Origin of the sequence: Roseibium sp. (assembly GCF_965233565.1) — a bacterium.
Taxonomy (GTDB): Bacteria; Pseudomonadota; Alphaproteobacteria; order Rhizobiales; family Stappiaceae; genus Roseibium.
Map to the genome: position 1 here is coordinate 4492794 of NZ_OZ247494.1, position 56838 is coordinate 4549631.

The 56838-nt window shown below is 59.2% G+C and carries 53 protein-coding genes (2 of these 53 running past the window's edge); 27 read left to right on the forward strand and 26 right to left on the reverse strand.

Annotation, left to right across the window (positions count from 1 at the left end):
* On the forward strand, positions 1–142 hold the final stretch of the coding sequence (locus ACO6TG_RS20520) for an NAD(P)/FAD-dependent oxidoreductase (protein WP_422374910.1). It extends 1037 nt beyond the left edge of the window; the window shows 142 of its 1179 coding nt (coding positions 1038–1179); its start codon lies beyond the left edge, outside the window; its stop codon occupies positions 140–142.
* 3 nt (positions 143–145) lie between these two features.
* Here the strand turns inward: ACO6TG_RS20520 and ACO6TG_RS20525 are convergent, their stop codons facing one another.
* Positions 146–871 carry a pYEATS domain-containing protein gene (locus tag ACO6TG_RS20525; RefSeq protein ID WP_422374911.1) on the reverse strand — a complete coding sequence of 242 codons (726 nt, stop codon included), beginning with the start codon at positions 869–871 and terminating at the stop codon, positions 146–148.
* Between the two features lie 135 nt (positions 872–1006).
* Here ACO6TG_RS20525 and ACO6TG_RS20530 point away from each other — a divergent pair, with 135 nt between their 5' ends.
* From ACO6TG_RS20530 to hemP, 4 genes are all read left to right on the forward strand, one after another.
* Positions 1007–2071 (forward strand): LacI family DNA-binding transcriptional regulator, encoded by a 1065-nt coding sequence (locus ACO6TG_RS20530; RefSeq protein WP_094073961.1) that lies wholly within the window; start codon positions 1007–1009, stop codon positions 2069–2071.
* A gap of 51 nt (positions 2072–2122) precedes the next feature.
* Complete coding sequence (locus ACO6TG_RS20535; RefSeq protein ID WP_422374912.1) at positions 2123–3730, forward strand: glycoside hydrolase family 43 protein; 1608 nt, start codon at positions 2123–2125, stop codon at positions 3728–3730.
* A 105-nt stretch (positions 3731–3835) separates the two neighbouring features.
* Complete coding sequence (gene rirA, locus ACO6TG_RS20540) at positions 3836–4300, forward strand: iron-responsive transcriptional regulator RirA (RefSeq protein WP_094073963.1); 465 nt, start codon at positions 3836–3838, stop codon at positions 4298–4300.
* 533 nt (positions 4301–4833) lie between these two features.
* Entirely contained in the window at positions 4834–5049 is a 216-nt protein-coding gene (hemP, locus tag ACO6TG_RS20545; protein ID WP_094073964.1) for a hemin uptake protein HemP, read from the forward strand.
* A gap of 77 nt (positions 5050–5126) precedes the next feature.
* Here the strand turns inward: hemP and ACO6TG_RS20550 are convergent, their stop codons facing one another.
* The 4 genes from ACO6TG_RS20550 to betI form a co-directional block, all read right to left on the reverse strand.
* Positions 5127–6410, reverse strand: a complete 1284-nt coding sequence (locus ACO6TG_RS20550; RefSeq protein WP_422374913.1) for an adenylate/guanylate cyclase domain-containing protein — start codon at positions 6408–6410, stop codon at positions 5127–5129.
* Positions 6411–6672: 262 nt separating this feature from the next.
* Positions 6673–8136 carry a betaine-aldehyde dehydrogenase gene (gene betB / locus ACO6TG_RS20555; RefSeq protein WP_422374914.1) on the reverse strand — a complete coding sequence of 488 codons (1464 nt, stop codon included), beginning with the start codon at positions 8134–8136 and terminating at the stop codon, positions 6673–6675.
* A gap of 48 nt (positions 8137–8184) precedes the next feature.
* Positions 8185–9843, reverse strand: a complete 1659-nt coding sequence (gene betA, locus ACO6TG_RS20560; protein ID WP_422374915.1) for a choline dehydrogenase — start codon at positions 9841–9843, stop codon at positions 8185–8187.
* 17 nt (positions 9844–9860) lie between these two features.
* Complete coding sequence (gene betI / locus ACO6TG_RS20565) at positions 9861–10463, reverse strand: transcriptional regulator BetI (protein ID WP_422374916.1); 603 nt, start codon at positions 10461–10463, stop codon at positions 9861–9863.
* Between the two features lie 191 nt (positions 10464–10654).
* Between betI and ACO6TG_RS20570 the strand changes: the two genes are divergently transcribed.
* The 3 genes from ACO6TG_RS20570 to choV all read left to right on the forward strand — a co-directional run bounded on the left by ACO6TG_RS20570 (position 10655) and on the right by choV (position 13560).
* Complete coding sequence (locus tag ACO6TG_RS20570) at positions 10655–11599, forward strand: choline ABC transporter substrate-binding protein (protein ID WP_422374917.1); 945 nt, start codon at positions 10655–10657, stop codon at positions 11597–11599.
* A 78-nt stretch (positions 11600–11677) separates the two neighbouring features.
* On the forward strand, positions 11678–12520 hold the full coding sequence (choW, locus tag ACO6TG_RS20575) for a choline ABC transporter permease subunit (RefSeq protein ID WP_422374918.1): 843 nt from the start codon (positions 11678–11680) through the stop codon (positions 12518–12520).
* Positions 12517–13560 (forward strand): choline ABC transporter ATP-binding protein, encoded by a 1044-nt coding sequence (choV, locus tag ACO6TG_RS20580; protein ID WP_422374919.1) that lies wholly within the window; start codon positions 12517–12519, stop codon positions 13558–13560. Before choW ends, choV begins: the two co-directional genes overlap by 4 nt.
* An 89-nt stretch (positions 13561–13649) precedes the next feature.
* Here the strand turns inward: choV and ACO6TG_RS20585 are convergent, their stop codons facing one another.
* Both ACO6TG_RS20585 and ACO6TG_RS20590 read right to left on the reverse strand, forming a co-directional pair.
* Positions 13650–14021 (reverse strand): hypothetical protein, encoded by a 372-nt coding sequence (locus ACO6TG_RS20585; protein ID WP_422374920.1) that lies wholly within the window; start codon positions 14019–14021, stop codon positions 13650–13652.
* A gap of 183 nt (positions 14022–14204) precedes the next feature.
* Positions 14205–14417: a cold-shock protein gene (locus tag ACO6TG_RS20590; RefSeq protein ID WP_006934329.1), complete on the reverse strand. Its 213-nt coding sequence runs from the start codon at positions 14415–14417 to the stop codon at positions 14205–14207.
* A gap of 342 nt (positions 14418–14759) precedes the next feature.
* Here ACO6TG_RS20590 and ACO6TG_RS20595 point away from each other — a divergent pair, with 342 nt between their 5' ends.
* Positions 14760–15146 carry a BA14K family protein gene (locus tag ACO6TG_RS20595; protein ID WP_371681864.1) on the forward strand — a complete coding sequence of 129 codons (387 nt, stop codon included), beginning with the start codon at positions 14760–14762 and terminating at the stop codon, positions 15144–15146.
* 126 nt (positions 15147–15272) lie between these two features.
* Here the strand turns inward: ACO6TG_RS20595 and ACO6TG_RS20600 are convergent, their stop codons facing one another.
* Together ACO6TG_RS20600 and ACO6TG_RS20605 are read right to left on the reverse strand one after the other, a co-directional pair.
* Entirely contained in the window at positions 15273–15734 is a 462-nt protein-coding gene (locus ACO6TG_RS20600) for a YaiI/YqxD family protein (protein ID WP_422374921.1), read from the reverse strand.
* Between the two features lies 1 nt (position 15735).
* Positions 15736–16944, reverse strand: a complete 1209-nt coding sequence (locus tag ACO6TG_RS20605; RefSeq protein WP_422374922.1) for a TIGR03862 family flavoprotein — start codon at positions 16942–16944, stop codon at positions 15736–15738.
* Between the two features lie 176 nt (positions 16945–17120).
* On the opposite strand from ACO6TG_RS20605, the gene ACO6TG_RS20610 reads away from it, so the two are divergent.
* Positions 17121–18314, forward strand: a complete 1194-nt coding sequence (locus tag ACO6TG_RS20610) for an HD domain-containing phosphohydrolase (RefSeq protein ID WP_422374923.1) — start codon at positions 17121–17123, stop codon at positions 18312–18314.
* A gap of 37 nt (positions 18315–18351) precedes the next feature.
* Here ACO6TG_RS20610 and ACO6TG_RS20615 read toward each other — a convergent pair whose 3' ends face one another.
* Positions 18352–19140, reverse strand: coding sequence for a glycosyltransferase family 2 protein (locus ACO6TG_RS20615; protein WP_422374924.1), 789 nt, complete (start codon positions 19138–19140; stop codon positions 18352–18354).
* Between the two features lie 92 nt (positions 19141–19232).
* Positions 19233–20903 (reverse strand): alpha-glucosidase family protein, encoded by a 1671-nt coding sequence (locus tag ACO6TG_RS20620; protein ID WP_422374925.1) that lies wholly within the window; start codon positions 20901–20903, stop codon positions 19233–19235.
* A gap of 570 nt (positions 20904–21473) precedes the next feature.
* Between ACO6TG_RS20620 and ACO6TG_RS20625 the strand changes: the two genes are divergently transcribed.
* Positions 21474–22640 (forward strand): acetyl-CoA acetyltransferase, encoded by a 1167-nt coding sequence (locus tag ACO6TG_RS20625; RefSeq protein ID WP_422374926.1) that lies wholly within the window; start codon positions 21474–21476, stop codon positions 22638–22640.
* A 1766-nt stretch (positions 22641–24406) separates the two neighbouring features.
* Here the strand turns inward: ACO6TG_RS20625 and ACO6TG_RS20630 are convergent.
* On the reverse strand, positions 24407–25483 hold the full coding sequence (locus tag ACO6TG_RS20630) for a hypothetical protein (protein WP_422374927.1): 1077 nt from the start codon (positions 25481–25483) through the stop codon (positions 24407–24409).
* A 129-nt stretch (positions 25484–25612) separates the two neighbouring features.
* Entirely contained in the window at positions 25613–26113 is a 501-nt protein-coding gene (locus ACO6TG_RS20635) for an invasion associated locus B family protein (protein ID WP_422374928.1), read from the reverse strand.
* 277 nt (positions 26114–26390) lie between these two features.
* Here ACO6TG_RS20635 and cysG point away from each other — a divergent pair, with 277 nt between their 5' ends.
* From cysG to ACO6TG_RS20660, 5 genes are all read left to right on the forward strand, one after another.
* Complete coding sequence (cysG, locus tag ACO6TG_RS20640) at positions 26391–27854, forward strand: siroheme synthase CysG (RefSeq protein ID WP_422374929.1); 1464 nt, start codon at positions 26391–26393, stop codon at positions 27852–27854.
* A 19-nt stretch (positions 27855–27873) separates the two neighbouring features.
* Entirely contained in the window at positions 27874–28173 is a 300-nt protein-coding gene (locus tag ACO6TG_RS20645) for a DUF2849 domain-containing protein (protein WP_094073983.1), read from the forward strand.
* Between the two features lie 75 nt (positions 28174–28248).
* Complete coding sequence (locus ACO6TG_RS20650; RefSeq protein WP_422374930.1) at positions 28249–29907, forward strand: nitrite/sulfite reductase; 1659 nt, start codon at positions 28249–28251, stop codon at positions 29905–29907.
* Positions 29894–30655 (forward strand): phosphoadenylyl-sulfate reductase, encoded by a 762-nt coding sequence (locus ACO6TG_RS20655; protein ID WP_422374931.1) that lies wholly within the window; start codon positions 29894–29896, stop codon positions 30653–30655. The genes ACO6TG_RS20650 and ACO6TG_RS20655 overlap by 14 nt, the downstream gene beginning before the upstream one ends.
* A gap of 33 nt (positions 30656–30688) precedes the next feature.
* Positions 30689–31222: a DUF934 domain-containing protein gene (locus ACO6TG_RS20660; RefSeq protein WP_422374932.1), complete on the forward strand. Its 534-nt coding sequence runs from the start codon at positions 30689–30691 to the stop codon at positions 31220–31222.
* A gap of 9 nt (positions 31223–31231) precedes the next feature.
* Here ACO6TG_RS20660 and ACO6TG_RS20665 read toward each other — a convergent pair whose 3' ends face one another.
* The 4 genes from ACO6TG_RS20665 to ACO6TG_RS20680 form a co-directional block, all read right to left on the reverse strand.
* The gene (locus ACO6TG_RS20665) at positions 31232–32785 is read right to left on the reverse strand and encodes a DUF3369 domain-containing protein (RefSeq protein WP_422374933.1); all 1554 of its coding nucleotides are present in this window, start codon (positions 32783–32785) and stop codon (positions 31232–31234) included.
* Positions 32782–34887 carry a PAS domain-containing sensor histidine kinase gene (locus ACO6TG_RS20670; RefSeq protein WP_422374934.1) on the reverse strand — a complete coding sequence of 702 codons (2106 nt, stop codon included), beginning with the start codon at positions 34885–34887 and terminating at the stop codon, positions 32782–32784. Before ACO6TG_RS20670 ends, ACO6TG_RS20665 begins: the two co-directional genes overlap by 4 nt.
* Before the next feature lie 132 nt (positions 34888–35019).
* Positions 35020–35505, reverse strand: coding sequence for a hypothetical protein (locus ACO6TG_RS20675; protein ID WP_422374935.1), 486 nt, complete (start codon positions 35503–35505; stop codon positions 35020–35022).
* 213 nt (positions 35506–35718) lie between these two features.
* On the reverse strand, positions 35719–36312 hold the full coding sequence (locus ACO6TG_RS20680; protein WP_422374936.1) for a TetR/AcrR family transcriptional regulator: 594 nt from the start codon (positions 36310–36312) through the stop codon (positions 35719–35721).
* Positions 36313–36429: 117 nt separating this feature from the next.
* Here ACO6TG_RS20680 and ACO6TG_RS20685 point away from each other — a divergent pair, with 117 nt between their 5' ends.
* Complete coding sequence (locus ACO6TG_RS20685) at positions 36430–37224, forward strand: MipA/OmpV family protein (RefSeq protein WP_422374937.1); 795 nt, start codon at positions 36430–36432, stop codon at positions 37222–37224.
* 65 nt (positions 37225–37289) lie between these two features.
* On the opposite strand, the gene ACO6TG_RS20690 is transcribed toward ACO6TG_RS20685, so the two are convergent.
* The 7 genes from ACO6TG_RS20690 to ACO6TG_RS20720 all read right to left on the reverse strand — a co-directional run bounded on the left by ACO6TG_RS20690 (position 37290) and on the right by ACO6TG_RS20720 (position 43683).
* A complete protein-coding gene (locus ACO6TG_RS20690; RefSeq protein ID WP_422374938.1) occupies positions 37290–37688 on the reverse strand; it encodes an MAPEG family protein in 399 nt (132 codons plus the stop codon).
* A 55-nt stretch (positions 37689–37743) separates the two neighbouring features.
* Positions 37744–38124, reverse strand: coding sequence for a VOC family protein (locus ACO6TG_RS20695; RefSeq protein ID WP_422374939.1), 381 nt, complete (start codon positions 38122–38124; stop codon positions 37744–37746).
* A gap of 145 nt (positions 38125–38269) precedes the next feature.
* A complete protein-coding gene (locus tag ACO6TG_RS20700; RefSeq protein WP_422374940.1) occupies positions 38270–39514 on the reverse strand; it encodes an RNA polymerase sigma factor in 1245 nt (414 codons plus the stop codon).
* Complete coding sequence (locus ACO6TG_RS20705; RefSeq protein WP_094073993.1) at positions 39483–39875, reverse strand: YciI family protein; 393 nt, start codon at positions 39873–39875, stop codon at positions 39483–39485. Before ACO6TG_RS20705 ends, ACO6TG_RS20700 begins: the two co-directional genes overlap by 32 nt.
* A 167-nt stretch (positions 39876–40042) precedes the next feature.
* The gene (locus ACO6TG_RS20710; protein ID WP_422374941.1) at positions 40043–41437 is read right to left on the reverse strand and encodes an aspartate aminotransferase family protein; all 1395 of its coding nucleotides are present in this window, start codon (positions 41435–41437) and stop codon (positions 40043–40045) included.
* Positions 41438–41471: 34 nt separating this feature from the next.
* A complete protein-coding gene (locus ACO6TG_RS20715; protein ID WP_422374942.1) occupies positions 41472–42929 on the reverse strand; it encodes a glutamine synthetase family protein in 1458 nt (485 codons plus the stop codon).
* Between the two features lie 70 nt (positions 42930–42999).
* The gene (locus ACO6TG_RS20720; RefSeq protein ID WP_422374943.1) at positions 43000–43683 is read right to left on the reverse strand and encodes a GntR family transcriptional regulator; all 684 of its coding nucleotides are present in this window, start codon (positions 43681–43683) and stop codon (positions 43000–43002) included.
* Between the two features lie 186 nt (positions 43684–43869).
* Here ACO6TG_RS20720 and ACO6TG_RS20725 point away from each other — a divergent pair, with 186 nt between their 5' ends.
* From ACO6TG_RS20725 to ACO6TG_RS20755, 7 genes are all read left to right on the forward strand, one after another.
* The gene (locus ACO6TG_RS20725) at positions 43870–45258 is read left to right on the forward strand and encodes a glutamine synthetase family protein (protein WP_422374944.1); all 1389 of its coding nucleotides are present in this window, start codon (positions 43870–43872) and stop codon (positions 45256–45258) included.
* Between the two features lie 150 nt (positions 45259–45408).
* A complete protein-coding gene (locus ACO6TG_RS20730) occupies positions 45409–46503 on the forward strand; it encodes a polyamine ABC transporter substrate-binding protein (RefSeq protein ID WP_422374945.1) in 1095 nt (364 codons plus the stop codon).
* Between the two features lie 90 nt (positions 46504–46593).
* Positions 46594–47736 (forward strand): ABC transporter ATP-binding protein, encoded by a 1143-nt coding sequence (locus ACO6TG_RS20735; RefSeq protein WP_422378921.1) that lies wholly within the window; start codon positions 46594–46596, stop codon positions 47734–47736.
* Between the two features lie 5 nt (positions 47737–47741).
* Positions 47742–48671 (forward strand): ABC transporter permease subunit, encoded by a 930-nt coding sequence (locus tag ACO6TG_RS20740; RefSeq protein WP_422374946.1) that lies wholly within the window; start codon positions 47742–47744, stop codon positions 48669–48671.
* On the forward strand, positions 48668–49492 hold the full coding sequence (locus ACO6TG_RS20745; RefSeq protein WP_422374947.1) for an ABC transporter permease: 825 nt from the start codon (positions 48668–48670) through the stop codon (positions 49490–49492). The genes ACO6TG_RS20740 and ACO6TG_RS20745 overlap by 4 nt, the downstream gene beginning before the upstream one ends.
* 141 nt (positions 49493–49633) lie before the next feature.
* A complete protein-coding gene (locus ACO6TG_RS20750; protein ID WP_422374948.1) occupies positions 49634–50785 on the forward strand; it encodes a GNAT family N-acetyltransferase in 1152 nt (383 codons plus the stop codon).
* Positions 50785–51936: a GNAT family N-acetyltransferase gene (locus ACO6TG_RS20755; RefSeq protein ID WP_422374949.1), complete on the forward strand. Its 1152-nt coding sequence runs from the start codon at positions 50785–50787 to the stop codon at positions 51934–51936. The genes ACO6TG_RS20750 and ACO6TG_RS20755 overlap by 1 nt, the downstream gene beginning before the upstream one ends.
* 30 nt (positions 51937–51966) lie before the next feature.
* Here the strand turns inward: ACO6TG_RS20755 and ACO6TG_RS20760 are convergent, their stop codons facing one another.
* Entirely contained in the window at positions 51967–52212 is a 246-nt protein-coding gene (locus ACO6TG_RS20760) for a DUF6460 domain-containing protein (protein WP_422374950.1), read from the reverse strand.
* Positions 52213–52516: 304 nt separating this feature from the next.
* Here ACO6TG_RS20760 and ACO6TG_RS20765 point away from each other — a divergent pair, with 304 nt between their 5' ends.
* From ACO6TG_RS20765 to ACO6TG_RS20775, 3 genes are all read left to right on the forward strand, one after another.
* Positions 52517–53212 (forward strand): CoA transferase subunit A, encoded by a 696-nt coding sequence (locus ACO6TG_RS20765; RefSeq protein WP_422374951.1) that lies wholly within the window; start codon positions 52517–52519, stop codon positions 53210–53212.
* A gap of 13 nt (positions 53213–53225) precedes the next feature.
* On the forward strand, positions 53226–53855 hold the full coding sequence (locus tag ACO6TG_RS20770; protein ID WP_422374952.1) for a CoA transferase subunit B: 630 nt from the start codon (positions 53226–53228) through the stop codon (positions 53853–53855).
* A 334-nt stretch (positions 53856–54189) separates the two neighbouring features.
* A complete protein-coding gene (locus ACO6TG_RS20775; RefSeq protein ID WP_422374953.1) occupies positions 54190–56385 on the forward strand; it encodes a putative bifunctional diguanylate cyclase/phosphodiesterase in 2196 nt (731 codons plus the stop codon).
* Between the two features lie 10 nt (positions 56386–56395).
* On the opposite strand, the gene ftsH is transcribed toward ACO6TG_RS20775, so the two are convergent.
* A protein-coding gene (ftsH, locus tag ACO6TG_RS20780; RefSeq protein ID WP_422374954.1) for an ATP-dependent zinc metalloprotease FtsH crosses the window boundary here: on the reverse strand, positions 56396–56838 show its 3' end. It continues 1384 nt past the right edge of the window; only the last 443 of its 1827 coding nucleotides appear in the window; its start codon lies off the right edge, out of view; it ends in the stop codon at positions 56396–56398.

Below are 56838 nucleotides of genomic sequence, written 5' to 3' on the forward strand. Positions count from 1 at the left end.
ACTGTCCTCCAAGACCATGGAAAGCAGCAAGGTGCCGGGACTTTATTTCATCGGCGAGGTGGTTGACGTCACCGGCCATCTCGGCGGCTTCAACTTTCAATGGGCCTGGTCGTCCGGGCATGCAGCCGGACAGTTTGTCTGACTACTAAAGGTTTGGGCCAAATCTCGCCCGTTGAATTGGAATACCATAGACCGGTGCCATTTCTACATCGAGGTAGCGGGTGAGAACTATCGGATTTTCTGTATCGTGGAAGAATACTTCGGCGATACAAAGGCAAGCGCCATACATGCTTGCAGTCAATGCGAAGCAATCATTTGAACTTGTGACGACGTATTTTGATCCGTACTTACCGCGGCCCCATCGACTTCCAAGATAATATTTTACCCTTTCTATATCGTTGAGATTTCCGTTGTTTAGGTGGGAGGTGATGTATATTGATACTTCAAAAACTCTAAGATCTTCGATATATTTTGCGGGCTCCAAAGGTTTAATTGTGTGAACGAGCATTAAGTCTCTGGACTCAAGATACTTTTCTCTTCTTGAATTTGAATCTTCGAAATCTGCTTCCTCAAGGAAGACTTTGCTTTTTTCACCTTTTTTGCCCCTGATAATTTTTCCTGATTGATCTACGATCGCTCCTTTAATTTTGAGGCCCCCGAGTTCAAATTCTGTCGCTGTCTCGAAACGTTTTAACGCAACAAGAAATAGGCTTTTAAAACTCTTTCTGAATATTAGGGCGATTAATAGAAAGAAAAACGGCCACACCAAACTGGATAGAAATGGAAGTATGTCTTCCAAGGGAAATGAAAATCCTGATTTTACTTCATCTGATAGGCTGACAAGTTCAATCTTCCAGGAATAATTTGACATTTTTCTCTCTATTTTTTCGAAATTCGCAACATTAGAAATAGAGCTGGTATTGAAGCACAACTAAAGATACGCATCAAAACATTTCTGATGACCGTTCCTCATTCGCCGCTATACTGGTGCGAAAACGAGGTAAGAATGAAGCGCGTAACCATTCACGACGTGGCGGCGACGGCCGGGGTCAGCCTGGCAACGGTGGACCGGGTGTTGAACGGACGCCCGGGCGTGCGCAAGATCACGATCGAGAAGGTCAACCAGGCAGTCGAGGCCCTGAACTACAAGCCTGACGTCTTTGCCGCGGGGCTCGCCAAGAAGCGGCTCTATCGCCTTCATTTTCTGCTTCCCAACGGACCGAATGCCTTCATGGAGGATCTGACCCGGGAAGCGCTGTCCCACGCGAAAACCCTGAGCGGCGACCGCATGCATGTGCATGTGGAACCGATTGATGCCTTCGATGGTCACCGGGTGGCCGGGACCCTGGCAGTGCTCGATCGCTCCCAATGTGATGGTGTGGCGGTGGTTGCGCCGGCCTTTCCGGAAGTCCAGGCGGCGATCGACCGTTTGCAGGACCGTGGCGTTCCCGTGGTGACGCTTGTCTCCGACCATCCGTCTTCGTCGCGCCAGCATTTTGTCGGCATCGACAATCTTGCGGCCGGACGCACCGCAGGGCGGCTTCTTGGCCGGTTCCTGCCGAAGTCTCCCGGCAAGATCGGCCTGATCGCCGGGTCACTCGGCCTGCGCGACCATGCAGACCGTTATACCGGTCTCCGGCAGGTCCTGGAGGCAGATTTCCCGCATCTGACCCTTTTGAAGGTGCGCGAAGGGCGTGATGACAACAGTCGCAACGAAGACCTGGTGAAAAAGCTTCTTGAAGAACATCCCGATCTGGCCGGGCTATACAATATCGGCGCCGGCAATCGCGGCACGATTGCTGCCCTGAGCGCGTCGGGTCGTGCCGGGGAGATCGTTTTCGTCGGCCATGAGCTGACGCCTTATACCCATGAAGCCCTCCGGTTGGGTGTACTGGATGCGGTGATCGCCCAGGACCCGGGCCATGAGATCCGCAGCGCTGTCCGGGTTCTGAAAGCCCTGTGCGACAATGCCCCGATCATCGAAGGCCAGGAACGTATCGGCATTGATGTGTTCCTGAAAGACAATCTGCCGGACCTGGCTGAGATGAGCGATAGCCAGACCACCCGTTAAGTGAGCTGATTTCGGACAAATCCTTTTGGAGAAGATTTTTGGAGATCACGAATGAGTAACGCACCTCAGAAAATTCGAAATCCCATTTTGCCGGGGTTCAACCCGGATCCATCCATTTGCCGGGTCGGCGACGACTATTACATCGCGACCTCCACGTTCGAGTGGTATCCGGGAGTGCAGATCCACCATTCGAAAGACCTGAAGAACTGGCGCCTGGTGACGCGTCCGTTGAACCGTCCGGAACAGCTCGACATGCGCGGCAATCCGGATTCCTGCGGTATCTGGGCACCGTGCCTGACCCATGCCGACGGCCTGTTCTGGCTCGTCTACACTGATGTCAAACGCTACGACGGGTCTTTCAAGGACACGCATAACTACATCGTCACGGCGGCGGAGATTGATGGTCCCTGGTCCGACCCGATCTACACCAATTCGTCCGGGTTCGACCCGTCCCTCTATCATGACGACGATGGCCGCAAATGGCACCTGAACATGATCTGGGATCACCGGGTCAGCTACAATTCCTTTGCCGGCATCGCGCTGCAGGAGTTTGATCCGGTCGCCAACAAGCTCACCGGTCCGATCCGCAACATCTTCGAAGGAACGCCTCTCGGCCTGACGGAGGGACCGCATCTTTATAAGCGCGATGGCTGGTACTATCTGCTGACCGCGGAAGGTGGCACGGCCTATACGCATGCAGTGACGCTCGCCCGCTCCAGGCGGATCGAGGGCCCCTATGAAGTGCATCCTGAGGAACATGTGGTCACGGCGCGGTTCGATCCGGACAATCCCGTTCAGCGGGCCGGGCATGGCGACATTGTCGAGACCCAGTCGGGAGAGACCTATCTGGTACATCTGATGGGGCGGCCCCGGCTCGGCCAGAACCGGTGTCAGATGGGCCGGGAAACCGCCATTCAGAAATGCGTATGGGGCGAAGACGGCTGGCTGCGCCTCGCAGCGGGCGGGCTTGCCCCCGAAGAAGAGGTCACGGCACCCGATCTGCCGTCACACCCTTTCGCCGAAGAACCGGTCCGGCACGACTTTGACGGGCCCGAGCTGCCCCTGGCGTTCCAGTGGCTGCGCACGCCCTATCCCGAGCGCCTGTTCTCCTTGAGCGAACGCCCTGGCCATCTTCGGCTCTACGGACGGGAATCCATCGGCAGCTTTTTTGAACAGTCACTCGTTGCCCGCCGACAGACCGACTACAACTACGAAGCGGAAACCCTGGTTGATTTCCTGCCGGAGAACGCCCAGCAGACGGCCGGGCTGATTGCCTATTACGGCCGGTATCAGTTTTTCTATCTCGCGATTGCCTGGCGGGAAGGCATGGGCCGGGTTCTGACGATCCACGCCTGTCCGGGTGACTATCCGGGGGCTTTCCTGACGGCTCCGCTGGATGCGCCCGTTTCTCTCGCCGAGATCGGGTCCGTGGCAATGAAGGTCACCGTTGAGGACATGGCGCTGCGGTTCTGGTACCGGACCGACGGAGAAGACTGGCAGCGCATCGGCCCGGCCTTCGATGCCACGTTGCTGGCGGACGAGTCGGGGCGTGGCGCCCATGCCAATTTCACCGGCGCCTTTGTCGGCATGCATGCGATGGACGTTTCCGGTCAGGCCCTGCCCGCCGATTTCGACTATTTCAGCTACCGGAACCTGTAACAATCGGCCTTTGCCGCAAGGTTTTCAGGCGATTTTTTGGAAAAGTCGCCTGTAACACTCAAATTTTGAATTGACGTTTGGCATTGTGGCACGCATATCTAGACCATGCGTTTGACCCAACAGACAAACTATGCCGTGCGCGCGCTGATGTACTGCGCCGTCAACCCGGACAAGCCAAGTAAAGTCGCTGATATCGCGGCCAGCTTCGACATGTCCGAAACCCACCTGTTCAAGATCATGAAGGTCTTGGTCGATGCCAATCTGATCAAGACCATTCGTGGCCGCAATGGCGGTGTGATGCTGGCCCGTCCGGCGGAACAGATCACGGTTGGCGAAGTGGTTCGCGCTGCAGAGGAAAGCTTCCTTCTGGCCGAATGTTTCGACAGTGGCCGCAAGGATTGCCCGCTGATCATGTCCTGTGGCTTCAACGGCCTTCTCCATGAAGCGCTCGAGGCCTTCATGGAGGTGCTCGATACCAAGTCGATCGCGGATCTGTCCGAAGACCGGTTCGGCATGCGGGATCTGCTCAAGATCGATGTCGCCGAGGCGCCGATCGCCGCCAACGCGTAAGCGTCACAAGACCCTGGAATGCGAGAGGCGCCACCGACAGGTCGGCGCCTTTTTTGTGCGCTCTTCGCAATTTCCGTCTCGAATCTGAAGGGGCCCTGGCTCGGTCGCCGTTTCCGGATCGAGTCGGGCGATCCTTACCTTAGCAGCGTCGAAAAGCGAGTCCTGTCATTTGGCTGAGCATAGTTTCAAGGAAGGCGCAGTTGGGGGAACAACGTCAGGTCATCACCGGCGTCTGTCACCGGAAAAGGCCGGGCTGGCTGGCCGCTGAGGGAGAGGAGAGGGCGGTTGGCTGGCCTGGCATTTTACACCTCCGGCTTGCCGGAGGTCCTGTCTTTTCCAAAACCAGAGGACGCGATTTCCGGTTCCGTTTCGATCAGGCATTGCCTTGATAGGAAAACTTGAGTATGAGTGTCAAGTATAAAGTTGAGTTAGAAACTCATCTTTAAATTCCATCGATCACGCTCCGCCGCCAACGCTCGGATTTCCCCGGGGCAAGGCAGGGCAAGATAAAGGCCAAGGACCGATTGCGCGCCATGACTTTGACAGCCAACAGCCAGAAACAACGCCTTTCCCTCGGGTCTGCCAGCCGTGCGCGGCAGGCATTTGCAGGCAAACAGGTGCGTGAGCTGAAATCGGACTACGACACGCAGGAACTCTTCAGCGGTCAGCGCCAGATTCAGATCCACCACAATGACGAGACCTACCGCCTGTCCATCACCAAACAGGGCAAGCTGATTCTGACAAAGTGAGCTTTTGGATCCCAGCATGTGTCGTCCCGGCCGAAGCGTAGCGGCGGGTCGGGATGGCAAATTGAGAGCGCGAGAGCTTACGCCGAGAAGATGGCGACCGGTTTGCCGACACCGCGCAGGGCATGCTCGCCCATTGCGTTCAGGTTGGTCTTGAGATCTCCGGTGAGTGCGTCGCGCACCGGTTCCGTCAACAGCAATTCCTGTCCGAGCGGCTTGCAAAGCGATTCCACGCGGCTGGTTTCGTTGACCGCCCTGCCGATCACGGTGAAGTCGAGACGTTCTTCACCGCCGACATTGCCGAAAAACACCTCGCCCCGATGCAGTCCGATGCCGATCTTCAGCGGGTGCCACAGCGCCGGGTCTGGCAGGTCTTCCGGTGGCGCCTGGTTGAGTTCATCGATAGTGACCAGCGCTCTCCTCGCGGCCTTTACGGCCGCATTGGCAGCAGCACCTTCCCCAAGCGCCTTCTGATCAAACACTGCCAGAATGCCGTCGCCCATGAATTTCAGAATGTCGCCGCCATGGCCAAGCACAGCCTCCGAGATCCGGTCGAAATAGGCATTTAGGACGGCGGTGACTTCCGGGCCGCTGAGCCGGTCGGCCAGCTGGGTGAAGCCGCGCATGTCCGACATGAAAACGACCGCGTCGATCGCCTCGCCATCCCCCCGTTTGATCTCGCCGTCCAGGACACGCTGGCCGGCGATCGGGCCGAGATAGGTGTCGGCGACATTACGCGCGATACGCTGCAGGATGTGGCGCTCGACATGCAGTGCCAGAAGATCGATCAGGTCGCGGATCCGGTCCTTCTGCCGACCCGGAAACCCGCCTGGCCGCGTCGTCGCGAATGTCATGGCGTTGTGGGTCTCGCCCGAAGCGCTGAGCGGCAGCGCAACATAGGCGGTGTAGCCCTGTTCGGCGAGTTCCGTCATCAGGGGGGCGGACTGACGGCCTTCTTCCGTTTCCAGGTCCAGAATGATCATCTGGCCATTGGTGATGACATTGTAGAGCGGATTGCGCGTGAAAGCGTCAGCACTGACGGCGCGCGCATCGGCCGCGATTTCATCGCAGATCTGATCCCTGGCGGTCCAGAACCAGGAGAAGCCGATAACCCGCGGGTGCAATGTGCCGATGTGAAGCGTGCAGCGGTCGACGCTGAGATCGGTCGCCTGGCAACGCCACATGAACTCCTCGAACATCAGCATGACGTTGTCGATGCGTGTCGCGTCGTGCAAAAGCCAGTCGTGGATGTCTTCGAGCGTTTGTTCCGAAGGTGCGCAATCAGGCCCGCGGCTGGAGCGGTTGATCAGGTGCACATGCTCGGGATAGCTGCGGGGCGAAGGATCAAGCGCGGTCTTGGTCATGCGGACTCCGGATGTCTGTCACGCGCTATTATTTCGGGCGGGTTGCCCCAAAGTTCAATCTGAAAATAGGAGAAGAAGGCAAGAAAGGCGGCGAGGGCTCTGAATGGAGCAGGTAGCCGATCCTTCGAGACGCGCGCAAACGCGCTCCTCAGGATGACGCCTGTATTGGCGGCGTAGCTGGAAAACCTCGCCACACAATCAGCGTCATCCTGAGGAGCCGCAAAGCTCCGTCTCAAAGAATCTGCCGCACTCGCTACAAACCCTAGAACGCCGCTTCGACGCCGCCCATTTCCACGTATATGCTTTTTGTCTGGCTGTAATACTCAATTGCCGCATGACCGTTCTCGCGGCCGATTCCCGATTTCTTGTAGCCGCCGAATGGCATTTCGATCGGCGTCAGATTGTAGGTGTTGATCCAGCAGGTGCCGGCCTGGAGCTGATCGATCACCCGGTGCGCCCGCTGAATGTCCTTGGTGAAGACACCGGCAGCAAGGCCAAACTCCGTGTCATTGGCACGGGCAATGACGTCGTTTTCGTCGTCAAAATCAAGCACGCTCAGGACGGGCCCGAAGATTTCTTCGCGGGCGATGGTCATGTCGTCGGTGACATCGGCAAAGACGGTCGGCTGAACGAAATAGCCGTCCGGGAAACTGTCGACCGTCGCAGCGCCGCCTCCGCAGACCAGCCGGGCGCCTTCACGCTGACCGACCTGCATGTAGTGCATGACCTTGTCGAACTGCTGGCGCGAGACCAGCGGGCCGATGGAGGTGGTTTCCTCCAGCGGGTCGCCCAGGATGGCATTGCCGGTGCGTTCGGCCAGACGCGCCAGGAAGGCTTCCTTGATCGCCGTATGCACGAAGACACGGGTGCCGTTGGAGCAGATCTGCCCGGTGGAATAGAAGTTGGCGTTGATGGCCGCGGAGACCGCATTTTCAATGTCGGCGTCGTCAAAGACGATCAGCGGCGACTTGCCGCCAAGTTCCAGGGTGGTCTTTTTCAGGTGTTCGCCGGCAAGAGCAGCAACCTTGGCGCCGGTCGGCACGGAGCCGGTCAGCGAGATCTTGCTGATTGCCGGATGCGCAACCATTCTGGCGCCGACATCGCCAAAACCCTGGATCACGTTGAAGACCCCGTCCGGCAGACCGGCTTCGGTCAGGGCTTCGGCCAGTTTCAGGGCGCTCAGCGGGGTGACTTCCGACGGCTTGAAAATCATGGCGTTGCCGCAGACCAGCGCCGGCGCAGCCTTCCAGCAGGCGATCTGGATCGGGTAGTTCCAGGCGCCGATGCCGAAGCAGATGCCGAGCGGTTCGCGCTTGGTGTAGGCGAAGGAATCGCCGAGATCGATATGTTCGCCGGTCAGCGTCGCCGCCAGGCCGCCGAAATACTCAAGGCAGTCTGCACCCGAGGCTGCATCCGCGATCAGGGTTTCCTGCAAGGGTTTGCCCGTGTCGAGGGTTTCAAGGACCGACAGCTCGTGGTTCTTATCGCGCAGGATCTCAGCGGCCCGGCGCAGCACCCGTCCGCGTTCGGCGGGTGCTGTGGCAGCCCAGACTTTCTGGCCGGCTGTTGCGGCCTCGATGGCCGCGTCGATCACGGCATCGTCGGCCGACTTGAGGCTGGCGATCACTTCACCGGTTGCCGGATAAAGGGAATCGAACGGAGTGCCGGACTGGCTCTCCAGATAAGAGCCGCCAACATAGTGGGACGCTTGAGGTTGGGCGCGCATGGGTCTGGTCCTTGATCGTCTTTTGTGCCGGCCTGAGACCGGCGAAATTTAACGCTGGCTGGTTTCCCAGTCCGGATGGATCCAAGGCTCCTGGTTGGAAGCCGGCAGCGGATCCTTGCCGAGAATGTGGTCCGTGGCCTTTTCCCCGACCATAATCGACGGGGCATTGAGATTGCCATTGGTGATTTGCGGGAAGATCGAGCTGTCGGCAACACGCAGACCGTCCACCCCGATCACGCGGCATTCCGGATCGACCACGGCCATCGGGTCGTCCTTGGCGCCCATCCGGCAGGTGCCGCAGGGGTGATAGGCGCTTTCCACGTGTTCGCGAATGAAGTTGTTCAGGTCCTCGTCGCTCTGGACCTGATCGCCCGGCTGGATTTCCTTGCCGCGATAGTCCGCAAAGGCTTCCTGGCTGAAGATCTCGCGGGTTAGCCGGATACAGGTGCGGAAATCTTCCCAGTCCTCTTCGTGGGACATGTAGTTGAAGAGGATGGACGGTTTTTCACGGGGGTCGGCGGAGGTCAGTTTGACATGGCCGCGTGACTTGGAGCGCATTGGTCCGACATGGGCCTGGAAACCATGGCCTTCTGCAGCCGCCTGGCCGTCATAGCGCACGGCAAAGGGCAGGAAGTGATACTGGATATCGGGGTATTTGACACCCGCCTTGGAGCGGATGAAGGCGGCGCTCTCGAACTGGTTGGACGCACCGAGACCCTGCTTGAAGAACAGCCATTGCGCGCCGATCAGAGCCTTGGAAATAAGGTTCCAGTGTTTGTAGAGCGTGATCGGCTGGCTGCAGGCCTGTTGCAGATAGAGCTCCAGGTGATCCTGCAGGTTGGCGCCGACGCCGGGCCGGTCGGCCACGACATCGATGCCGAGGGCCGAAAGATCGGCGGCCGGACCGATACCGGAATTCATCAGGATTTTCGGCGAGTTGATCGAGGAGGCCGCGAGGACGACTTCCCGCGCGGCTCGGGCTTCTCGGATCTCGCCACCGGTTTCGAATTCCACGCCTGTCGCGCGTTTGTCCTGAATCAGGATCTTGCGGACAAGAGCGCCCTTGATCAGCGTGAGATTGCCGCGTTTCAGGGCGGGTTTCAGATAGGCATTGGCGGCGGACCAGCGGCGGCCCCGGTGGACCGTCATTTCCATGTCGCCGAAGCCTTCCTGACGTTCGCCATTATAGTCTTCGGTCACACCGTAACCGGCCTGGGCACCGGCATCGCGAAAGGCGTGAAACAGCGGGTTCCACTTGGTGCCGCGCTGGACATGGAGCGGGCCGTCGGTGCCGCGCCAGCCGCTCTGGCCGCCGTGGCTGTGTTCCAGGCGCTTGTAATAGGGCAGCACATGGCGATAACCCCAGCCGGAGGCGCCCATGTCTTCCCAGGTGTCGAAGTCGCAGGCGTGGCCGCGCACATAGACCATGCCGTTGATGGACGAGGAGCCGCCGATCACCTTGCCGCGCGGGGTCGCCAGGCGGCGTCCACCCAGATGCGGCTCCGGTTCGCTCTGGAACCCCCAGTCATAGAGCGGCATGTTCATCGGATAGGAGAGAGCAGCCGGCATCTGGATCAGCGGGCCGACATCCGTGCCGCCGAACTCAAGCAGAAGGACGCGGTTCTTCGGATCTTCCGACAGCCGGTAGGCAAGGGCGCAGCCGGCGGATCCGGCACCGACGATGATGAAATCGAACTGGTCGGTCATGAAGGTCTCCGGCCGGGTCAGGCGTTGGCGCCGCGCGCGGCATGCGCAGCAATCTGGGTTTCCACATAGTCCTCGACCATCGCAATTGCGGCGTCCCGGTCGGTCTTCGCATCGGACAGCGCCTGGCGAATCCAGACCCCGTCGATCATGGAGGCCGTGCCTTCGGCAATGCGCCGGGCTTCGGTCTGCGGCATGAAGGCCCTGAGGTTGAAAGTCAGGTTGGAGGCAAGGCGGGCGGCATAGATTTTCAACAGCCGGCTGTTGCTGTCCGTCGTCCGTGACTGGACATAGAAGGCCAGCCAGGCGGCAATGACGGCAGGCTGGAACTGGTCGACGGCAAAGTTGCCGGCAATGATGGCACTGATGCGCTCGCGCGGTGTTTCGGCCTTGGCAAGGCCGTCACGGATGGCGCGGCCCAGTTCGGTCAGAAGGTGCCGCATGGTCGCGGCAAGTAATTGATCTTTCGAGCCGAAATAATGATGCACCAAGCCGCCGGAAACACCCGCACGTTTGGCGATCTGCGCCATGGTTACGTCCGAGTATCCGCGCTCGTGAATTGCATCAACCGTTGCGTCAATCAGGCTGCGGCGCCGCTCCGCTTCCATTCCGACCTTGGGCATTTCGACCTCCATCTGTCTCTTGGTCTTATTTTTAATTGATCAATCAATCAATGAAAACTTGCAAATTTTTCCCGTGGATGTTTGGATCAACATTGGGCAGGCTGTGGGAAGCGTATGTGGAGGGCGTTATACCGAAGCAACCCCGCCCTGCAGAAAAACAAAAAAGTTCGACTTTCCTTAGGAGGTATATCATGAAAGTAGCAGCGAAACTCGCTGGAGGTATTGCGCTCGGATTTCTGCTGACCGGCACCGCACTGGCCAGTGAGCCCGAGGCCTGCAAGACGGTCCGCTTCTCCGACGTCGGCTGGACCGACATCACCGCCACCACCGCCGCAACCTCGGTCGTTCTGGAAGCGCTCGGCTATGAGCCGGACGTCAAGCTTCTGTCCGTGCCGGTGACCTATGCGTCCCTGAAGAACAAGGACATCGACATCTTCCTCGGCAACTGGATGCCGACCATGGAAGGCGACATCAAGTCTTACCGCGAGGACGGGTCCGTCGAGACGGTCCGGGCCAACCTGGAAGGTGCCAAATACACCCTGGCCGTGCCGCAATACACCTATGACAAGGGCCTGAAGAGCTTCCAGGATATCGCCAAGTTCCGCGATGAACTCGACGGCAAGATCTACGGCATCGAGCCGGGCAATGACGGCAACCGTCTGATCATCGGCATGATCGATCAAAACCTCTACGGCCTGGAAGGCTTCGAAGTGGTTGAGTCTTCCGAGCAGGGCATGCTGGCCCAGGTTGCACGCGCCGGCCGCCGTGAAAACGATATTGTCTTTCTCGGCTGGGAACCGCATCCGATGAATGCCAACTTCAAGATGGCGTATCTCGAAGGCGGTGACGACATCTTTGGTCCGAACTACGGCGGTGCCACGGTCTACACCAACGTCCGTGCCGGCTACACCACCGAATGCCCGAATGTCGGCAAGCTGCTTGAGAACCTGGAGTTCTCGCTCGCCATGGAAAACGAGATCATGGGCGCGATCCTGATCGACGGTGAAGACCCGAACAAGGCGGCCGCTGCCTGGCTGAAGGAGCATCCGGCCACGTTCGAAAACTGGCTGGTCGGCGTGAAGACGTTTGACGGGGGCGACAGCTTTGCCGCCGTCAAGGGCGCTCTTGGCCTTTAACCCCTCCGACAGATTGGACGCCGTCGTTCGCGACGGCGTCCTTTTTTCTTGGCAACAGGTTTCACAAAGGGGCTGAACTTGGAGTGGCTGACTGAAGACAAGATTCCGATCGGCAAATGGGCGAAAGCCGGGGTCGATTGGCTCACCGACAACGCCTATTGGCTGTTTGACGGCATCTCCGCGTTCCTTCTGACAATTATCGAAGGGATCCTCTGGCTGCTACAGGCGCCGCCGCCCCTGGTGATGGTCGCGGTTTTTGTGGGGCTGGCGTATTTTGTTCATCGCACGATCACCTTCTCGGTCCTGGTGGCAGCCTCGCTGTTGCTCATTATCAACCAGGGATACTGGGAAGAGACCACAGAGACGCTGGCTCTGGTCATGGCGTCCACGCTGGTCTGTATGGCCATTGGGGTGCCGGTCGGGGTTCTCGCGGCCCATAATCCGCGATTTTATGCGGTATTGCGTCCGGTGCTCGACCTGATGCAGACGCTGCCGACATTCGTCTACCTGATCCCCGCCCTGATCCTGTTTGGCCTCGGCATGGTGCCCGGGCTGATCGCGACGGTGATCTTTGCCATTCCCGCACCAATCCGGCTGACACAGCTCGGCGTCTCCTCGACCCCGACCTCGTTGCTGGAAGCCGGGCAGGCTTTCGGTGCCACCAAGCGGCAACTGCTCTGGAAGATCGAACTGCCCTACGCTCTGCCCCAGATCATGGCCGGCCTGACCCAGACGATCATGTTGTCGCTGTCGATGGTGGTGATTGCCGCGCTCGTGGCCGCAGACGGTCTCGGCGTTCCCGTGCTCCGGGCTCTGAACACCGCCAATGTGGCGCTCGGCTTTGAAGCCGGCGTTTGTATCGTTCTGATCGCGATCGTGCTCGATCGCTTCTTCCGCACGCCGGAAGGAGGCAAGAAATGAGCGAGATGCAAAACAACGCGATCGTCTCCTTCAAGGATGTCGATATCGTTTTTGGCGAAAAGCCCGAAACGGCGCTGCCACTGATCGATGCCGGCAAGACCCGCCAGGAAATCCAGGCGGAGACGGGCCAGATCCTGGGTGTTGCAGGAGCAAGCTTCGACATTCATGAGGGCGAGGTCATCGTACTCATGGGGCTGTCCGGTTCGGGCAAGTCGACCCTGCTTCGGGCCGTTAACGGCCTCAACCCGGTGATCCGCGGCGAGGTCCAGGTGCATGATGGAAGCCGCTACATCAACCCGGAGACCTGCTCAGAAAACGAGCTCCGGGAATTGCGCCGGCACCGCATCGGCATGGTGTTCCAGCAATTCGGTCTTCTGCCCTGGCGCACGGTGGCCGAAAATGTCGGCTTCGGCCTTGAGCTGGCCGGCATGCCGCAGAAGCAACGCGCTGCCAAGGTCGAGGAGCAGCTCAAGCTCGTCGGCCTGACCGGCTGGGGCGAGAAATACGTCCACGAGCTCTCCGGCGGCATGCAGCAGCGCGTGGGTCTTGCCCGCGCCTTTGCCACCGACGCGCCGATCCTGCTGATGGACGAGCCTTTTTCCGCGCTTGATCCGCTGATCCGCGACAAGCTGCAGGATGAGTTGCTCGACCTGCAGAAGGAACTCAACCGGACGATTATCTTCGTCAGCCACGATCTCGATGAAGCCGCCAAGATCGGCTCGCGCATCGCGATCATGGAAGGCGGCAGGGTGATCCAGCTGGGCACGCCGCAGGAGATCGTCAAGACGCCGGCAACGGAGTATGTGGCGGACTTTGTCAGCCACATGAACCCGCTGAACGTCCTGCGGGCCCGTGACATCATGGTGCCGCCAGGCAGCCTGTCGGGCTCTCTGGCGTCGGCACTGAACTGCGATGCCAACACGCCGATCCGCGAGGTCGCCCGGCTGAAGAAGTCCAGCTCGGAGCCTGTCGTCGTTCAGAAGGACGGCGCCATTGTCGGTGTCATCGGCGAGAACGAGCTGCTGGACTGCATGCTCTGAGCCGGCATTGAAAAAGACAAGAGAACGGGGCCTGCGGGCCCCGTTTCCATATGACCTTGCGTGTCCCTGCCGCAGGACATCGTTTTGGCTCAGTCGGAACCGCCGCAGGAATCTCCGCCCGAGAAATCGGAGGAGGAGTGGCACGTGTCGTTGTGACTGGAGTAGCTGTCGTCGCTGCTGCTGAAAAAGCCAAAGGAAAAATGGGATGAGCTCTCTTCAGCGTTGCCGCTGAAGGGGGCGTCACCGTTCAAGAACCACAGGAACGGTGCGGTCATTGCCAGATAAACTGCCGCAAGCCCAATCACCAGGGTCTGCAAAGTCTCTGTGAGGGCAGCTTCAAACCAGACAAACAGGAACACCCCGATCGGGGCGAGCAATATCAAACGAAGCAGGTGTCCGCGAAAGCTGCCGGTCTTGATTTCCGTCCGATAAGTGCTCAGCAGGGATTTGTAATTTTCCAAGATAAATTCCTTTTGTAAAAATCGTTCCGATACAAAACATGCACAAATTAGCTTTTTTGGACGAGATGGCAATTATGCCTGAATGCTTGAAAAAATAGCCAAGTCGCAAACAAAAACGGGGCCGAAAGGCCCCGTTTCCGAATTTGTCTGCGCCTGCCGTCTCGCGACGGCGGCTGCAAAAGCTTAGAGCAGCTCGAGCTGAGCAGCCTGCTTGCCGCGGCCACGACGGTCGTCTTCGGCAACGAAGGAGATTTTCGCACCTTCAACGGGTGTTCCGATACCGGCCTGCTCGAAAGCAGTGATGTGGACGAACACATCCTTGGAGCCGTTTTCCGGCGTGATGAAGCCAAAGCCACGGTCGTGGTTGAAGAATTTGATAGTGCCGTTCTCGCGCATGGAGAAGCCTTTCCGTAAGTAGAATGCGCCGTCCCGTTTCCGGCAGGGCGCGGATAAACGAGAAGTCACTAAGAAACGGAAAGCTTGCCAATTCAGAGCAGCGCTTAATGGAGCAGCCACCGAAGTCAGTCTCACCGGGTCTTTCGTCAGTCCCGTACGGCACAACGCGTACCGATGGCGGGTAATGTAGGTGCCGTTGGGAGTCGCGGCAAGTGAAACTTGCGTCAGAAACGGGGAAAGGCTGATTTCCTTGTAAAATTTCAGCGTCCGTTACGGAAAGCGACCGCCTGTGACTCCGGTCACAGCGACCGCGCCGCTCCCTTCCTATGTTGGTGTCATGAGCTGAGGCGAACAGGACAGGCCTCGCAAACCAGAAGGGACACCGTCATGTTCAAGAAAGTTGCTACCACCACCGTCGCGCTGGCTCTTGTTGCCGGTGCAGCCCTCACCACCCAGACACAATCCGCCAACGCCGCTGAAGGCTGGCAGGTGGGTGTCGGCATCGCCGGTGGCCTTGCTGCAGGCGCGATCCTGGGCTCTGCCCTGTCGCAGCCGCGCTACGTCGCGCCGCCGCCGGCCTATTACCCGGCACCGGCTCCGGTTGTCGTTTATCGCCCGGCTCCGTGGAGCCCGGCCTGGTACAATTACTGCAGCCGCAAGTACCGGTCCTTCAACCCGAACACCGGTTACTTCCTGGCCTATTCCGGCCAGTACAAATTCTGCCGCTAAACGTCGCCCGACCGCCAGGAACGGGCTTAGGCAAAGCATAAGAGCCGGGGCGCAATCACCCCCCAAAGGGTATCCGGCCACACTCCCTGCAAGGTGCTCCTCCCCGCCTTGCAGGGAGTTTTTTGTTCAGGCCTGGCCCGCCAGTCGTTTTGCCGCCCGCATGGTGGTCTCCAGCTGATTGAGAAAGCGGGACCGGTCCTGCTTGGTGAAAGACGGTCCACCTTCCCGGATTTCGCCGATTTCACGCAGATGGGTCTTGAGGTCACGCATGGCGAGACGCATGCCGATGCCATCTTCGCTGAAAGGCTTGCCGGATGGGCCGATGACAAGAGCGCCGGTCTTGACGCAGCGCGCCGCCAGCGGCACATCCGCGGTCACCACTACATCGCCGGTCTGAGCCCGTTCCGCGATCCAGTTGTCGGCCTCGTCCGGACCTTCCGGAACGATCACCCGTTCGATCAGATCGCCCTCCGGCAGGCGCATCCAGCTGTTGGAGACAAACTTGATCGGCACCTTGTGCCGTTCTCCGACCCGGATGGCCTCGTCTTTCACCGGACAGGCATCCGCGTCCACGTAAAGCACGGTCATGTCACTGTCCCTCCGACAGGTAGATTTCAATTCCGGACGCAGCGCGGTGTCCCATGGCAAAACAGGCTTGCAGCAGGTAACCGCCGGTCGGCGCTTCCCAATCCAGCATTTCGCCGGCAGCAAACAGGCCGGGCTGTTTTTTCAGCATCAGATGGGCATCCAGTTCGGCAAGCGCGATGCCGCCTGCCGATGATATGGCCCTGTCGATGGCATAAGGAGCCGTCAGACAAATGGCAACTGCCTTGATCCTGCGGGCGAGGTCGTCCGGATCTGAAGGCAGTTCGCCTGCCTCGCGCAGGAGAGCCAGCTCTTCCGGTTTCAGTTTGAGGGCCTTTTTCAGGAAGGTTGCCAGGGATTGTTTCTTGCGCGGTTTTTGCAGCTTCTTCGTCAGATCTCCCACGGTCAGCGATGGCCGCAGATCGATCGAGAGTTCTGCCTTGCCGTACTGATTGATTGCTTCACGGAGCTCTGCTGACAGCGCATAAATGCCGCCGCCTTCCAGGCCCTGGGCGGACAGCATGGCTTCCCCGCTGACCCGCCGGCCGGCATGCGACAGCGCAATGCGCTTGAGCGGTTTGCCTGCAAACCTGTCTTTCAGATAGGCGCTCCAGGCAACCTGAAAACCGCAATTCGCCGGCTGAAACCGATGGACTTCAATACCTTTCGCTTCCAACAGCGGCACCCAGGCAGCATCAGAACCGAGTTTCGGCCAGCTGGCACCACCAAGGGCAAGGAGCACGGCCCGGGCTGGAAACGGCTCGACCTTGCCAGCGCCATCTTCAAGCAGCGCGGACCCATCTTTTGCAAAGCCTTTCCAGGTATGCCGGCTCAAGAGCTGGACCTTCTTGTCTTCAAGGCGGCGCAACCAGGCTCTGAGCAAGGGAGAGGCCTTCATGGCAACAGGAAAAACACGTCCGCTGCTGCCGACAAAGGTCTGCTCGCCCAGATCGTGACACCAGTCTCTAAGGGCCTCGGGTGGAAAGGCCCGGATCATGGGTGCGAGGAAGGGCTCCGCTTCCCTGTAGCGGTTCGCAAACGTCGGCAGGTCCTCACTATGGGTCAGGTTGAGGCCACCCCGGCCGGCCATCAGGAACTTGCGGGCAGGGGAAGGCATCCGTTCGGCGATGGTGACGGAAAAGCCTTTTGCCGACAGTTTTTCAGCGGCAAACAATCCGGCCGGACCGGCCCCGACAATCAAAACATCTTGCATTCCGACTTCTTAGTCACAGAAACACGAAAAAACCACTGGCGAATTCCATGAAGACACGGAATTAAATCCCAGATGTTTCCGCAAGTATTTGTTATCTGTCTCATGAGATGATCTCGCAGGAGTTGAGCGCTGCTGACTGTTCGCGGTGGCTTTTCTTCAGGAGAAAGGAACCGTGTATGGAGACGACCACGGACCTCATCGTTGTTGCGGATCCCGACGAAAATGTGAAGAAAGGGTTCCAGCGACTGTTCAGCAGCCACAAGAATGTGGTCTGTTTTTCGGAGTCTGATCCGGCCCTGCTGTTCTTGAAACAGAACCCGGGCACATCGGTGGTCTTTTCCTGTTTTAATCTGCCCGGCCGCGGAGGAACGGCGTTCCTGCGGGCTGCGGAGACGCTCGCGCCCCAGGCAACCCGGATCATGCTGACCCGCGAAAAATCAGCAGAGGCCATCAAGAAGACCCTGAATGAAGGCCATGCCTTCATGTATCTGGAAAAACCATGCCAGCCGACCGAACTGGTGACGGCCATGGAAACGGCGCTGACCCATCACCGGCAGCTGGCCAAGGACAGGGCCCTTCTGGAGCGCACGCTGGCCGGGTCGGTGAAGCTTCTGATCGACATGCTGGCTCTGTTTCACCCTGAAGCGTTTCGGCGGACGGCAATCGTACGCAAACAGGCCTTGAAGCTGGCCAAGGCTCTCGGGCTGAAGAAAACCTGGGAACTGGAAATGGCAGTCATGCTGTCGCCGCTGGGCGAAGCGTTGCTGCCGAAACAGATCCTGGCGCGCTACCGGGCAGCGCGCAGTCTGACCGAACAGGAACGTGATGTTCTCGACAGGGCGCCCGCGCAATCGCGGGAACTGCTGAAGAACATTCCCCAGCTGGAGAAGGTCTCCGAATATCTTTACCTGTCCGGCTGTGGCTATGACGGATCGGGCTTTCCCAAGGACGGCCCGACCGGTCAGGACATTCCGCTGGTCTCACGCATTCTAAAACTGCTGACGGATCTCTGGTATGCCAGTCCGGAAAGCGGACCGGATGCGGCCTCTTTCGAGGCACTGACCATCAACTGGCGCAAATACGATCCCAAGCTGCTCGAGCTGGCGCGAAACGTGCTCATGGACGATGTCCCGGAAGCGCGCAGGAAGCACGTCGCCCAGTGTTACATCCGCTCGCTGCGGCCGGGGGACATCCTGGTCGATGACGCCTTGACCGAAAGCAGTCACGAACTGGTCCTTTCGCGCGGGCACCTTCTGACGCCGACCACCATCCGTCGGCTGGAGCATTTCCACCAGACTGCCGGCGTGCGTCAGCCGATCCGGGTCGAGCGGCACGAGGTGGTCGAGGAATTGCTGGGGGATGCGGGCTGAAGTCCGGCAGGCCGGTGCGTCAGGACGATCCGTGGTCTCAATCTTTGCCCGTTTTCTCCATGAGCTCCGCCTCATAGGCCTTGGCCACCCGCAGAAAGCGGGCATGGGCATAGTTCATGGACAGGATCAGGCCCCACCAGCCGTATTTGCGGTACTTGCGCACGAAATACGCCTTGAGGAAGCTGACCGGGAATTCGGTCAGGAGCCGGGTCCTTGGCAGTTTGCGGCCGCGGGCGCGCATGTCCTCGACCTGCATGCCGGAATAGCGGTTGTATTTGCCGACCTGGAAATCGAGTGAGCGGATCGAGCGATGCGCCATGATGCCTGCAAGATTGGCGATCCTGGCACCGGGCTCCGGGCGCACCGTGTCGTGAACGATCGAAGCCGAAAAGCGGCCCTTTTGCCGGTCGTAGAGCCGGATCTGGTGATAGCCATAGGCCCAGGGCGCCGGCGTGCTTTCATGGGCATACATGTCCCGGATCATGATCCGCCAGCCATCGGCACTCTTGTAGCTGCCATCGGCGAATTTCGCGCGAATTTCAGCGGCGAGATCCGGCGTCACCTCTTCATCGGCATCGAGATTGAGGAGCCAGTCATTGCGGCACCGGTCTTCGCCGAACCGCTTCTGCGGACCGTATCCGGGCCAGTCATTCCGGATGACCCGCGCCCCGAGTTTTTCGGCAACGGCAACGGTGTCGTCGGTCGAACCGCTGTCGATGACAATAACCTCGTCCACCCAGTCGACGACGCTTTCGATCGGCTTGTGGATCCGGTCGGCTTCGTCTTTTGCAATGATGAAGGCGGAAAGGGGCAGGCGCTCGGTCATGACACTCCGGTCGGATTGGGCGCCGGACCAGGACCGGCCCGGCAGATACCGTTCAGGTATTAGCCGCGCCGGACGGGGATTTGAAGGTTAAATCAGGATTTCACGCTCGCGAAAGCCGCATCGAGCCCTTGCAGGGTGATCGTGGAGCCTTCGATAAGCCCGGTGAAACCCGGTGCCCTGAGGTCTTTCAGGACGCGATCCGGAACCTCGATACTTGCCGGCTCCGTGCCCAGATTGAAGGCGCAAAGGATTGTTTCGCCCCGGTGGCTGCGAGTGAAGACGAGTGTCTCGCCCGCGCTGTCCAGGAAGTGCATGTCGCCCTTCTTCAGCGGTTCGAACTCTTTCCTCCAGGCATAAAACGCCCTGTTGCGGTTCAGGATCGATGTCTCGTCCTTTTCCTGCATGTCCACCGCCAGCGGCAAATGGGTGTCGGCCATCGGCAGCCAGGGATCGGCGTCGGAAAAACCGCCATGCCTGTTGTTGTTCGCCCAGGGCATGGGGGTGCGGCACCCGTCGCGGCCCTTGTATTCCGGCCAGAAGCGGATGCCGTAGGGATCCTGCAACTGGTCGAACGGCACGTCGGCCTGCGGCAGTCCCAGTTCCTCGCCCTGATAGAGGCAGGGCGTGCCGCGCAGCGAAGCGCAAAGCGCGGTTTCCAGCGGTGCAAATCGTCCGATGTCGAGGCCTTCGCCCCAGCGGCTGCCAACGCGCTGGACATCATGGTTGGACAGCGCCCAGCTGGCCCAGCCCGAACCGATGCCTTCGTTCATTTCTTCAACGATCCGGCGGATATAGGCGGCCGAGTGCTGCGGCGTCAGAAGGTCGAAGCTGTAGGCCATATGGATGCGCTCGCCCGCTTCCGTGTAGGCTTTGGTGAGCTCGACCGCGAGCCCGTCATGGCCGATCTCGCCCACCGAAGTGGTGCCGGGATACTGGTCGAGCAGGCCGCGCAGCTTTTTCAGGAAAACGAGGTTTTCCGGCCGCGTCTTGTCATAGACATGGTCCTGATAGCCATAAGGATTGGTCGGATCGACGGTGGACGGTGCCTCGTCCGCGCTGAGCGGCGGGTTGTCCCTCAGCTGCTGGTCGTGGACGTAGAAATTCACCGTGTCGAGACGGAAACCGTCGACACCCCGGTCGAGCCAGAATTTCGCGGCGCCCAGGACGGCGTCCTGGACGTCTTCGTTGTGGAAGTTGAGATCCGGTTGGCTGGCCAGGAAATTATGCATGTAATACTGGCAGCGGCGACTGTCCCACTCCCAGGCCGGACCGCCGAAGATCGAGAGCCAGTTGTTGGGCACCGTGCCATCCGGCTTGGCATCCGCCCAGACGAACCAGTCGGCCTTGGCATTGTCTTTCGAGGACCGGCTTTCGGTGAACCAGGCATGCTGGTCGGACGTGTGGGAAATCACCAGATCGATGATGACCTTCATCCCGCGCTTGTGCGCGGCCGCCAGCATGGCATCGAAATCGGCCAGCGAGCCGAACATCGGGTCGACATCCTCATAGTCGGAGACGTCATAGCCGAAATCGTCCATGGGCGAGGTGAAGAACGGCGACAGCCAGATGGCGTCGACACCGAGCGAGGCAATGTAGTCCATTCGTTCGGTGACGCCGTTGAGGTCGCCGATGCCGTCATTGTTGCTGTCGTTGAAGGAACGCGGATAGATCTGATAGATCACCGCGCCTTTCCACCAGTCCGGGTCTTTGATCAGGTTTTCAGGCACATCGGCCTCCATGCCCGTTTCGGCTTCTTCGAACATTGCCGGTCTCCGTCCGCTTCTCTGGCGGTGTTGAGGTTTTCAAAGCGCTTTGAATGGCTATATCCGGCGGCTCTTCAGGTCAAGAGACCTGCCTGCAAAAAGTCGTGACAATGGTGGATAGGGTTAAATGGAAACCGGGTGGAGAGGCATGGGAGGTTTTGGTGCGGCACAAGCAAAAACCGGCCCCGCACGAGGCAGGACCGGTGGAGCAAATGAAAAGTCTCGAAACACGATTTTGTCCGGAACACTGTTCTTATAACAGGCGTGCGTGACAGGTTTGTGAACAAAACCTTAACGATCGTGAAATCTGCGGATTGTGAAGCGGGAGATGGTCCAAACGCGGTTCATCGACAGCCCGGTAGGTGAAGAATTCTGAGAGCTTAAAGAATTGAAATAAAAGAGAGAAAAATAAAGTTATGACGTTAAGGTCAATTTCTTCTTGCAAAGCAGCATGGAAGCTGGGACTGTCAGGCTCAGCAAAAGCTTCAAGAGACTGGAATTGGAGAGAATCAGCCCTGGACGCCCTGTCCGGCGCCGCCAATTCGTGAAGGATAATCTGGAGGAAGTGTCATGACGGCAGCCATGGTTGGATGGGCGCATTTGCCCTTCGGAAAACATGCGGAAGAAACGGTTGAAAGCATGATCGTCAAGGTGGCGGTGGACGCCATCGAAGATGCCGGCATCGCTCCGGAAGATGTCGACGAGATCCTGCTGGGCCACTTCAATGCCGGTTTCTCCCTTCAGGATTTCACGGCGTCCCTGGTGCTGCAGGCGGATCCGGCCCTGCGGTTCACGCCGGCGACCCGCGTTGAAAATGCCTGTGCCACCGGCTCTGCCGCCGTGCATCAGGGGGTGCGCGCGGTTGCTTCCGGCGAGGCTCGTTTCGTACTGGTTGTCGGCGTTGAGCAGATGACAACCACGCCTGGCCCGGAAATCGGCAAGAACCTGCTGAAGGCCTCCTATCTGAAGGAAGAGGGCGACACACCTGCCGGGTTTGCCGGCGTCTTCGGCAAGATCGCCGATGCCTATTTCCAGAAACACGGCGACCAGTCCGACGCACTGGCGAAGATCGCCGCAAAGAACCACAAGAACGGTGTCGGCAATCCCTATGCCCAGATGCGCAAGGATCTCGGTTTCGACTTCTGCCGCGCGGAAAGCGAAAAGAATCCGTTCGTTGCTGGTCCGCTGAAACGCACCGACTGTTCGCTGGTTTCCGATGGCGCTGCGGCCCTGGTCCTGACCGATCCGGCAACGGCGCTCGGCATGAAAAAGGCGGTCGCCTTCCGTGGCATGGCCCATGTCCAGGACTTTCTGCCGATGTCCCGGCGCGACATTCTGAAGTTCGAAGGCTGCGCCAGAGCCTGGGGCGAAGCGCTTGGTGATGCCAACCTGGCAATTGAGGACCTCTCCTTTGTCGAGACCCATGACTGTTTCACTATTGCCGAGCTGATCGAGTATGAGGCCATGGGCCTGACCAAGGAAGGCGAGGGCGCCCGTGCCGTTCTGGAAGGCTGGACCGAGATGGGCGGCAAGCTGCCGGTCAACCCGTCGGGCGGCCTCAAGGCGAAAGGTCACCCGATCGGCGCCACAGGTGTCTCCATGCATGTCCTGACCGCCATGCAGCTCACCGGCACCGCCGGCGACATTCAGGTCAGGAACGCCGAACTCGGCGGCATCTTCAACATGGGCGGAGCGGCCGTGGCCAACTTCGTCTCCGTGCTGCAGCCAATGAAATAACGCGCCTCCGCAGTTGCCCAGAAAAGCCGGCGATCTCGCCGGCTTTTTTGTGTGCTCCGCACCATTCCCCTCCTTGTCATCCCGGACGCAGCGCAGCGGAGATCCCGGACCCAGGACGCCGGGGAAGCAGACGAGGGCAATGCGGCAGCCGATGAAGTGTCCTGGGTCTCCGCTTTCGCGGAGATGACACCCTGAGGCAGAGGCTCATTTCCACCACCTTCGTCATTGCAGGGCTCGACCCTGCAATCCATGCCGTTCAGTTGCCGCAATCGAGAGCGCTCCGAGCGGAACGCTCATGGCATGGATCCCATGGTCGAGCCATGGGATGACGAAGAGAAGTTTGGGCGAGCGTTGTTCGTGCGTCCTGACGTTCAGCGCCTTCTGTTTGTCCTCCCGGGCGGTGCACAGTGGAGATCCGGGACCCAGGACGCCGGGGAAGCAGACGAGGGCAATGCGGCAGCCGATGAAGTGTCCTGGGTCTCCGCTTTCGCGGAGATGACAACGGGGGACTGTTCCAATGAGTGCGGCCTGATCGCGTTGAAGTGCTGACCCTGATGCATTGATGGATCGTCAGTTTGCTGGACGAAGTCAAATCCCTGATTTAAATCGGAAACTATGGGAATTTCTTTTGCTGTTTATCTTGCGTCTACGAACTTTTGCTCCGCTGCGATCCTAATGGCCATGGGCATTTTGCCTTTCTATCGATCATATGGTTGCTGGCGGAAAGGTGAGGGACTTGCGATTTTTGGCCAGTTTGCATTGATGTTCTGCTCTCTGTTCCTGTTCATTGGAGCCCTCGTGTTTTTGAGTTCAAACGGTTGGTCAGATGCTTCTCCGTTTGCGAGTGCAGTTGTTTCGATAATTCCGCTTCGCTCTGGGTGGGCACTGCGCCAGCAACTCAAGAAAAGTGAGAAGGGACCTCTTCCCTGGGTGTTCTTCAGGTTTCCTCAGTTGACGCATCCCTGGGCGATCGCAAGACCCATGTTGGTCTTTGATTGTGCAGCGATCGGTGTCTCGACCGTTTGGCTCGCTCTCATTTTGGCGGCAACGTTGAATTGAAGTCTTTCTCGTTCCTGCGACAGGCGAGATTGGCGCGTTGTCGTCAGGCGTCTGGAACAGGGAACGAAACGCGGAGGCACAAAATCTCGTTTCTGTCGTCATTGCTGGGCTCGACCCTGCAATCCATGCCGTTTAGTCGCCGCAAACGAGGCCGCTCCTTGCGGAACGCCCATGGCATGGATCCCATGGTCGAGCCATGGGATGACGAAGAAAAGTGTGGGCGAGCGTCGTTCGTGCGTCCTGACGTTCGGCGCCTTCTGTTGGTCCTCTCGGCCGGTGCACAACGGAGATCCGGGACCCAGGACGCCGGGGAAGCAGACGAGGGCAATGTGGCAGCCGATGAAGTGTCCTGGGTCTCCGCTTTCGCGGAGATGACACCCTGAGGCAGAGGCTCATTTCCACCACCTTCGTCATTGCAGGGCTCGACCCTGCAATCCATGCCGTTCAGTTGCCGCAAACGAGGCCGCTATGAGTGGAAAGCCAAGAGCATGGATCCCATGTTCGAGCCATGGGATGACGAAGAGAAGTTTGGGAGAGCGTTGCTCGTGCGTCCTGACGTTCGGCGCCTTCTGTTTGTCCTCCCGGGCGGAGCGCAGCGGAGATCCGGGACACAGGACGCCGGGGAAGTGGAAAAGGGCAATGCGGCGGCCGTTATAGTTTCCCGGATCCCAGCTCTCGCGGGGATGACAATTAGCAGAGGAGCTGCGCTATTGCGCTGCGGCCGCCACCGCGCTGTAAAAGGTCGCGTCTGTCAGTTCCGGTGGCGAGACCGGGGCGCCGCCGCCTTCACCGACATAGGTATCTGCAACGCCATAGACGAAGATACCGCCCGCAGCCCGCTTCAGGATCGCCACCCGCTCGATCAGCTGAAAATCGCCCGCTTCGCAATTGGCGTGGCTGATATAGAGGTCGCGGCCACCCTGATTGACGCGTTCTGTACTGGAGGAAAAACTGCCCTCGGCACAGCTCTTCTGGCTGTCGGCGACCGATAGCGACATCAGTTCTTCTTCCGACGTGTAGCTGCCGGCCGGGAAAATATGGGCAACGAGTGTCCGGGCTTCATTGGCGGCAACCGCATGCAGGCCTTTAAGGTCTTCTTCGCGCTGACCATCCGGCTTGAGCTGCAAGCCGGAAATTCCGGCATTTCCCATCAGGTTGAACAGTGCCTGGGTGGCCTCGACGGTGAGTTGTGGATCGCCCACTGTACTGGACGCGTTGTTCGACTGGGCCGGGGCCGTTTGGCCGAGGCCGCCTTGCGCGGGCGCGGCATTGGCGACACCGGGTGCAACGCCATAGCGGGCAGTGTTCTGTTCGACGCATTTGGCAAGCCGGGCCATCAGCCGGGAGGTGCCGGTCAGGCGGAATTCGTAATTATAGGCACCGTCATAGACGTAGAGCGTGCGGCCCCTGCGAAAACGGGTGATGATGTAGCCGCCCTCAGGCATCTGCATGCGTGCAAGATCCTTGGAGGTTGCCTTGGCGACACCGCTTTGCCAGCCACCCCGGTCGATGCGGTACTGCAGGGGAATGTCGGAGCCGACCGGCATGTTCCAGTGCGGCGCGGAAAAGCCGATCGCCCAGTTATAGCTGGTGTCCACCTGGACATAGAGCGTGATGCCGCTCTTGTAGGTGGCCGAGGCGACGCAGGTGGAGAACCGGCCGCTCTGGTCATCGGTAAACGCACTGCCATTCCAGCCGCCGAGACGGAAATTCTCGACGATGGCGGCCTTTGCCGATGCCAGACCCGCGAACAAGGTCAGGCAAGCTATAACCAGCAGTTTCATATGACGCATCCTTCCCCCCTGATGCCGCGGCGGAGTAACCAGTCAGATCCACCAGCCATTTGGAAAGGCTAAGCGAATTCCGCTACGGCATCAAGAATGGTCAGCGCAAAGACGGCTCGAAAGTCTGGCCTATTGGATGGCTTCCATGGCGCGCGTGAAGCCTGTCAGCGGAACGTCGATGGTCTGGCGTCGGCCTGCTGCTGGAGCAAAGTCGATTTGCAGCTTGCTGCCCGCCTTCATGGCGGCAATCATCTGAGGCGTCGCCTCGGTGCTCAAAAAACAGCCGCGCTGATCGCAGGTGCCCACCTCAAGTTCGGAAAGCGGCGTACCATCAACGGCAAGTTTGATCTTGCCGGGCAGATAAAAGCCGAGAGGGGCCTGCATGTTGATGACGGGCTTTCCCTGGTTGGCGGGATAGATCACGTCAATCTTGAACAGCAACTGCCCACTTTCCTTGACGCGAAGGCTCTGCGAGGCATCGCAAACAAGCGCTTCCGGAGTTCGAGAAGCACCGGCACAACGGGTTTGCCAGAGGTCTCCCTGGTTTTCCTGCTGCGAATAGGCAGTTTTTGACAGAAGCGGAAGGGCGAGAAGGGTCGCGAAAAGCAGACTAGTTCTGTGCTGTATCATTTGTCTTGTCTTCATGAGAGAACGCGTCCGGCGCTTTCCATACCGGGTCTGGGGGGCGGCGTCACCCCCTTAGAACAGCCGACGAACTTGGTTCTCTGACAACCATGCTTCTCCGCAGGAACGCCGGATGGTGTGTGCCGGGAATGGGAGTCGGTCAAATCCTGCTTTGAGAAAAATCTATTCCGCTTCTTGTCCGAGCTTTGAAAACCGGTGCCCGGCGCTCTTCAAGGCGTCTCATTACATTACATCCATCACACTGGGATTGGAGACCCTTGAGATGGCTGTGCGCCGTGACAAGACACCTAAAACGCTGAAGCGGCCTGAAAATCGGCTCGACGTGTTTCCGGCCTTTATGAAAGTGGCCGGTCAACGTGTGCTTGTTGTTGGTCACGGTGGCGAGGCTGCTGCCAAGGTGCGTCTCCTGGGTGAAACCAACGCAAAAATCGTCGTCATCGGCGAAACCGTCGATGCCGATCTGCAGGAAGCCATTGAGCTTTTCGAGGCAGAGCATATCGCCGAGGCATTCCGGCCGGCACATCTGAATGGTGCGGCACTTGTCTTTTCCGCCCGTGAGGACTGGGATCTCGACAAGGCCGTTGTCGATGCCGCCCGTATTTTGGGCGTGCCGGTCAACGCGGTCGACAAGCCGGAGCTGTGCGATTTCTACACCGGCGCTCTGGTCAACCGGGCCCCGATCGCGGTTGCCATCACCTCCACCGGCGTCGGTCCGGTTCTGTCCCGTCATATCCGTGCACGCATCGAGGCGATGCTGCCACGTGCCACCGGTGAGCTTGCCCGCCTGGCCGAAAGTTTCCGCGATGCGGCCACGAAGGTCATTCGCGACGGTGCCTTGCGCCGCAATTTCTGGGCTCGGTTCTTCTCCGGATCCGTTGCCACCAATCTTTATGCCGGCAAGGCGGATGTCGCCCGCGCCGAGGCGCAGCGGCTTTTGAATTCCATGGCGGATGAGCCGGGGTTTGTCTGGCTGGTCGGCGCCGGTCCTGGTGCGGAAGATCTGTTGACGCTGCGCGCGCAGCGCCTGTTGCAGGAAGCCGACGTCATTGTTCACGATGCTCTGGTTCCGGCAGGCGTTGTCGCCATGGGGCGCAGGGACGCGGAGCGCATTTCGGTCGGCAAGCGCAAGGGCGCGCATTCCGTGCCGCAGTCCGAAATCTGCGAGTTGCTGGTGAAGCTTGGCCGCAAGGGCCTGAAGGTTGTCCGCCTGAAAGCCGGAGATCCGATGATCTTCGGCCGGGCGGCAGAAGAAATGGAGGCCCTCCGCGAAGGCGGGATCGGTTTCGAGGTCGTCCCCGGCGTGACAGCAGCCTTCGCCGCGGCCGCTTCGGCGCAGATCCCGCTCACGCTGCGCGGAGTGGCTTCCAACCTTGTCTTTGCAACCGGCCACAATGCCAAGTCCGAGACATTGCCGGACTGGGCCGGGTTGGCGCTGAAGGGCGCAACCGTTGCTGTCTATATGGGGCGGACGGTTGCTGCTGCCGTGGCCGACAAGATGATCAATGCCGGTCTCAAGCCGGAAACGCCGGTAGCCGTCATCGAAAACGCTGCCCATCCGGGTGAACGGCAATTTGCCGGAACCCTGTCGGACCTCGCGATCCTGTCGAACCGCGCGGAAATCGACGGACCGGTCCTGATCGTGATTGGCGAGGCCGTAGGCCACGCCGCCCTGGAACATGCCGAGCCGCTGGCGCCGCAAAGGGCCGCCCGGGTTGCGGCAGCCTGACGAAGTGAGAGTGAACACCATGAAAGTCATTACCGCCAACCGCCTCCTGAACGGCGACGTTGTCTGGCTCGCCGAAGGCGGCGCCTGGGTCGAGCGGGTCACGCTGGCCAGGACCTTCGAGGGCAAGGATGCCGTGGCCGAGGGCCTCGCTGAAGGCGCTGCCGCCGAAAAGAACCAGGAAGTCGTCGGCGTCTACGAGATGGATGTCACGGTTGAGGATGGCGTCATTGTTCCGGTGCGCCTGCGCGAAAAGATCCGCGCCGCCGGGCCGACCACCCACCCGCAATTCGGCAAGCAGGCCCAGGCGGTTTCCGCCTGAAGACAACCGACAGAGGTCAGGGCAGCGCCCAAAACGCAGAAATGTGTATGGCAGCGCCCGGCAAGGAGAGCAAAGATGTACCGTTACGACGAATTTGACGCCAGTTTTGTCAATCAGCGCACAGAGCAGTTCAAGGACCAGGTGCGCCGTCGCCTGGCGGGTGAACTGTCCGAGGACGAGTTCAAGCCGCTGCGCCTGATGAACGGTCTTTATCTGCAGCTTCACGCCTATATGCTGCGTGTCGCCATTCCCTATGGCACGCTCAATAGCCGCCAGATGAAGAAGCTCGCACATATCGCCCGGACCTATGACAAGGGCTACGGCCACTTCACAACGCGCCAGAACATTCAGTTCAACTGGCCGAAGCTGGAAGACACGCCCGCCATCCTGGAAGAGCTGGCGGAAGTCGAAATGCATGCGATCCAGACATCCGGCAACTGCATCCGTAACGTGACGGCCGATCACTTCGCCGGCGCTGCCGCCGACGAGATCGCCGACCCGCGTCCCTATGCGGAAATCCTGCGTCAGTGGTCATCACTGCATCCGGAATTCTCGTTCCTGCCACGCAAGTTCAAGATCGCCATCACCGGCGCGCCGAATGACCGTGCCGCGGTGCAGGTCCATGACATCGGCCTGCAGCTGACCCGCAATGAGGCTGGCGAGATCGGCTTTGAAGTGTTTGTCGGTGGCGGTCTCGGCCGTACGCCGATGATCGGCCGCAAGGTGCGCGACTTCCTGCCGGAAGAGGATCTGCTGGCCTATTCGGAAGCGATCCTGCGCGTCTATAACCGCTATGGCCGCCGTGACAACAAGTACAAGGCCCGCATCAAGATCCTGGTTCACGAAACCGGCCTGGAAGAGCTGAAGGCGGATATCGAAGCCGAATTCGAAAAGATCCGTTTCGGCGTGTTGCGCCTGCCGGACGAGGAAGTCCGCCGCATCGAGGCTTATTTTGCGCCGCCTCCGCTTGAAGTCGGGTCTGCCGTTTCCACTGCTGTGGAAGCCCGCAAGGAAAGCGATGCGGCTTTCGCACAGTTTGTAGCGCATAATCTCAATCCGCACCGTGTGCCGGGTTACACCTCTGTGACCCTGTCGATGAAACCGATCGGTGGCATTCCGGGGGATGCGTCCGACCGTCAGATGGACGTAATCGCGGATCTCGCCGAACAGTACGGTCATGATGAGCTGCGTATTTCTCATGAGCAGAACGTGATCCTGCCGCATGTGAAACTGGAGGATCTGCCTGCACTGTTCGACCGTCTGGTCGAAGCGGAAATCGCCGAAGGCAATGCCGGTCTCATCACCGACATCATTGCCTGCCCGGGCATGGACTACTGCGCTCTGGCAACGGCGCGCTCCATTCCGGTGGCGCAGCGGATCTCCGAGCGCTTCGGTGCGGCGGAACGCCAGGCGGAAATCGGCGAGCTGAAGATCAAGATCTCCGGTTGCATCAACGCCTGCGGCCACCACCATGTCGGTCACATCGGCATTCTTGGCCTGGAGAAGAAGGGCGAGGAATTCTACCAGGTGACGCTCGGTGGATCGGCCAACGAAAACGCATCCATCGGCGAAATCGTCGGCCGCGGCTTCTCGTCCGAAGAAGTGGTCGATGCCATCGAGACACTGGTCGACACCTATCTCGGCCTGCGGTCCGGCAAAGAGGAAACCTTCCTGGAAGCCTATCGGCGGATCGGGGAGGCGCCTTTCAAGGAGGCCCTTTATGGCGCTGCATGAAACCTTTAGCCTGGGTGTCGATCCGGAACTGGGCCTGCAGGCGGAGGTCGCCGCTCTGAATGCCCAGTTCGAGGATGCGACTGCCCAGGAAATCCTGAGGGCGGCGATCCGGCACCAGTTTGCCGGAGATATCGCGCTGGTTTCGAGTTTCGGCGCAGACAGCGCCGTGCTCCTGCATATGGTTGCCCAGATCGATCCGTCGACGCCGGTCCTGTTCGGGGACACGATCAAGATGTTCCCGGCGACCCTGCTCTACCGGGATGAACTGGTCGAGAAACTGGGCCTGAGCGATGTGCGCACCTTCAAGCCGTCGAAAGAGGACCTGGAGGCCAACGACCCGGCCGGCATGCTCTGGATGAGTGACACCGACGCCTGCTGTCATATCCGCAAGGTGGCGCCGCTCGAGCGCATCCTGACAGGCTTCGAGGCCTGGATCTCGGGCCGCAAACGGTTCCAGAGCGCGTCACGTGCAAACCTGGAAGTGTTCGAGATCGATCAGGGGCGCGTGAAGGTCAACCCGTTGGCGGATTGGTCGGCGGCGGACATCCTGGACTATGCCAAGGCCCACGATCTGCCACCCCATCCGCTCGTCGCCCAGGGGTATCCGTCAATCGGCTGCATGCCGTGCACGGACAAGGTCGCACCGGGCGAAGACCCGCGGGCGGGCCGCTGGCGCGGCCAGGACAAGACGGAATGCGGCATTCACTGGCCGACCCATGGCAAGGAAATTGACGGCAGCGGTATCTGACCGCTGTCCATGACGACATTTGAGGACGCAAAGATGGCAACGATCTACAAGGACGGCGAATTCGTCGAGGAAAGCTGGGAAACGGCTGACGCAGAAACGGCAACGGCAGTGACGGGCGATGCGCTGGTGCCGCTTTCGCTGTTTCTGGGAGATGCGGAAGCCTATCTCGCCCGGGACGGTCAGACGGCAGTGCTCGTCGAAGCAGGTGATGATGTCGAGCCGGTCGAACCCTATCTGGAGCGCCTGGCTCTGGTCGCCGTTGATTTCCCGAGTTTCGCCGATGGCCGCGGGTTCTCTGCAGCGCGCGTTCTGCGCGAACAGATCGGGTATGAAGGCGACATTCGCGCCGTTGGCAAATACATCCTCGATCAGGTTCCGCTCGCCCGCCGCTGCGGCGTGTCGTCCTTCGAGATCGCCAAGCCGGAAGTTCTGAAGGCCCTGAAGGCGGGCGAATGGCCCGAAGTCACCAAATATCTGCAGCCAGTCGGCACCGTGGACGAGATCCCGGTCGGAACCCGCCCCTGGGCACGCCGGTCGCAGCGCGATATCGCTGTCGCCGCGGAATAATCCTGTTTCTCACACCGAAGACGTTTCGTCGCTGGTCTCGATGATCGCGGTGACCTTGTCGATGTTCTGAAGCAGAATGTCGATCAGCCTGGGCTCGAAATGCCGGCCGCTCTGCTCACGCATGAAGGCGATGATCTTGTCAAGCGGCCACGGGTCCTTGTAGCAGCGTTCGGCCCCAAGGGCCTCGAACACGTCGGCAACGGCGGTGAGCCGGCCATAAAGGTGGATGTCCTCGCCACCGGTGCCGGCCGGATAGCCACTGCCGTCCCATTTCTCGTGATGATCCCGGGCGATGATTGCGCCGGCCTGCAATACCCGCCGGCTCGAGGTTTTCAGAATATCGTACCCAAGCCGGGCGTGGGTTTTCATCACTTCCCATTCGGCGTCATCCAGCTTGCCCGGCTTGCTCAAAATGGCGTCCGGAATTCCGATCTTGCCAATGTCATGAAGTGGCGAGGCCAGCCGGATCACTTCCGCTTCCTCTTCGTCGAGGCCATATTCAAGCGCCAACAGCTGGCTGATCTCGGCAACGCGCTGCACATGGTGCCCGGTCTCCAGCGATCGGGTCTCGATGGTCTCGCCGAGAATGTCGACCATCTCAATCTGGGTCTGTTCGATCTCGTGAAGAAGATCCATATTCTCGCAGGCAATGGCGACGTTGCGCTCGAACAGCCCCAGCAGCGACCGGTCCAGGTCGCCGGGTTCACCGCAGAGCCCCGTGAGATGCAAAAGCCGCTTCAGGCCATCCCGGCATTTGATGACGGCCGTATAGTCCGTTGAGGTTATCTCGCTGTGGCTGCAGGTCAGCGCGGCGGCAAGATCCTTGATCATTGCAGGGTCCTGAATACTCGTCAGATCCCTGCCGGCATAGGGTTCGTAGCGGCCGGTAGCGGCCACGATCTGCAGGGATTGTCCATGCCCCTGGGCAGCGAACGCACTGGTCGAGCATCCCGGCAAGACGCACTGCTTTTGAACCAGTCCGCTGAGTTCCTGCAGAACGACCTCGGCAAGGTTCTCCTTGGTGTGCATTTCGAACATCCGCGCGGAGGCCTCGATGACGGCTTCCAGGCCTCGCCTGTTTCTTTCCAGCTCGATAATGTCGCGATAGGAGCGCAGGGAGGCATAGAGCAGGGTCGTGAGTTTGCGCGACGTCAGCTCGGTCTTTTCCTTGTAGTCATTTATGTCGTATCTGGCGATCACGTCCCGTTCCGGTGCCTGGCCGGGCTGACCCGTCCGAAGGACAATGCGCACAGCCGTATTGCCGAGGTCTTCGCGAATGAACCTGGCAACGTCCAGACCAGCCGTTTCACTTTCCATCACCACGTCCAGCAGGATCAGGGCTGTGTCGCGATGCTCCTGAATGGCATTCATGGCCTGGGCAGCGGAATAGGCTGACACGAATTCCAGCGGTCGACCGTCAAACGTGAAATCGCTCAAGGCCAGACAGGTGACATCATGGATCGCCTGCTCGTCGTCGACCAACAGGACCTTCCAGGGTGCGCCCTGGGTCTGGGTCGGCTCCGCCTCGTCCGAAAACAGGATCTTTTCACTCTGGTTGCTCATGTAACGTCCTGTGAGGGCGCCGCTTTCAACGGAACCGTAATATGGACCGAAATTCCTTCCTCTGGAACACTGTCACAAACCACCGTGCCGCCAAGTTTCCTGGTGACCAGATTGTAGACGATATGCATTCCGAGGCCGCTGCCACCGCTGCCGCGTTTGGTTGTGAAGAACGGATCGAAAATGCGGTTCAGCACATCCGGTGAGACGCCCTTGCCGTTGTCGCTGTAGTGGATGTGAGCGCTTTGCCCGGTAAGGGAACTGTCGATCCGGATCTCGCCGGTCTCGCCGTCGTCAAAGGCATGGGTGAGGGAATTCATCACCAGGTTTGTCACGATCTGCGACAGGGCGCCCGGAAAGCTGGTCAGGACGATGTCGCGATTGCCCGTGACCACAATCTCGTGCGGCGTTTTCTTCGTTTGCGGAAGGAGGCTGAGCAGCGTCTCTTCCACATAATCAACCAGCTTGAAGGTTCGCAATTCGTCGCTGGACTGATCCACGGCCACCTGTTTGAAACTGCGCACCAAATCTGATGCACGATGAAGATTGCCGACGATAATCCGGGACGATTGTCCGGCCTGGTCAAGGAAGGCATCCAGGCCACGCCGGGTGAGGCTTTCCTGGGTGACCTGGCTGGAAACATCGGCAACCTTTTCTTCCAGAAAGGTTGCTGCGGTCAGGCCAACCCCGATCGGCGTGTTGACTTCGTGGGCAAGCCCGGCCACCAGCCCGCCGAGCGACGCCAGCTTTTCAGTTTGCACAAGTTCCTTTTCCGCCAGCTTCTGGTCGGTAATGTCGTAGTGCCAGACAATCGTCGCCGGGGCGTCCTCGAATTCGATGGGAATGGCGTCATGCAATCCCCACCAGGTGCTGTCGTCAACCCGGCGCCGTTCCATGATGAAGCGTTGGAAACCGTCGCCGCGTTCGACACAGGCACCGGCAATTTCCAGATCTCGCGGAACAACGAAGGTGTTTTCAAAACCGAATTCATCCAGTTGTGCGGAGGAGCTTGCATGGAAGAATTCCAGAAAGCGCTGATTGGCATAAATGCGCCGGATCGGGTTCATCCTAAGTATTGAAATTCCAGCCGAGGAACTGTCGAGGATCTGGCGCAGGCGTGTTTCGCTCTTGCGCAGCTCTTCCTGGATGTGGCGCCTGTCGGAAACTTCCTTGGCCAGGTCGCGCGTTCGCTCTTCGACCAGGCTTTCAAGGTGATCGCGATAATGCTCCAGTTCCAGCTGGCGGTTTCTGCGTTCAGTTACGTCCGTCGTGGTGCCGAACATGCGCAGCGGCTTGCGGTCGGGCGAGAACTCGACCTGTCCGCGCTGCTCCAGGTACCGGTCTCCGCCTGCTGTCGCGACGCGGTGCAAGATCCGGTAGGGGGCGGTTTCGTCCGGATCGATCGACCGCTGCATTTCGTCGGCGACGCTCTTCCGGTCCTCGGGATGAACCGCAGCCATGAACGCCTCCTCCGAGGGTTCGACTTCTCCGGGCTGGTAGCCGAGCAACCGGTATTCCTCGTCGGACCAGCGTGCCGATCCGTTCTGCAAATCCAGGTCCCAGTTGCCGAGCCTTGCAAGCGACTGGGCTTCCCGCAGAAGCTGCTCGCTTTCCCTGAGGCCGGCGTCTGTGCGCTGCAGCTCCTGGTTCAGCGTTCGTTGACGGATGAAAACGGCAAACAGGACGAAGGACGCCACGACAGCCGTCACGATCATCAGCTGGTATTGCAGCAACAGTCTTGTTTCATTGGTTTCGAATTCAATGAACTCGGACTGGAAGGTAATCCAGATGCCTCTCTCGATCTGCTCGCAGAGCCGGTTGATTTCCTGAGCGTTCGTGTTGATCGTGCGCAGCACCTCATCGGACGGGGCGATGCCGCCGATGGTCATAAGGGCAATATTGTCCCGGATCAGCGGCGAGATCCGTTCCACCAGCTCGGCCTTGTCGATGTAGTCGCTGAAAACAAATCCGAGGGACGCCTTGGTCAGGTTCTGGGCCTGGATGAGCTGGTTGGTATCTTGCTGTTGAACAGCAAGCAGGTAGCTCTGATGGCCGCGCTGTGACAGGAGGGCGACCTTCAGGGTCAGGCGCATGGAATCGGTCATGCGCATTGTTGCACTTGATTGCTCAACACGTGCCGGAGCCTGGTCAAAGGCCTGGTACAGATAGAGTCCGGACAATAGCACTGCCACAAGAAGTATTCCGGAAAGGATAGCGGCGGACCGTGAGACCAAGTTTCACTCCATAGAGATTTCGGTGATCATCCAGATCCACTTGGGCAGATTTGCCCGGTAAACTTTTTTCTTTTCATCATAGTCGGGAAAGACGATGAACACCGGTCCCTTCTCGTCAAAGTCGACGTGCCGGTCATTCACCCGGGTCGCGATCAGGATGCGCATGGACTGCCATTCATCTCTGCTGAACGTGATTTCGTAGTCGTCGATGGCCCGGGTGATAACTTTGGAGACGTCTGAAGACCCGAAATGCGTGACAAAATCCTCCAGCCAGACGCCGTGATAGTCATTGCTGCGCTTTTCATAGGGATGGAATGCCCGCACTTGCTGAACGCCGGCTTTCTCGATCTCCGCGACGGACAGAAACTGCCTGCCGGCGTCTTGAGCAGCATTTGAGACAAGAATTTTCTGACTGGTGCCGTCTGCCGCCTGAATTGGCATTGCCGTGCCAACCAGCAGCGCCAGAAAGACAATTCCCTGTCTGATCATGAAACACCCGCCGCGTTGTTGGTCCCGAAACAGTCAGCAGCTGCGAACTGCGCCGTTATTGTCCACGCTAACGAGTTAAAAAGAGCTTTTAAAAGCTGATGAAAGTGGCAATTGTCAAATGATACTAAGTAATTCTACGCTTGTTTCTTGAATGAAGGAGCGCGGTCAGCTGTCCGTTTCTTGTCTGGCAACGTCAACCGGCTTCCGAATTGCTCATTTTTCCTCCGTATAGAGGAATTTCGGAAAAATATCTTCCAGGGCGGGGTCTTTGCCGGTCTCGGCATTCGCCGTGTAGAATTGACGGTTGGCCTTCAGATTTGCGTAGCCGTGAATGAAGGTCCAGAGCATGGTTTCCGTCGTTGTCTGGTGCACGGGGTTCTCGCAATTGTCAGGGGACAGGCCTGAGGCCACTTCCCGCAGAACGGCATAGGCTTCCCGGCTGGCCGGCAACAGGTCCGGGTAGAGATCAAGCTTGCGCTCCATGGAAAACATCAACCGAAACAGATGCGGATTGTCTTCTACAAAGGCGACATAACCTTTGGCACTCGCGATGATCTGGGACCGCGCGTCCCCGGGTGCCTGTTCCATATGCGCACGCATGGTGGCCGCAAACTTGCGAAACCCTTCCGTGGCTATGGCTGCCTGGAGAACGGCAAGGTTGGCAAAGTGGTTCTTTGGAGCTCCATGCGAGACACCGGCCCGGGCTGCGCAGGCGCGCAGCGACAGGCTTTCCAGCCCGTCTTCGTTCAGGATGTCGAGTCCGGCCTGAATCAGGGCCTCCTTAAGATTGCCATGATGATATTTCACAGTGCTCAGGCTGAAGCCCTCCACAAATAGACGCCGTCAACATTTCGGTTGACTGTGACAACTGACGGATGTAGACACTGACAACATTGCTGGGGTCGCATTGCTGAGAGTGGTCATATGTTGTCAAAGTGTTATGTACGTGCCGCTGCCGTTGCAAGCGCCGTTCTTGTCGCAGGGGAAGTTTCTGCTCAGGAAACAAAGGATTGGAGCGTACTGGTTGGTGCGGGTGCGTTTTTTGGTCCGGAATATCTGGGGTCAAAGGACTATGGTTTTGCGCCTGGCATCATCGGCTCCATTGAAAAGGGGCCCTATTTCGTCAAGTTCAACGGCTTAACGGCCACTGCCAACGTTCTGCCCTTTGAGAGTTTCTATGCCGGTCCGCTGATCGGCTACGGGTTTGGGCGCAAGGACGTCAGTGACAAGGTTGTCGACAAGCTGCCGGATGTTGACCAAGAACTCTGGGTTGGTGGCGTCGTCGGTGGCGGTTACGCCGGATTGTTGCTGCAGCGGGATTCTCTTGGGGCCAATATCGAAATCGCTCATGATGTCATGGGTGACAGCGGCACGACGGCAACCTTCAGCCTGGGTTATGAAATCAGCGCGACGGAGCAACTGTCCTTCGGCGTCGACCTGTCGACGACCTTCGTGGATGGAGCCTATGCCGACGCCTATTATTCGGTGACCCAGGCCGGATCGAATGCCAGCGGCCTTGCGAAATACGATGCGGATGCCGGATTTCGCGATGTCACGCTCGACCTGACTTCCCGCTACGCCGTCACCGAAAACTGGGGTGTCGGCGGTATGGCCGGCGGCTCGGTTCTGCTCGGCAGCATGGCCGACAGCCCGATCGTCAAGGATCGCGGCGAAGCGGTCAGTGGCCATGGCGGCCTGTTTCTCTGGTACCGGTTCTGACCGCGTCGATCAGCACTGGCAGAAGTCGAAGGGCCGGCCGGCATGTGTTGCCGGCCGCTATCGGGTTACAGAAACAGTGAGACAAGCACATAAACGGGACAGACCAGCAGCGGTGCGAAAGTCATGACCATCCCGATTGCCCGTCCGATGCCGAAGCCGGATGTAACGAGCGTGCCGTAGTGCAGGAAGCGGCCGAGCAGGAGTGAACCTCCGACTGCCCAGAGCAGCAGCGCAGGGGCTCCGGCCAGCTCGGCGGCCGCCATTGCAAGAAGGCTCATGGGAACGGTTTCGGTGAAATTGCCATGCGCGCGCATGCGCTGCAGCAGGGCGGGATTGCCGCCGTCCATGAAATGAATGTCGGTCTGCGCCCTGAGAAGCCCGACGGCAATGGTCATCGGGATCTGCAGCAACGCGAAAATGGCGATGAACACCAGTGTGACCGGCAGTGTTGAAATCAGCTCCATCACAATCTCCTTTCGCTGAAAATTCGGGCGGCCCGTTTCCGGCCGCCCGGACCGGTTACTCCGAGGGGGCCTCGTAGGTGATCAGGGCGATCACGCCGCCGACGGGGTCGACAATGGTCGCCATCCGGCCGACGGAGGGGACGCTGAACGGTTCCATGGCAATGGTCGCACCAAGCGCTTTTGCCTTTTCAACACGAGCATCGACATCGTCCACGGTGACATAGGGCAGCCAGCGCGGCGTGTCGGAAGCTTCTTGCGGGAAACCACCGATCTTGTCCTCGCCATTGGCAATCACGGAGTACGTCATGCCCGGCATTTCCATCTCTTCGGTGCCCCAGCCGAGCAGGCTGGTGTAAAAATCCTTGGCCTTGCCGCTGTCGCCGCTGTGAAGTTCCATCCAGCTGAAGGCTCCGTGGGTTTGCATGGGGTTGCTCATGATGTCGTCCTATCCAGAAAATCAGTTGCCTGGGTCGGCCCAGGTAATCAAAGGACGGAAGGAGCGCAGCAGACCCGACAGGGCGCACCGGTTTTTTTCGAGAAACTTGCCTGGCTACTGTTTCTGCGCCTGAAAAAAGCGGCGGTTAGCGGATGTCGAGATCTGCCATCTTGTGGAGGACATGCTGCCTCTCGACATCCGTTCCGGCATGCTCCAGAGCTCGGAGATAGGCATTGTGCGCCTCTTCCGTCTGTCCCAGATCCATCAGCAGGGAAGCAACAACGGAGTGGTATCCGGCATATCGCTGAAGCGCTGCCGACAGTGGTGCCAGGCGCTTCAGCGCCTCTGCTGGACCGTTCAGCCTTGCAAGTACCACGGCGCGGTTGAGCGAAACGACGGGAGAGGGCCGAATATGCTCCAGTGCCCTGTAAAGCCGGTCGATTTCGCCCCACTCGGTCTCGGTAAAAGTGGCCGCGCGGGCATGTGTTGCCGCAATCGCCGCCTCGATCTGAAATGGTCCCGGAGCTGCACGGCGCAGGGCCGCTTCCAGCAAGATGTTGCCTTCGGCGATCAGTCTGCGATCCCAGAGCTGCCGGTCCTGATCTTCCAGCGTGACGGCCAGCCCCTTCTGGTCGAGGCGCGCCTTGCGCCTGGAATGCTGGATCAGACACAGCGCCAGAAGACCGCGCAGTTCCGGTTCCTCCGGGAACAGGCGAACCGTCAACCTGGCAAGCCGGATGGCTTCCTCGCACAGGGTTTCCCGGATCAGGTCAGGCCCTGTCGAGGCGGAATAGCCCTCGTTGAAAACGAGATAGATGGCGTTGGCAACCGCTGACAGCCGCGCGGCCCGGCCGGCTGCATCCGGCTCCTCGTAGGAGAGCTTTGCGGCTTGCAGCCGCTTTTTGGCGCGGGTGATGCGCTGCTCCATCGTTTTGGCCTGCACCAGAAAGGCCCTAGCGATCTCCTCTACCGAGAGACCCGCGACAATCTTGAGCGCCAGGGCAATCTGCTGGTCCCGCCGCAAGACCGGATGACAACAGGTGAACAGCAGCCGCAGGATGTCGTCGCGAAAGGCGGACCGGTCGAGTTCTTCCGTCAGGCCCGTTTCCGGATGCGGGCCGTCGGAAAGCGGATCAAACGCCTCTGGGGCCGTCAGTGTCTCCCGCTTTCGTTTCCGGATCACGTCGATGCCCGCATTGCGTCCGGCAACGATCAGCCAGGCGACCGGGTCGCCTGGCATCGCGTCCGGTTGCCAGGATTTCAGGGCTTTCAGCGAGGCCTCCTGGAACGCGTCCTCGGCCAGGTCGATGTCGCCGAAGACCCGGTTCAGCGCCGCCAGAACACGTGGACGCGCGGCCTTAAGATGCGTTGATAACCATGCGCTCGGCATTCTTGAAGTCAGCTCCCTCGAAGAATTCTACCGGCCGGATTTCAATGCGACCGTGATCGAGCGGCAGGATCTTGACCGCTTCAATCGCCTCTTCCAGGGTGGCGCAGTCGAGCAGGTAAAAGCCCATGAACTGCTCCTTGGTTTCGGCAAACGGCCCGTCGGTCACGACAAAGTCTTCGCTGTCCTTGCTGACAGTTACGGAGGTGCCTGTGGACATCAGCTTGGTCGCAGCGGCAAAGTTCCGGTTTGCCTTTGTGTGCTCATGAAAGGCGCCGTGTTTCTTGAGCAGTGCGGAATGTTCTTCCGGCGAAAGCGCGTCGATGAAATCTTCGCTGGCGTAAATCAAAACGGAAAAAAGCATCATTGTCCTCCAGTTCCGTTCAGGTCGATGCCCGAGGAACGATTGACGATGAGCTTAGCCGACAGCGAGGGGGAAGAAAATCAAAATGCCTGTAAGTTTTGCGGAGGCAGGTGAGCAGAAAAAGGGCCCCGCGCAAGGCGAGGCCGATTGGTTGAAAGGACAACGGTTTACCCCAGCCATCCGTCCCGCTTCAGGATCCGGTAAGTGTCATTGAGCGTCTTTTCCGCCGTTGCCACCAGATGGTCCGCCTCTTCGTGCGTCAGCACCAGCGGCGGCGAGATGATCATGCTGTCGCGGACGGCGCGCATCACCATGCCATGTTCAAAGGAGATGTCGCGGCAGAGCAGGCCCGGCACGCCGACATCCTTGAACGGCTTGGCAGGATTGGCTTTGTCCGGCACCAGTTCCAGCGCCCCGACCAGTCCGGTCATGCGGGCTTCGCCGACCAGTTCATGTTCGCCCAGTTTCAGCCAGCGTTCCTTGAGGTACGGGCCGATGTCGTTTTTGACCCTGTCGACCAGGCCTTCCCGTTCGATGATTTCCAGATTGGCAAGCGCGGCGGCCGCACAGGCCGGATGGCCTGAATAGGTGTAGCCGTGGTTGAAATCGTCACCGGCCAGCATCAAGCCCTCGGCAACCCGATCAGACACCAGAACGCCGCCCATCGGCAGATAGCCGGAAGTCAGGCCCTTGGCAATCGGCATCAGGTCCGGCTTCATGCCGTAATAGTCCGCACCGAACCATTCGCCCAGCCGGCCGAAGCCACAGATAACCTCATCGGAGACAAACAGGATGTCACGCTCTTCCAGAATGCGCCGGATTTCCGGCCAGTAGGTCTTCGGCGGAATGATGACACCGCCGGCGCCCTGGATCGGCTCGGCGATGAAGGCGGCGACCTTGTCTTCGCCGATTTCATCGATCGCTTGTTCCAGCTTGCGCGCCGCGGCAATGCCAAAGTCCTCCGGGCTCATGTCCTGGCCTTCGCCGAACCAGTAGGGCTGGTCGATGTGATGGACGCCTGCGACCGGCAGGTCGCCCTGTTTGTGCATGGCCTTCATGCCGCCCAGGCTGGTGCCGGCCAGCGTCGAGCCGTGATAGCCGTTCCAGCGGCCGATGATCACCTTCTTGTCCGGCTTGCCAACCTTGTCCCAATAGGTGCGCACCATGCGGAACACGGTGTCGTTGGCTTCCGAGCCGGACGAACAGTAGAACACCCGGTTCATGTGCGCCGGAGCCAGCTGGGCGAGTTTTTCCGATAGGGCGATTGCCGGAGGATGGGTCGTCTTGAAGAACGTGTTGTAATAGGACAATTCGTTCATTTGCTTGTAGACGGCATCCGCGATTTCCTTGCGGCCATGACCGACCTGGACGCACCACAGACCGGCCATGCCGTCCATGATTTTCTTGCCGTCCGAATCCGTCAGCCAGACGCCGTCGGCGCTGGTGATCACCCGGCTGCCCTCTTCATTGAGGCTCTTCATGTCCGAGAAAGGGTGCCAGTGATGGGCGGCGTCCAGCTCCTGCAGGGCCTTGGTCGGATAGATGTTGGAATGGGCCGTCATGGCATGCGCTCCAGAAGGATAATCGGATTTCGGGTCAGACATTGAGCAGGAGATATTCCCGCTCCCAGGGACTGATCACGGACATGAAGGTTTCGAATTCCTCGTATTTGATCGCCCGGTAGGTGGCGACGAATTTTTCGCCGAAGAGCTCGATCATTTCCTCGGATTTTTCGAGTTGGGAGACGGCTTCCGGCAGGCCGCGCGGCAGGGATTTTGCCAGCTCCGTGCAATCGTCGGCACGTGGCTTGCCCGGCTTCAGTCCGTTGACGATGCCCAGATAGCCGCAGGCCAGACTGGCCGCGATCGCAAGATAGGGATTGGCATCCGAGCCCGGGATCCGGTTTTCCAGCCGCCGCGCCTGCGGGTCGGAATAGGGAACGCGCAGCCCCACCGTCCGATTGTCATAGCCCCAGTAGACGTTCACCGGTGAGGTCGAGGTCTTCGAGAAGCGCCGGTAGGAATTCACGAAAGGCGCCATGATGGAGGTCACCTTCGGCAGGTATTTCTGATGCCCGGCGATAAAGGCCAGGAAATCCGGAGTTTCCTCGCCGTCTTCGCTGGCAAAGATGTTGAGGCCGGTCTCCTTGTCGACCACCGACTGGTGGATGTGCATCGCCGAGCCCGGCTGGTTCGACATCGGTTTCGACATGAAGGTCGCGTACATGTCATGGCGCAGGGCCGCCTCACGGATGGTGCGCTTGAACAGGAATACCTGGTCGGCGAGTGCCAGCGGATTGCCGTGGCGCAGATTGATTTCCATCTGCGCCGCGCCTTCCTCGTGGATCAGCGTGTCGATTTCCAGCCCCTGTTTTTCCGACAGGTCGTAGATGTCGTCGATCAGGTCGTCGAACTCGTTGAGAGCCGAAATGGAATAGGACTGCCGGCCGACTTCCGGCCGGCCGGATCGGCCGCGAGGCGGTTCCAGCGGATAGTCCGGATCGGTGTTTGGGCGCACCAGGTAAAATTCTATTTCCGGCGCGATGACCGGCTCCCAGCCCTTGTCCTCGTAAAGTTTCAGGATCCGCTTCAGGACGTTGCGCGGTGCCGTCTCAACCGGATCGCCCTGTCTGGTCTGCGCATCATGGATGAGCTGAGCGGTCGGATCGCTTTCCCAGGGAACGGTTGTCAGCGTGCTGTAATCGGCCTTGAAATAAAGATCGCCATCGGTGGGATTGTGCTGGAACCAGTCATCGTCATCGGGATAGTCGCCCGAAATCGTCTGGGCGAAGATCGAGGCCGGCATGGTCATCACCGGGCCGGAAAAGAATTTTTCCGTCGGCATCATCTTGCCGCGTGCAACACCTGCAAGATCTGGCACGATGCATTCGATGTCCTGGATGTTACGCGCGCTGAGCCAGTCCCGGGCAGCCTCCATGTTTGGCACACCGCGCAGGCTGTCGACCGGATTTGTGCTTTCGCTGTCGGGCGTTTCGGACGTCACGAGAGGCTCCAGAGTGTTGGTGTGTTGCCTGGGGTCCGGACCCGTGTCCATGGTCCCCGTCAAATCGGCATGTCATTTTGTGATCACAAAATGACATTTCTTGTGCATCGGATCAACCGGGTCATGTGTCCGAGAGGATTTCCTTCCCGAGCAGGCCCATGCCGTCGCTGATGTCGGCGGAGATGGCCGCGCGCAGACCGGTTGCATCGGATTGTTCGATTGCGCGGATGGCTTCCTTGTGCCGGTCTTCAAGGCTGGCCGTGCCGACACGGCCGTAAACGGTGCGCATGAAAGGGGCGAATTGCAGCCAGAGACTGTCGATCAGCGGCAGCAGGACCTCGGAGCACGAGGCCCGGTAGATATGAAAATGAAAGGCGTGGTTCAGCCGCATATAGGCTTCCGCATCCCCCGAGATCAGGCGCGCGTCGATATCGTCGTCAATGGCCTTCAGGGTTGCGGCATCGGCTTTTGACAGCTTTGGAAGCGCCAGTTCCGCAAGCTCAGGCTCCAGAAGCTGGCGCGCTTTCAGGACTTCGTCGAAACGGCTTGGTGTCATGTCAGGCACCTGGACGCGCCCGTTGGGTTTGACCTCCAGAGCGTTTTCGGCAGCAAGCCTTTGCAGCACCTCGCGCACAGGCATGGGGCTGACCCCGAGTTCTGCCGCAAGCCCTCTGATGGTCACGGCTTTCCCCGGAATGAAGCGCCCCGACAGAAGGCCGGAGCGGACGGCGCTGTCGACCTGTTCACGGGTCGCGCCCCGGGATGAGGAGGGGGGCGCTTCGGCTTTGGCCGGACCGGATTGCATGGCGGATCGCCGAAGAGGCAAGGACGTCCTCCTTCTGCGTCAGGATCGCGAATTTTGTGATCCTGCTTGACAGTGTTTCCCGAAAGTGATCACATTTTTGAAAAGGACGCAAATGAAAGCTGTCGACCGGTTTGTAATAAAACACAGGGCGGATCGGCAGGCGGCAGGGGCGAGACAAAAGCCAACATGAACGAATTACCCCACCAGATCCTGGAACATCCGGCCGAGCCCGGCTGGAAACGCGACTTCGATGCCTTCATGGCCGAACATCCGGATCTGGACACGCTGGAGGTGATCCTGCCGGACACCAACGGCGTCCTGCGCGGCAAGTGGCTGCCCGGCAAGGCGCTGCCCAAGGTCTTCGAGGGCGGCGTTGCCTTTCCCTATTCCCTGTTCGGGCTGGATGTCTGGGGCCGTGAGGTCGAGGCCACCGGCATGCATCTGGAAACCGGCGACAAGGATGGGGTCTGCTGGCCGATCCCCGAAACCTTGAAACTTGTGCCCTGGACGGATCGCAAGACGGCCCAGGTGCTCTTGTCCATGTATGACCGGGACGGCGATCCGTTCCTCGCCGATCCGCGCCATGTCCTGGAAAACATGGTCGCCCGGCTGAAGGACGAATTCGGCGTGACGGCCACCTGCGCGTTCGAGCTGGAATTCTATCTGTTCGAGGAGAGCGACGGCGACTGGACGGAACAGCCCAAGCCGCTGTTTTCCACGCATCTCGGGCCCGCGCGCCAGAACATGTATGCCCTGTCCGATCTGGAAGCGCTCTTGCCTGTGGTCGACGATCTCAGAAAGGCCTGTGAAGCCCAGGACATTCCGGCCGATGCGGCGGTGTCCGAAGCAGCGCCTGGACAATTCGAACTCAATCTGCATCACCGCCGCAATCCGCTGCTGGCTGCTGACGACGTCGTGTTGCTGCGCCGCCTGGTTGCCGGCGTTGCCCGCAAGCATGAACTCAAGGCGTCATTCATGGCCAAGCCGTTTGTGGAATGGCCGGGCAACGGCATGCATGTGCATGTTTCGATGGAGGACGAGAACGGCAACCTGTTTGCCGATCCGGACAAGGGGCCGGAGCGGCTCGGATATGCCATCAACGGCCTTTTGAAGACCATGCCTGAAGCGCTCATGCTGTTCATTTCCACATTCAACGGCTTCCGCCGGATGCAGCCGGGCTCCTATGCGCCGGCCTCGATCTGCTGGGGATACGACAACCGCTCGGTCGCCCTGCGCGTACCGGCATCCAGTCCCGAGGCCGCGCGCGTCGAGCACCGCATCGCGGGAGCCGATGCCAATCCCTATCTGGTCCTGACCGGTATCCTGGCAGGCATGATGGAAGGCTTGCGGCAAAAGAAGGATCCGCCGGCCCCCGTCACCGGAAATGCCTATGAAAAACGCAAGAAGAGGCTGACGCCGTGGATGGATGAGGCGATTGACGCCTTCGAGGCCTCGAAACTGATGAAACAGGCTGTCGGACCGGAAATGCACAAGGTTCTGACGGAGATCAAACGGGAGGAGCTGAACGAGTTCGGGCGGGAGATTTCCTCGCTCGAGCGTCAGACCTATTTGTGAGGCATTGGCGCTCAAAATCGGTGCTGGACAAAAACCGGTGCCATGGCCAATCTGCTGGACAGACAAGACTTAAAACAGCGCGAATGTCCGTTTGCAATCAGGGACTAGGCCTGAAAACAGGCTGAAACACACTCTGAGGGGAGTTCTCAAATGACGTTGAAATCCATGTTGACCGGTGTCGCCGTTCTCAGCCTGATGAGCGGTGCTGCACTTGCCCAGGACCGGGTGGTGAATGTCTATAACTGGTCGGACTATATCGACGATTCCATTCTGGAAGATTTCACCAAGGAAACCGGCATCAAGGTCGTCTATGACGTCTTTGACAGCAACGAGGTTCTGGAAACAAAGCTTCTGGCCGGTGGCACCGGCTATGACGTGGTCGTGCCGACGGGCACTTTCCTGGCCCGCCAGATCCAGGCCGGCGTGTTTGCTCCGCTCGACAAATCCAAGCTCTCGAACCTGTCCAACATGTGGAAGGACATTGAGGAGCGGGTTGAGAAATACGACCCGGGCAACGCCTATTCCATCAACTACATGTGGGGCACCACCGGCATCGGCTACAATGTCGAAAAGGTGAAAGCAGCCCTGGGCGAAGATGCGCCGGTTGACAGCTGGGACCTTATCTTCAAGCCGGAAAACATCGCGAAGCTGAAGGAATGCGGCGTACACATGCTGGATGCTCCCGCTGAGATGATCCCGGCAGCGCTGAAATATCTTGGCCTGGATCCGGACAGCAAGGACCCGGCGGAAATCAAGAAGGCCGGTGAGCTGCTTGAAACGATCCGCCCGAGCATCCAGAAATTCCATTCGTCGGAATATATCAACGCGCTCGCCAACGGGGATATCTGCGTGGCCATCGGCTGGTCCGGGGACGTGCTGCAGGCCCGCGACCGTGCCGCAGAAGCCGACAACGGCGTGACTGTGGAATACACCATTCCAAAGGAAGGCGCGCAGATGTGGTTCGACCAGATGGCCATTCCGGCCGATGCACCGCATGTGGAAGAAGCACATGAATTCCTGAACTACATCATGCGGCCGGAAGTGATGGCGAAGGCGTCCAACTACGTCTACTACGCCAACGGCAACAAGGCGTCCCAGGAGCACCTCAACGAGGACGTGATCGGTGACACGGCGATCTATCCGGACGAGGCCACCGTCAGCAACCTCTACACCACCACACCGTATCCGCCGAAGGTGCAGCGCGTGGTGACACGCACCTGGACCGGCGTGAAGAGCGGTCAGTAAGCCATGATGCGCCGGGTTCGGAACGGACCCGGCGCTGCTGCTTTTAATGAAATCTCTTAGGGGTGGGGGATTGTTTTGGCAAAGAAATCGATCGGGCCGGTGCGCAAGGAGTTCACGCCCTGGGAGGATCCCGGCCAGGTTCCCTTCATCGAGTTCCGCAATGTCACCAAGAAGTTCGGTGACTTCACAGCGGTCAGAGACCTCTCCCTGAAAATATACGAGCGCGAGTTTTTTGCGCTGCTCGGCGGATCTGGCTGCGGCAAGACCACCTTGATGCGCATGCTTGCCGGTTTCGAGACGCCGACCTCCGGACAGATTTTTCTGGATGGGCAGGACCTTGCCGGTATTCCGCCCTTCAAGCGTCCGTCCAACATGATGTTCCAGTCCTATGCACTGTTTCCACACATGAGCGTGGAAAAGAACATCGCCTTCGGACTGAAACAGGACAAGCTGCCGGAAGCCGAGATCAAGGACCGGGTTGCGGAGATGCTGCGGCTGACCAAGCTGGAGCAATTTGCCAAGCGCAAGCCGCACCAGCTTTCCGGCGGCCAGCGGCAACGCGTTGCGCTTGCCCGCTCATTGGCCAAACGGCCGAAGGTCCTGCTTCTTGACGAGCCGCTCGGTGCACTGGACCGCAAGCTGCGCGAAGAGACCCAATTCGAACTGATGGCCCTTCAGGAAGACCTGAAAATGACCTTCCTGATCGTCACCCACGACCAGGAGGAGGCGATGACCGTCGCCGACCGGATCGCGGTGATGGACAAGGGCGAACTGGTCCAGGTCGCGACGCCGGCTGAGATATACGAGGCACCGAATTCGAAATTCGTCGCCGACTTTATTGGCGACGTGAACCTGATTGAGGCGACCGTCACCGGAAAATCGGAGACCGGAACACAGCTTGACGCCGTCATTGGCGATTTCTCCATCGACAGCGAACAGGTGACGGAGGCCGGTGTCGGCGACAAGGTCTGGTATGCCATTCGGCCGGAAAAGGTGCGCATAGCGCAAGGCCAGCGCGACAGGAGCATCGCCAACCAGGCCGGCGGGATCGTCTGGGACATTGCCTATCTGGGAGACGTCTCCATCATTCACGCAAAAATCGGCGAAGGGGATCACGACACGCTGCGATCGACCTTTGCCAACGTCTCGCGCATGGTGGAGAATCCGATCACCTGGGACGACGAAGTTGTTCTGTCTTTTGACCGGGACGCCGGCGTCATCCTGAAGGGGTAAGCGAGATGTCAGAGGACCAAATAGTCGCTCCCCCAAAACGCAGTCTAGGCGGCTGGCTGCTGATCGCAGCACCCTATTTCTGGTTGCTTATCTTCTTCCTGGCGCCATTCCTCATTGTTTTCAAGATCTCGCTGTCGCAAGTCGCAATTGCCATTCCGCCCTACACGCCGACCTTCGATCTGGCCGAGGGCTGGCAGGCATTTTGGGGCAGTTTCTCCGAATTCTCGGTTGAGAATTATCTCTGGCTGACCGAGGATGATCTCTACTGGAAATCCTACGTTTCCTCCGTTGTCATTGCCGGCATTTCAACATTTCTGACCTTGCTGATCGGTTATCCGATTGCCTATGGCATGGCGCGCAGTCCGCAATCCTGGCGGCCAACGCTGCTGATGCTGGTGATCCTGCCCTTCTGGACCAGCTTCCTGATCCGGGTCTATGCGTGGATCGGGATCCTGAAGAACGAAGGCCTTCTGAACCAGCTGCTGTTGTCGCTCGGACTGATCAGCGAGCCGCTGACCATCCTCAACACCAACATCGCCGTCTATATCGGTATCGTCTATTCCTATCTGCCGTTTCTGGTGTTGCCGCTCTATGCCAGCCTGGAGCGGCTGGATGGCAGTCTGCTGGAAGCGGCGGAAGATCTCGGGTGTCCACCCTGGAAAGCCTTCTGGAAAATCACGGTGCCATTGTCGCTGCCGGGTGTGATTGCGGGCTGTTTCCTGGTCTTTATTCCGGCTGTCGGCGAGTTCGTTATCCCTGATCTTCTGGGAGGCTCTGACACGCTGATGATCGGCAAGACCCTGTGGTCTGAGTTCTTCAACAATCGGGATTGGCCGGTGTCGTCCGCGGTCGCCGTGATCCTGCTGCTGATCCTGGTCATCCCGATCGTGCTCTTCCAGAACCAGCAACAGAAAATGTCGGAGAAAAACGGATGACGCGCGGTCCGACATGGTTCAACGTGACGTCCCTGGTGGCAGGCTTCACGTTCCTCTATCTGCCCATCCTGCTTCTGGTGATCTATTCCTTCAACGAGAGCCGGCTGGTGACGGTCTGGGGAGGTTTTTCGACCAAGTGGTATGCGTCGCTGCTGCAGAACGAGCAACTTCTTGACGCGGCCTGGGTCACGCTTCGGGTCGCGTTTACCTCCGCGACGGTCGCAACGGTGATCGGCACCATGGCCGCGCTGGTCCTGGTGCGTTCAGGCCGGTTTGTCGGGCGCTCGCTCTTTTCCGGGATGATCTTCGCACCGCTTGTGATGCCGGAGGTGATACTCGGGCTGTCTCTGCTGCTCCTGTTCGTGGCCATGGACACGGCAAGAGGCTTCTGGACGGTCATGCTGGCGCATACGACCTTTGCCAGCTGTTATGTCGCCGTCGTGGTGCAATCGCGTCTGGTCGGCTTTGACAAGTCCATCGAGGAAGCAGCCGAGGACCTTGGCTGCCCGCCGGTCAAGACCTTCTTCCTGATCACACTGCCGATTATCCTGCCGGGTGTGATTGCGGGCTGGATGCTGGCATTTACACTGTCGCTCGACGATCTGGTCATAGCCAGTTTCACAACAGGTCCGGGTGCAACCACGCTGCCGATGAAGATCTATTCGCAGGTGCGGCTGGGTGTTACGCCCGAGATCAACGCCGTCTGTACCATCCTGGTCGGTCTCGTGACGATTGGCGTGATTGCAGCTTCCATCGCCACCAAACGGCAGCAGGTTCAGCGTGAACGGGATGAAAGGGCAGCTTTCGGTGCCGAAGGTTGACCATAGGTAAGATCCTGCAATCACACACATTCCGCCTGCTGCTACCGGTTTTTTAACGAACCCGTGCCATAAATGGTAATATCGAAGATGCACTTATTTTGGTTGTGGCATCGCCGGAATTAGCATGGGGAAAAACAGTCGATGACGTGGCTTGGGTCGGAGCAAAAACTGCCTCTGCAAAGTGACCCTGCGTCCGCCCTGATTTTTCGCGAGCTCGAAGCCCCCACGCTGCCGGAACTTGAAGACCTTTATGCGTCTCTTGCCGCGCCTGTTCTGACACCGTTCCAGACGCCGCAGTTTCTGCATGCTCTTCAGGAAACCCAGTGCAAACCGGGGGAGGCTGCCCTGTCGGTCATCCGGTTCAGCGAAGCCGAAGGCAATGGTGCGCCGCTCATGCTGCTGCCTCTGGTCCGGAACCGGCGCGGTCCTTTGCGCGTGATCAGCTTGCCGGATTTTGGCCTGGCGGATCAGAACGCGCCTGTCATCAGCTCCGCGGTCCAAGCGCCGCGCGTGAGCCTGTCTGACGCCGTTGATGCCTATTTTTCCATGCAAGAAGACGCAGACCTTGTCGATGTGAACAAGTTGCATCCGCATGTCGGAAAGATGGACAATCCGCTCTACAGCCAGGCTGGATGTGTGCCTGAGAGCAAAACACTGACCATCGATCTTCAGGCCGGCGCGGGAGAAACCGATTGGCGGCGCAAGTCTGTTTACAAGAAAGCACGGTCCAAGTTTCGCAAGCTCGCCGAACTGGGCGTGGACGTGTCGGAAGCCTCGACGCCCGAAGAGCGTCTTGCCCTGTTCTCGGCTCTTGCCGCGCAGCGCAAGAAGCGTTTTTACCAACTCGGCCGCGTGGACAGTCTGCAGCGTGCTGAAAGGACAGCCTTCTATCGGTGTCTTGCCGGTTTGCAGATGGCTGACACACCCTATACCGGTCTGGCGCTTAAGCAGGGCGGGGACATTGTGGCCGCGATGGTTCTGTTGCGGGCCGGAGACCAGGCAACGGGTGTGCTTGTTTCCATCGGTGATGAACAATGGCACGGCTACTCTCCCGGCATGGTGCTGTTTGCGAAGGCCATCGACTGGGCGATCGACAATGGACTTCGCTGGTTTGCTTTCGGAACGGGGGAACAGGATTACAAGCAAAGATTTGGCGGCTGTCCGCAGGAGACCCGTAGACTGCTGAAACCGCTCAGCGCGCGTGGCCGTCTGTTTTTGCGCGCAAGGGATGCTCATCACACCGCTCAGGAGCTGTTCCAGATCGCACTGGGGCGAAACAAGGCGAGTGCCTGATGGCCGGCAAAACACATCGCGGCGGCCAGGCCAGGGACGGCAGCGGCAGGGCGGTGCAATTTCAGATTTCCCGGCACGCGCGGCCTTCATTCAAGCAACTGAAGACCCTATGGAACAGTCTGGAAGGCGGCGTGGTTGCCTCGCCCTTCCAGATGCCGATGTTTTTGACGGCCTTTCATCAGCACATCGCGCCCTCGACCTGCAGGCGGCCGCTGACCCTCTTGTCTGCAACGCCGAATGGAGGCGAGGCGCCGGCAGCCCTTCTTCCGCTTGTGACAGTCAGGCGCGGCCCGGTCAAAGTGGTGACCATGCCTGATCTCGGCCTTGCCGACCAGAACGCTCCGGTTCTGAGCAAGTGGCTGGTCGAAGACCCTCATTTGGCAGGCTTGGCGTGTGAAGCTCTTCTGGACGCTGTTGGCGGTGGGGATATTCTCGACATACCAAAGGTGGGGCCGCTGATCGGCACAGCGGCAAATCCGTTGTTCGACAGGTCGGAAACGGTCGATGTCGGTTGGACCTACTATTTTGGCGAGGAAGGACTTGCTGCGATTGACGCATCAGGCGGCAAGTCGGTTTTCAAGGAAGCCCGGTCGAAATTCAGGAAACTGCAGCGCCAAGGTGTTGAGTTGCTTGAAGTAACGGATCCGGAAGCACGGCAAGCGTTGCTGGAAGCGCTTCTTGCGCAAAGAGAGACCCGTTTTGCAGCGCTCGACCGGGACAATTCGATCGAAACCGGCAATCGGGCGGATTTCTACAAGGCGATCTCGGCAGCAGACGCGCAGGACTGTCCCTTCAAAATGCTTGCGTTGAAGAAGGGCGAAGAAGTTGTCGCCTCCGTTGTCCTGATGGTGCATGGCGAAAGCGCCAACGGGATCCTGGTCTCCATTGGTGATGTCGCCTGGCACCGGCTGTCGCCGGGGATTGTCCTTGTTGTGCAATCGTTGAAATGGGCCAGGGAAAACGGCATTCGCAATTTCAGCTTCGGCACGGGATTGCAGGACTACAAAAAACGCTTCGGAGCCCAGGAGCTGCCAACGCGCCGCCTGCTGCGGCCTTTGACCGTAAAGGGGCGTGTTTTCGCAACAGCACTCCATGCGAAGCTGCGTGCGAAATCCCTGCTCGAACAGCAGGAACAGACACCGGGTTCTTGAAAACCGATTTGGCCTGAGAACATTTCCCGGTCAGCTGGAGCGCGGCGGCTGGATCAGGTAGATCACCAGCCAGACTGGGACCACGATAAACGCTCCGAGGATCATGTTCGGTATTGCCCAGTCACGGAACTCGATCAGGTATATCCAGAGCTGTATCGGGCTGAGTCCGACTGTGCCAAGGATGTCTTCCGCGGAAATGTTGACAAAGGACAGACCCGCTCCGACCAGCAGGGAAAACACTGCGATTTTGAAGACTGTCGAGAAAAGCGGGTACACAGCAGCTGATTTCTTTCGGTGTGTTGTCCTGAGCATGCGGTTTTGCAGATTGAACGCTGCAACACCCACGCACCTGCTTCCGGATTCTTGTTCTTAAGAATTTACAAACCATAAACAACTTGGCAGAAATCCGGGACGCCAATGGTTTCCAACGAGCAAATATGCAGCGTTTGTGCCGATTAATCGATTAAGTGACGAGGTGCTCATGTTTTTCGCTGCAATGCGGCAAAGAGAACTTGACCGCATTGAGCCGAGCGGCGAATGTGCGCCACACGCATCTTGCGGTCTTAACTGGGAGTGAAACATGAACAAAATTTATCCGGACGCGAAGGCGGCCCTCGAGGGCCTGACCTTTGACGGCATGACGGTCATGGCCGGCGGGTTCGGCCTGTGCGGCATTCCGGAAAATCTGATCGTGGCGCTCCGGGATTCCGGAGCCCAGAACATCACCGCCATTTCCAACAATGCGGGCGTCGATGATTTTGGGCTCGGGCTGCTGCTGCAAACCCGTCAGATCAAGAAGATGGTGTCGTCCTATGTCGGCGAAAACGCCACTTTCGAAAAGCAGTATCTGAACGGTGAGCTGGAGCTGGAGTTCAATCCGCAGGGCACCCTGGCCGAACGTATCCGAGCCGGCGGCGCTGGCATTCCGGGGTTCTACACCAAGACCGGTGTCGGCACCCTGATTGCGGAAGGCAAGGAACACAAGGACTTCAACGGCGAGACCTACATCATGGAAACCGGCCTGGTGGCCGATCTGTCGCTGGTCAAGGCCTGGAAAGCCGACAAGGAAGGCAACCTCGTTTACCGGAAGACCGCGCGGAACTTCAATCCGATGATGGCAACCGCCGGCAAGGTCTGTGTTGTCGAGGTGGAAGAACTGGTCGAGGTCGGTGAGCTGGACGCGGACAACATCCACACGGCCGGCATCTTTGTCGACCGGATCATTGTCGGCAACCACGAAAAACGCATCGAAAAGCGCACAACGCGCGCAGCCTGAGGGAGAAAACATCATGGCCTGGACACGTGATGACATGGCTAAGCGCGCTGCGCAGGAGCTTGAAGACGGTTTTTACGTCAATCTCGGCATCGGTATTCCGACGCTTGTTTCCAACTACATTCCGGACGGCGTTCATGTGACGCTGCAGTCCGAAAACGGCATGCTTGGCATGGGCCCGTTCCCGACCGATGACGAGGTTGATGCGGACCTGATCAATGCCGGTAAACAGACCATCACCGAACTGCCGCAGACGAGCTATTTCTCCTCTGCAGACAGTTTCGGCATGATCCGCGGCGGTCACATCGACCTGTCGATCCTTGGCGCCATGGAAGTTGCCGAGAATGGTGATCTCGCCAACTGGATGATCCCCGGCAAGATGGTCAAGGGCATGGGTGGTGCGATGGACCTTGTCGCCGGCGTCAAGCGCGTCGTGGTGATCATGGACCATACCTCCAAGGCAGGCGATCCTAAGCTTCTGAAAGCGTGTTCGCTGCCTTTGACCGGCGTGCAGTGCGTCGACCGCGTGATCACCAATTTCGGCGTCTTCGACGTTGCCGAAGGCGGGCTGAAGGTCGTTGAACTGGCACCGGACGTGACCCTGGAAGAGGTCAAGGAAAAGACGGAAGCGACGATCCTGTCGTAATCGTCTGTCAAAGCCGGATAGAAGACAGGGCGCCTGCGCTTGACGCAGGCGCCCTTTTTGGTTCGGTGCCGACTTGTTGAAGGAACCTGTCCCGAAACGGCACCCTTTGTATTTTTGACAAGCATTTTTCCTTGTTTGTTAAGGATTGAACCCGCGCCGGCGACCTGAAAAGCGTGCGGGATAATGTGGCTTCGTGCGCAAAATCAACGCAAGTTGCTTCACTGGCAAAGCAATGCCGGAAAGTTTACGAATTTCAGTGTCTTACCAGTCACCCGATGAACCGGGTTTCAAGACTTCCCGGGTATAAGTGCCAGGTATTCTCAGGGAGAAAGTTGTGCCTGGAACACCGAAGGCCGTCGCAAAGCTGGTTGAAATCCTGTCGACCTGGCTTCCCAGCCTGCGCTCGCGCTTCGTGCTGCTGGTTGCCGGGCTGTTTCTGGTCCTGTCCGTCGTCATGATCATGGTCGCCAGCTATCTCGATCTGCGCGACGAGGAACATCGGGTGGTCGCGGACGCAAAGGCGATCGGTGCCACGGTCAGCCGGCTGGCCGTGCCGCACCTGACCAACCATCACTACCTTATTCTGGAACAGGAACTGGAAAGCATTGCCTCGAGCGGAATCGTCGAACTGGCCCAGGTCCACGATCCGGGCCGCGCGGTGACCATCGACAGCGACCCCGCAACCAGCTACTTCGACGAGATGGAGATGCACCCGCTGGTCGCCCGGGCATTGGCAACCGGAGCGGATCAGTTGCGACAGACCCAGGAGCGTGTCGAAATTGCGCTGCCGGTTCGGGATATGGCATCGGAGACGGTTCTCGGTGTCGCTCTGGTTGCGGTGAAACGGGTTCCGGTCAATGGCACCCTGTTTGCCATCTGGGGGCGCAACATTGTCATCACGCTGGTTCTTCTTGTCTTCTGCGTCCCGGTGACCTTTCATTTTGCGGAGAGTTTCGTCCGGCCGATCAAGGCACTGACCCAAACCGCACATACGGTAAGCGACGGCAATTTCGACGCCCCTTTTCCGGTGGACCGCAGGGACGAGATCGGGGTTCTGGCACGTGCCTATCGGGATATGGTTGCGACCATTCGCGCCAACATGGCCCGCATTCACGAGCTGGCCTTTGTCGACCCCGTGACCCGGCTGCCGAACCGTGAGTGTTTCCGGCAGCATTTCAACGCCAACATGTTGGACGGCGTTGGCAAGCCCAACCGTATGTCGGTGCTGTTCATTGATCTGGACCGGTTCAAGCGGGTGAACGACAGTTATGGCCATGATCATGGTGATGCGTTGTTGAAGGAGGTCGCCGCCCGGCTGCAACGTCTTCTGGAAGCGTCCGGCTGCGCCTGCAGAAACGACAGTGGGCTGCAAAAGGCGGGATGCGAGGGCGACCAGGCCGAATTTGCGCCGCTTGTGGCGCGTCTGGGGGGCGACGAATTCGCTGTCATCCTGCCAACGGACAAGCCCAGGAGCAGCGTCTACACGCTCGCAGACGATCTGGTGCAATGCGTTGAGCAGCCACTTGAAATCAACGGGCTGACCATGGCCGTCGGCGCCAGCATCGGGGTGTCCACCTATCCCGACGACGGCAGCGACTACACGGAAATACTGAAAAACGCGGATATCGCCATGTACGCCGCGAAACGAACAGGTGGCAATCGCGCCTGTTTCTACAGCGAAATAGAGCGGGACTCGGGTTCGCACGAGCGCATTCGGCTTGAAGCGGAGCTGAAACGCGCCTTGCTGCGGGATGAATTTGCCGTCGTCTTCCAGCCGAAGATCGATTGCACCTCGATGAAAGTGGTCGGCGCTGAAGTGCTGGTGCGATGGGACCATCCGGAACGCGGCATGCTTTCGCCAGGGGCCTTTATCGATGTCGCAGAAGAAAGCGACCTGATCACCCGTCTGGGAGACCGCGTCCTGGAACTCGCCTGCGAGCAGGGCCGTGTCTGGCTGGATCGTGGCCAGCGTCTGCCGCTGGCCGTCAATGTGTCGATCCGCCAGCTTGAAAAACCAGGTTTCAACAGGCGCGTGCTGGAAACTCTGGAAATGTCCGGGTTTCCTGCTGAACTGCTTCAGTTGGAGGTGACCGAAACCGTCGCGATGGCGGACCCCGAGCGGGTTTCCGAAGCCTCAAGGCCCTTGCTGGAAGCCGGCATCACCTTTGCGATTGACGATTTCGGCACAGGCTACTCCAGCCTCGCGCATCTGCAGCGCCTGCCGTTCAACACGTTCAAGATCGATCGCAGTTTTGTCAGCGGTCTGGGCACGGACAAACACAGCCGGTCGATCGTACAGACGATCCTGGCGATGGCCAGGAGCCTGAATTACGAAGTGGTCGCAGAAGGTGTCGAGACGCTGGAGCAGCAGGCTTTCCTGATGGAAAACGGCTGCACCACTGCGCAAGGGTTCCTGTTTGCCCGCCCGATGCCGGCCGACCATTTCGAGGCCTGGGCAAAGGCGTTTTCCGGCCGCTCGCGCCAGGCCTCCGGCATCACCACGCGAGACGGCACGATCAGCGCGGCCTGATCGGACCGGATTATTCGGCAGCCGCGGGTTCCTGGCGTTCGGCGATCGGGCGGATCGCCGGGAAATCCTGGTCCGTCAGCGTTTCCTTGCTCAAGAGCAGCTCTGCTCCCTGATCCAGCTCCTTGCGATGTTCCTCAAGAAGCTCCTTTGCCCGCGCAAAAGCGCCTTCCACCCGGCTCTTGATCGCAAGATCGATTTCCCGCTGGGTTTCATTGGCAACTTCGACGACATCGCCGGCAGGCTGGCCCAGGAAATTCTGCCGCTGCGCCGAATAGACCCGGTTGCCGAGGGCCTGTTCCATGCCGTAGCGCATGACGATGTCCCGGGCGACTTCCGTCACCTTCTGCAAATCGTCCGAAGCGCCGGTGGAGATTTCGCCGAAGATGATGTCTTCCGCGGCGCGGCCGCCCATCAGCACGGCCATGCGGTTCTCAAGGTCCTGAGTGGACAGGA

Excerpts from the sequence above, each read along its gene's own strand:
- betA (WP_422374915.1), bottom strand. The coding sequence starts at position 9,843 with ATGACCGACCAGTTCGATTTCATCATCGTCGGTGCCGGATCCGCCGGC.
- ACO6TG_RS20655 (WP_422374931.1), top strand. The coding sequence starts at position 29,894 with ATGGCGCTGCATGAAACCTTTAGCCTGGGTGTCGATCCGGAACTGGGC.
- ACO6TG_RS20530 (WP_094073961.1), top strand. The coding sequence starts at position 1,007 with ATGAAGCGCGTAACCATTCACGACGTGGCGGCGACGGCCGGGGTCAGC.
- ACO6TG_RS20765 (WP_422374951.1), top strand. The coding sequence starts at position 52,517 with ATGAACAAAATTTATCCGGACGCGAAGGCGGCCCTCGAGGGCCTGACC.
- ACO6TG_RS20605 (WP_422374922.1), bottom strand. The coding sequence starts at position 16,944 with ATGCAAGATGTTTTGATTGTCGGGGCCGGTCCGGCCGGATTGTTTGCC.
- ACO6TG_RS20730 (WP_422374945.1), top strand. The coding sequence starts at position 45,409 with ATGACGTTGAAATCCATGTTGACCGGTGTCGCCGTTCTCAGCCTGATG.
- ACO6TG_RS20705 (WP_094073993.1), bottom strand. The coding sequence starts at position 39,875 with ATGCTTTTTTCCGTTTTGATTTACGCCAGCGAAGATTTCATCGACGCG.
- ACO6TG_RS20755 (WP_422374949.1), top strand. The coding sequence starts at position 50,785 with ATGGCCGGCAAAACACATCGCGGCGGCCAGGCCAGGGACGGCAGCGGC.
- ACO6TG_RS20750 (WP_422374948.1), top strand. The coding sequence starts at position 49,634 with ATGACGTGGCTTGGGTCGGAGCAAAAACTGCCTCTGCAAAGTGACCCT.
- ACO6TG_RS20770 (WP_422374952.1), top strand. The coding sequence starts at position 53,226 with ATGGCCTGGACACGTGATGACATGGCTAAGCGCGCTGCGCAGGAGCTT.
- betI (WP_422374916.1), bottom strand. The coding sequence starts at position 10,463 with ATGCCCAAGGTCGGAATGGAAGCGGAGCGGCGCCGCAGCCTGATTGAC.
- ACO6TG_RS20700 (WP_422374940.1), bottom strand. The coding sequence starts at position 39,514 with ATGCCGAGCGCATGGTTATCAACGCATCTTAAGGCCGCGCGTCCACGT.
- ACO6TG_RS20745 (WP_422374947.1), top strand. The coding sequence starts at position 48,668 with ATGACGCGCGGTCCGACATGGTTCAACGTGACGTCCCTGGTGGCAGGC.
- ACO6TG_RS20625 (WP_422374926.1), top strand. The coding sequence starts at position 21,474 with ATGACGGCAGCCATGGTTGGATGGGCGCATTTGCCCTTCGGAAAACAT.
- ACO6TG_RS20600 (WP_422374921.1), bottom strand. The coding sequence starts at position 15,734 with ATGACCGTGCTTTACGTGGACGCGGATGCCTGTCCGGTGAAAGACGAG.
- ACO6TG_RS20725 (WP_422374944.1), top strand. The coding sequence starts at position 43,870 with ATGAACGAATTACCCCACCAGATCCTGGAACATCCGGCCGAGCCCGGC.
- ACO6TG_RS20620 (WP_422374925.1), bottom strand. The coding sequence starts at position 20,903 with ATGTTCGAAGAAGCCGAAACGGGCATGGAGGCCGATGTGCCTGAAAAC.
- ACO6TG_RS20570 (WP_422374917.1), top strand. The coding sequence starts at position 10,655 with ATGAAAGTAGCAGCGAAACTCGCTGGAGGTATTGCGCTCGGATTTCTG.
- ACO6TG_RS20720 (WP_422374943.1), bottom strand. The coding sequence starts at position 43,683 with ATGCAATCCGGTCCGGCCAAAGCCGAAGCGCCCCCCTCCTCATCCCGG.
- ACO6TG_RS20695 (WP_422374939.1), bottom strand. The coding sequence starts at position 38,124 with ATGAGCAACCCCATGCAAACCCACGGAGCCTTCAGCTGGATGGAACTT.
- ACO6TG_RS20590 (WP_006934329.1), bottom strand. The coding sequence starts at position 14,417 with ATGCGCGAGAACGGCACTATCAAATTCTTCAACCACGACCGTGGCTTT.
- ACO6TG_RS20650 (WP_422374930.1), top strand. The coding sequence starts at position 28,249 with ATGTACCGTTACGACGAATTTGACGCCAGTTTTGTCAATCAGCGCACA.
- rirA (WP_094073963.1), top strand. The coding sequence starts at position 3,836 with ATGCGTTTGACCCAACAGACAAACTATGCCGTGCGCGCGCTGATGTAC.
- ACO6TG_RS20660 (WP_422374932.1), top strand. The coding sequence starts at position 30,689 with ATGGCAACGATCTACAAGGACGGCGAATTCGTCGAGGAAAGCTGGGAA.
- ACO6TG_RS20630 (WP_422374927.1), bottom strand. The coding sequence starts at position 25,483 with ATGAAACTGCTGGTTATAGCTTGCCTGACCTTGTTCGCGGGTCTGGCA.
- hemP (WP_094073964.1), top strand. The coding sequence starts at position 4,834 with ATGACTTTGACAGCCAACAGCCAGAAACAACGCCTTTCCCTCGGGTCT.
- ACO6TG_RS20685 (WP_422374937.1), top strand. The coding sequence starts at position 36,430 with ATGTTGTCAAAGTGTTATGTACGTGCCGCTGCCGTTGCAAGCGCCGTT.
- choV (WP_422374919.1), top strand. The coding sequence starts at position 12,517 with ATGAGCGAGATGCAAAACAACGCGATCGTCTCCTTCAAGGATGTCGAT.
- ACO6TG_RS20525 (WP_422374911.1), bottom strand. The coding sequence starts at position 871 with ATGTCAAATTATTCCTGGAAGATTGAACTTGTCAGCCTATCAGATGAA.
- ACO6TG_RS20535 (WP_422374912.1), top strand. The coding sequence starts at position 2,123 with ATGAGTAACGCACCTCAGAAAATTCGAAATCCCATTTTGCCGGGGTTC.
- ACO6TG_RS20610 (WP_422374923.1), top strand. The coding sequence starts at position 17,121 with ATGGAGACGACCACGGACCTCATCGTTGTTGCGGATCCCGACGAAAAT.
- ACO6TG_RS20670 (WP_422374934.1), bottom strand. The coding sequence starts at position 34,887 with ATGACCGATTCCATGCGCCTGACCCTGAAGGTCGCCCTCCTGTCACAG.
- ACO6TG_RS20615 (WP_422374924.1), bottom strand. The coding sequence starts at position 19,140 with ATGACCGAGCGCCTGCCCCTTTCCGCCTTCATCATTGCAAAAGACGAA.
- ACO6TG_RS20715 (WP_422374942.1), bottom strand. The coding sequence starts at position 42,929 with ATGGACACGGGTCCGGACCCCAGGCAACACACCAACACTCTGGAGCCT.
- cysG (WP_422374929.1), top strand. The coding sequence starts at position 26,391 with ATGGCTGTGCGCCGTGACAAGACACCTAAAACGCTGAAGCGGCCTGAA.
- ACO6TG_RS20550 (WP_422374913.1), bottom strand. The coding sequence starts at position 6,410 with ATGACCAAGACCGCGCTTGATCCTTCGCCCCGCAGCTATCCCGAGCAT.
- ACO6TG_RS20710 (WP_422374941.1), bottom strand. The coding sequence starts at position 41,437 with ATGACGGCCCATTCCAACATCTATCCGACCAAGGCCCTGCAGGAGCTG.
- ACO6TG_RS20740 (WP_422374946.1), top strand. The coding sequence starts at position 47,742 with ATGTCAGAGGACCAAATAGTCGCTCCCCCAAAACGCAGTCTAGGCGGC.
- ACO6TG_RS20690 (WP_422374938.1), bottom strand. The coding sequence starts at position 37,688 with ATGGAGCTGATTTCAACACTGCCGGTCACACTGGTGTTCATCGCCATT.
- ACO6TG_RS20675 (WP_422374935.1), bottom strand. The coding sequence starts at position 35,505 with ATGATCAGACAGGGAATTGTCTTTCTGGCGCTGCTGGTTGGCACGGCA.
- ACO6TG_RS20635 (WP_422374928.1), bottom strand. The coding sequence starts at position 26,113 with ATGATACAGCACAGAACTAGTCTGCTTTTCGCGACCCTTCTCGCCCTT.
- ACO6TG_RS20645 (WP_094073983.1), top strand. The coding sequence starts at position 27,874 with ATGAAAGTCATTACCGCCAACCGCCTCCTGAACGGCGACGTTGTCTGG.
- ACO6TG_RS20665 (WP_422374933.1), bottom strand. The coding sequence starts at position 32,785 with ATGAGCAACCAGAGTGAAAAGATCCTGTTTTCGGACGAGGCGGAGCCG.
- betB (WP_422374914.1), bottom strand. The coding sequence starts at position 8,136 with ATGCGCGCCCAACCTCAAGCGTCCCACTATGTTGGCGGCTCTTATCTG.